Source organism: Streptomyces candidus (assembly GCF_014207445.1).
Lineage (GTDB): Bacteria > Actinomycetota > Actinomycetes > Streptomycetales > Streptomycetaceae > Streptomyces > Streptomyces candidus.
The window spans coordinates 1-45,707 of the sequence record NZ_JACHEM010000028.1; the positions used below are offsets into that span (position 1 = coordinate 1).

The 45,707-nt window shown below is 70.5% G+C and carries 38 protein-coding genes and 1 pseudogene; 4 read left to right on the forward strand and 35 right to left on the reverse strand.

Features of this window, described 5'->3' with window-relative positions:
* Window positions 1-383: 383 nt before the first annotated feature.
* Complete coding sequence (locus tag HNQ79_RS30770) at window positions 384-677, reverse strand: hypothetical protein (protein ID WP_185036270.1); 294 nt, start codon at window positions 675-677, stop codon at window positions 384-386.
* 130 nt (window positions 678-807) lie between these two features.
* Entirely contained in the window at window positions 808-1,002 is a 195-nt protein-coding gene (locus HNQ79_RS30775; RefSeq protein WP_185036271.1) for a hypothetical protein, read from the reverse strand.
* Window positions 1,003-1,289: 287 nt separating this feature from the next.
* Between HNQ79_RS30775 and HNQ79_RS30780 the strand changes: the two genes are divergently transcribed.
* Window positions 1,290-3,959 (forward strand): DEAD/DEAH box helicase, encoded by a 2,670-nt coding sequence (locus tag HNQ79_RS30780; protein ID WP_446560486.1) that lies wholly within the window; start codon window positions 1,290-1,292, stop codon window positions 3,957-3,959.
* Window positions 3,960-4,083: 124 nt separating this feature from the next.
* Entirely contained in the window at window positions 4,084-4,845 is a 762-nt protein-coding gene (locus HNQ79_RS30785; RefSeq protein ID WP_185036272.1) for a S41 family peptidase, read from the forward strand.
* Window positions 4,846-5,046: 201 nt separating this feature from the next.
* On the opposite strand, the gene HNQ79_RS30790 is transcribed toward HNQ79_RS30785, so the two are convergent.
* The 21 genes from HNQ79_RS30790 to HNQ79_RS30890 all read right to left on the reverse strand — a co-directional run bounded on the left by HNQ79_RS30790 (window position 5,047) and on the right by HNQ79_RS30890 (window position 27,703).
* Window positions 5,047-5,952 (reverse strand): ABC transporter permease, encoded by a 906-nt coding sequence (locus HNQ79_RS30790; protein WP_185036273.1) that lies wholly within the window; start codon window positions 5,950-5,952, stop codon window positions 5,047-5,049.
* A complete protein-coding gene (locus HNQ79_RS30795; protein WP_185036274.1) occupies window positions 5,939-6,697 on the reverse strand; it encodes an ABC transporter ATP-binding protein in 759 nt (252 codons plus the stop codon). The genes HNQ79_RS30790 and HNQ79_RS30795 overlap by 14 nt, the downstream gene beginning before the upstream one ends.
* A gap of 1 nt (window position 6,698) precedes the next feature.
* On the reverse strand, window positions 6,699-8,081 hold the full coding sequence (locus HNQ79_RS30800; RefSeq protein WP_185036275.1) for a sulfate adenylyltransferase subunit 1: 1,383 nt from the start codon (window positions 8,079-8,081) through the stop codon (window positions 6,699-6,701).
* 2 nt (window positions 8,082-8,083) lie between these two features.
* Window positions 8,084-9,016, reverse strand: coding sequence for a sulfate adenylyltransferase subunit CysD (cysD, locus tag HNQ79_RS30805; RefSeq protein ID WP_185036299.1), 933 nt, complete (start codon window positions 9,014-9,016; stop codon window positions 8,084-8,086).
* Between the two features lie 2 nt (window positions 9,017-9,018).
* Complete coding sequence (gene cysC / locus HNQ79_RS30810) at window positions 9,019-9,582, reverse strand: adenylyl-sulfate kinase (protein ID WP_185036276.1); 564 nt, start codon at window positions 9,580-9,582, stop codon at window positions 9,019-9,021.
* Window positions 9,583-9,585: 3 nt separating this feature from the next.
* The gene (locus HNQ79_RS30815; RefSeq protein ID WP_185036277.1) at window positions 9,586-10,407 is read right to left on the reverse strand and encodes a glycosyltransferase family 2 protein; all 822 of its coding nucleotides are present in this window, start codon (window positions 10,405-10,407) and stop codon (window positions 9,586-9,588) included.
* A 73-nt stretch (window positions 10,408-10,480) separates the two neighbouring features.
* Window positions 10,481-11,776 carry an ATP-grasp domain-containing protein gene (locus tag HNQ79_RS30820; RefSeq protein WP_185036278.1) on the reverse strand — a complete coding sequence of 432 codons (1,296 nt, stop codon included), beginning with the start codon at window positions 11,774-11,776 and terminating at the stop codon, window positions 10,481-10,483.
* Between the two features lie 35 nt (window positions 11,777-11,811).
* Window positions 11,812-12,606, reverse strand: coding sequence for a sulfotransferase (locus HNQ79_RS30825; protein WP_185036279.1), 795 nt, complete (start codon window positions 12,604-12,606; stop codon window positions 11,812-11,814).
* Window positions 12,603-13,502, reverse strand: coding sequence for a sugar phosphate isomerase/epimerase family protein (locus HNQ79_RS30830; RefSeq protein ID WP_185036280.1), 900 nt, complete (start codon window positions 13,500-13,502; stop codon window positions 12,603-12,605). Before HNQ79_RS30830 ends, HNQ79_RS30825 begins: the two co-directional genes overlap by 4 nt.
* Window positions 13,499-14,251, reverse strand: coding sequence for an IolE/MocC family protein (locus HNQ79_RS30835; RefSeq protein WP_185036281.1), 753 nt, complete (start codon window positions 14,249-14,251; stop codon window positions 13,499-13,501). The genes HNQ79_RS30830 and HNQ79_RS30835 overlap by 4 nt, the downstream gene beginning before the upstream one ends.
* Window positions 14,248-15,189: a Gfo/Idh/MocA family protein gene (locus HNQ79_RS30840; RefSeq protein WP_185036282.1), complete on the reverse strand. Its 942-nt coding sequence runs from the start codon at window positions 15,187-15,189 to the stop codon at window positions 14,248-14,250. Before HNQ79_RS30840 ends, HNQ79_RS30835 begins: the two co-directional genes overlap by 4 nt.
* The gene (locus HNQ79_RS30845) at window positions 15,186-16,727 is read right to left on the reverse strand and encodes an Ldh family oxidoreductase (protein WP_185036283.1); all 1,542 of its coding nucleotides are present in this window, start codon (window positions 16,725-16,727) and stop codon (window positions 15,186-15,188) included. The genes HNQ79_RS30840 and HNQ79_RS30845 overlap by 4 nt, the downstream gene beginning before the upstream one ends.
* Before the next feature lie 64 nt (window positions 16,728-16,791).
* On the reverse strand, window positions 16,792-17,199 hold the full coding sequence (locus tag HNQ79_RS30850) for a VOC family protein (RefSeq protein WP_185036284.1): 408 nt from the start codon (window positions 17,197-17,199) through the stop codon (window positions 16,792-16,794).
* Window positions 17,200-17,282: 83 nt separating this feature from the next.
* Window positions 17,283-18,575, reverse strand: a complete 1,293-nt coding sequence (locus tag HNQ79_RS30855; protein ID WP_185036285.1) for an ATP-grasp domain-containing protein — start codon at window positions 18,573-18,575, stop codon at window positions 17,283-17,285.
* A 156-nt stretch (window positions 18,576-18,731) separates the two neighbouring features.
* Window positions 18,732-20,027, reverse strand: coding sequence for an MFS transporter (locus HNQ79_RS30860; protein ID WP_221508330.1), 1,296 nt, complete (start codon window positions 20,025-20,027; stop codon window positions 18,732-18,734).
* Window positions 20,028-20,050: 23 nt separating this feature from the next.
* Window positions 20,051-20,827, reverse strand: coding sequence for a polysaccharide deacetylase family protein (locus HNQ79_RS30865; RefSeq protein ID WP_185036286.1), 777 nt, complete (start codon window positions 20,825-20,827; stop codon window positions 20,051-20,053).
* A complete protein-coding gene (locus tag HNQ79_RS30870) occupies window positions 20,824-23,973 on the reverse strand; it encodes a non-ribosomal peptide synthetase (protein WP_185036287.1) in 3,150 nt (1,049 codons plus the stop codon). The genes HNQ79_RS30865 and HNQ79_RS30870 overlap by 4 nt, the downstream gene beginning before the upstream one ends.
* Window positions 23,970-25,298, reverse strand: a complete 1,329-nt coding sequence (locus HNQ79_RS30875; protein WP_185036288.1) for a nucleotide sugar dehydrogenase — start codon at window positions 25,296-25,298, stop codon at window positions 23,970-23,972. The genes HNQ79_RS30870 and HNQ79_RS30875 overlap by 4 nt, the downstream gene beginning before the upstream one ends.
* A gap of 51 nt (window positions 25,299-25,349) precedes the next feature.
* Window positions 25,350-25,529, reverse strand: a complete 180-nt coding sequence (locus HNQ79_RS30880; RefSeq protein ID WP_185036289.1) for a hypothetical protein — start codon at window positions 25,527-25,529, stop codon at window positions 25,350-25,352.
* A 286-nt stretch (window positions 25,530-25,815) separates the two neighbouring features.
* Window positions 25,816-26,805: a helix-turn-helix transcriptional regulator gene (locus HNQ79_RS34650; RefSeq protein WP_185036290.1), complete on the reverse strand. Its 990-nt coding sequence runs from the start codon at window positions 26,803-26,805 to the stop codon at window positions 25,816-25,818.
* Window positions 26,806-27,229: 424 nt separating this feature from the next.
* On the reverse strand, window positions 27,230-27,703 hold the full coding sequence (locus HNQ79_RS30890; RefSeq protein WP_185036302.1) for a hypothetical protein: 474 nt from the start codon (window positions 27,701-27,703) through the stop codon (window positions 27,230-27,232).
* A gap of 347 nt (window positions 27,704-28,050) precedes the next feature.
* Between HNQ79_RS30890 and HNQ79_RS30895 the strand changes: the two genes are divergently transcribed.
* On the forward strand, window positions 28,051-28,239 hold the full coding sequence (locus HNQ79_RS30895; protein WP_185036291.1) for a hypothetical protein: 189 nt from the start codon (window positions 28,051-28,053) through the stop codon (window positions 28,237-28,239).
* Between the two features lie 305 nt (window positions 28,240-28,544).
* On the opposite strand, the gene HNQ79_RS30900 is transcribed toward HNQ79_RS30895, so the two are convergent.
* The 7 genes from HNQ79_RS30900 to HNQ79_RS30930 form a co-directional block, all read right to left on the reverse strand.
* The gene (locus tag HNQ79_RS30900) at window positions 28,545-29,495 is read right to left on the reverse strand and encodes a PfkB family carbohydrate kinase (RefSeq protein WP_229923786.1); all 951 of its coding nucleotides are present in this window, start codon (window positions 29,493-29,495) and stop codon (window positions 28,545-28,547) included.
* Window positions 29,492-30,481, reverse strand: coding sequence for a zinc-dependent alcohol dehydrogenase family protein (locus tag HNQ79_RS30905; protein WP_185036292.1), 990 nt, complete (start codon window positions 30,479-30,481; stop codon window positions 29,492-29,494). Before HNQ79_RS30905 ends, HNQ79_RS30900 begins: the two co-directional genes overlap by 4 nt.
* Window positions 30,478-31,362: a carbohydrate ABC transporter permease gene (locus HNQ79_RS30910; RefSeq protein WP_173317350.1), complete on the reverse strand. Its 885-nt coding sequence runs from the start codon at window positions 31,360-31,362 to the stop codon at window positions 30,478-30,480. The genes HNQ79_RS30905 and HNQ79_RS30910 overlap by 4 nt, the downstream gene beginning before the upstream one ends.
* Window positions 31,359-32,342: a carbohydrate ABC transporter permease gene (locus HNQ79_RS30915; protein ID WP_185036293.1), complete on the reverse strand. Its 984-nt coding sequence runs from the start codon at window positions 32,340-32,342 to the stop codon at window positions 31,359-31,361. Before HNQ79_RS30915 ends, HNQ79_RS30910 begins: the two co-directional genes overlap by 4 nt.
* A complete protein-coding gene (locus tag HNQ79_RS30920; RefSeq protein WP_185036294.1) occupies window positions 32,339-33,706 on the reverse strand; it encodes an ABC transporter substrate-binding protein in 1,368 nt (455 codons plus the stop codon). The genes HNQ79_RS30915 and HNQ79_RS30920 overlap by 4 nt, the downstream gene beginning before the upstream one ends.
* Before the next feature lie 86 nt (window positions 33,707-33,792).
* Complete coding sequence (locus HNQ79_RS30925; RefSeq protein WP_185036295.1) at window positions 33,793-34,554, reverse strand: DeoR/GlpR family DNA-binding transcription regulator; 762 nt, start codon at window positions 34,552-34,554, stop codon at window positions 33,793-33,795.
* Window positions 34,555-35,051: 497 nt separating this feature from the next.
* Entirely contained in the window at window positions 35,052-35,246 is a 195-nt protein-coding gene (locus HNQ79_RS30930; protein ID WP_373312640.1) for a DUF6545 domain-containing protein, read from the reverse strand.
* Between the two features lies 1 nt (window position 35,247).
* Between HNQ79_RS30930 and HNQ79_RS30935 the strand changes: the two are divergent.
* Window positions 35,248-35,357: pseudogene (locus tag HNQ79_RS30935) on the forward strand (IS5/IS1182 family transposase); the annotation flags it as partial.
* Between the two features lie 604 nt (window positions 35,358-35,961).
* Here HNQ79_RS30935 and HNQ79_RS30940 read toward each other — a convergent pair.
* The 5 genes from HNQ79_RS30940 to HNQ79_RS30960 form a co-directional block, all read right to left on the reverse strand.
* Window positions 35,962-36,606: a helix-turn-helix transcriptional regulator gene (locus HNQ79_RS30940; protein ID WP_268253586.1), complete on the reverse strand. Its 645-nt coding sequence runs from the start codon at window positions 36,604-36,606 to the stop codon at window positions 35,962-35,964.
* A gap of 417 nt (window positions 36,607-37,023) precedes the next feature.
* The gene (locus HNQ79_RS30945) at window positions 37,024-39,804 is read right to left on the reverse strand and encodes a helix-turn-helix transcriptional regulator (RefSeq protein WP_185036297.1); all 2,781 of its coding nucleotides are present in this window, start codon (window positions 39,802-39,804) and stop codon (window positions 37,024-37,026) included.
* 747 nt (window positions 39,805-40,551) lie between these two features.
* The gene (locus HNQ79_RS30950) at window positions 40,552-43,455 is read right to left on the reverse strand and encodes a helix-turn-helix transcriptional regulator (protein WP_185036298.1); all 2,904 of its coding nucleotides are present in this window, start codon (window positions 43,453-43,455) and stop codon (window positions 40,552-40,554) included.
* Window positions 43,456-43,828: 373 nt separating this feature from the next.
* Window positions 43,829-44,584: a thioesterase II family protein gene (locus HNQ79_RS30955; protein ID WP_179764384.1), complete on the reverse strand. Its 756-nt coding sequence runs from the start codon at window positions 44,582-44,584 to the stop codon at window positions 43,829-43,831.
* 371 nt (window positions 44,585-44,955) lie between these two features.
* A partial coding sequence (locus tag HNQ79_RS30960; protein WP_260421887.1) for a phosphopantetheine-binding protein occupies window positions 44,956-45,707 on the reverse strand: 752 nt, incomplete at its 5' end.

Here is a 45,707-nt window from a genome sequence, read left to right on the forward strand (position 1 = left end):
CCCGCGGAGCGGGTGCCTACGGGCTGCGCCCGTAGCAGCGAACCCGGGCGCTGCGCGCCCGGGTTGCTCACGCTCCGCGTGAGCGGGAGGCGGCTCGCTGCGCTCCCCGCCCTGCGGTACGCGCTGCGCACGTACCGCCAACTGGAGTGTGGGGGGCCCGCGTTGCGGGCCTGGGGCAGCCTTCGGCTGCCCTGGTGGCCTGCGCTGCGCTCCAGCCACCGGGGCACGCTCCGTGTGCCTGGGTGTGCCACGCTCCGCGCGGCCCACCTACGGGCCTACGGCCCGAGCGGCAGCGGTGGGGTGTTGTACGAGAGCGCAACGAGTGCTCGGGGGTGTGTGCCGGCTGTGCCTCCACCCCCTGGGTCAGCGGGCCCAGGGGGGAGTTAGGCGTGTACGCGGCCGGAGGTGACAGCCCGCCGGGGTGCGCCATGGTGTGCCGGCCTGCGTGACGGGGCCCTCTGGAGGCGGTGCAGCCACCAGGAGGTAACGGTGAGCAGACCGGTGAAGACCACCACCAGGAACAGAGAGACCCACATCTGGCGGCTCCCGGGGTGGGACCATCCCGTCCAGAGCGTGATGGCCGCCCACAGCAGGGCTCCTGCCAGGTAAAAACCACGGGTCCGGCGCAGCTGCCGTACGGCCCGCACGGACAGAGAATGTTCGGTCTTCGGTGCCATGCCCGCCCGTCTACCCGCGATCTGCTGCCTCTACCGGGCGTAGGGGCGGGTCTGCCGGCCCCGGCTGCTAAGGGGCGGTGGGGGTGGGACCGGCAGACGCACCTCACGGCCCGGTTTCTTTTCGTTCCGGTCAGGGGTGCTGCCGCTGCCCGCTGTCTCCCTCGAAGACCCTCCGTGCTGCCACACCCTGGTCCTCGACCAGCCCCGCATCGTCCGGCAGGCCCAGGACACTGCCGCAGTACTCACACAGCCTCCCGTCCTCGGCCGGTGTCCCGCACGCCTTGCAGAACCGGTTGCCCCGGGGGTCTTCAGCCTTCTCGTTCATGACGTCTCCGACACGGTGGGGAGGAGTATCCGTAACCCGCGTACCCGCGGCGTGCGTGTCGAGTCATGAACTCGCTGCTTCATTTTTTAATTCAGATAGACTCTGGAGCGAGGCGGCCCCAAGGGTTCGAGCGACAGGCATCTCGGATCGGACCGGTGATCTGTCCAAGGGCAGGAATGCGGGGCCCGGGCTGCCCTGTAGTCGTCGAGGTGACGTCTGCGTACGCATTCCGCGCTTCCTGGTCGAGTGCGGGTGCTCTCGCGGTCGTAGGAGAAGGCGGATCAGATATGGCAGTCAGAGAACTACGGGCCCACCAGCGAGAAGCCGTGGACGCCGTGCTGCGTGCCCTCGAACTACCTGCACACTCGCTTGTGCCCGAACGGGGGCTCCGGACCCAGGTCATCATGGCGACCGGGTCCGGGAAAAGCCTCGTCGCCGTCCGCAGCGCCGAAGAGCTCCACGCCGGCCGTGTGCTGGTCCTCGTGCCCTCGCTGGACCTGCTGGCACAGACCGAGACCGCGTGGCGGGAGGGAGGCCGCCGGGGGCCGATGATCGGGGTGTCCTCCCTGCGGGGTGAAGAGGCGTCCTTCCCCAACACCACGGACGTGGACGAGCTGGTGGAGTGGACGCGCGGCTTGGACAAGGTGACCGTGTACGCCACCTACGCAAGCCTCGGACTCGGCACACTGGAACGGGCACACGCCCGGGGCCTTCCGGGGTGGGACCTGATCGTCGTGGACGAAGCCCACAGGGTGTCGGGCCGGATCGGCAAGCCGTGGGCGGTCGTCCACGACAACCAGAAGATCCCCTCCCTGCGCCGCCTCTACATGACAGCCACCCCCCGGCTCTGGCAGCTCGGAGACGAGGAAAGCCAGACGGGCGCACCCGGTGAGCTGGTCGCAAGCATGGATGACGACCTCGAGGGCCCCTTTGGCAGCAGGGCGTTCACTTTGACGCTCTCGGAAGCCATCGACCGGGGAATCTGTGCCCCCTACCAGGTCGTATGCGTCGACGTCACCGACATCGCCCTCCAGGCCGCGCAGCTCCTCGGTGCCGAAGGCCGCTCCACAGAGGTCCGCGGGGCACGGCTCGCCGCCCTGCAGACCGCCCTGGTGAAGGCCTCCTCGGAGGAGAACTTCCGGCGCACGCTCGTCTTCCACCACGTCGTCAAGGAAGCCGAAGCCTTCGCGGCCGGCCTCACCGACGTCGCCGCGAAACTGCACGCGAATGATCCCGAGCTGTACCCCAAGACGATCTGGGCCAACTGGCTGTGCGGGGACCACAAGCCGCTCCACCGTCGGCGTCTGCTGCGCGAGTTCGCGGCCGGGATCGCCACGGACGGCACCGTCGTGGAGAAGTGCTACCTGAGTTCAGTGAAGGTGTTGGGCGAGGGCGTAGACACCAAAAACTGTGACTCCGTGTACTGGGCGGACGTACGCGGCTCGATGCCCGACCTGGTCCAAGCGGTCGGCCGGGCGCTGCGGATGCAGCCGGGCGAGGGCAAGATGGCCAGCCTGGTCGTCCCGGTGCTGCTCGGGCCCGGCGAGACGGCCGACAACATGCTCACGTCCCGGGCGTTCGGCGGGTTGGCCAGGCTGCTGGAGGCGCTGCGGGCGCACGACGCCCGCGTAGTGGAGGCTCTGGCGCAGCAGCAGGCACCGAGCCACGTGCGGGGCGTACAGAGCCGTTCATGGAGCCAGGAGGACGACACCGCAGGGGGCAGCCGTACCGGCCCGGGTCTGTCCGTACCGGCCCGGGAACTGCTGAAGTTCTCCACGCCCCGCGACCCGGCCGCACTCGCCGCGTTCATCAACCTGCGCGTCCTCAACCCCGAGCACGAGCACTGGCGGCGCGGCGTGGAAGCGGCCGCCCTCTACGCCCGCGAACACGGCGACCTGAAGGTGCCATTCACGTACCGCGTGCCCGCCGCCGACGACCAGGAGGCGAAAGACACGGGGTGGCCGGCCTCGCTCGCCGGGTTCCCGCTGGGACAGTGGACCGCCGACGCGCGCCGGCTCTACGCCCGCGGTGAGATGGACGAGGACCGCGTCGAGCAGCTGGAGAAGCTCGGCATGATCTGGTCCCACTACGACGTCGCGTGGGAGGAAGGCCTGTCCGCCGCCCGCGGGTGGGCCGCCGAACACGGGCACCTCCTGGCCCCGCTGGACGCCACCTTCCAAGGCGCGAAGGTGGGCATCTGGCTGAAGAACGCGCGGGCCGCAGCAAGGAAAGCTGCGGAGATCGAGCAGCGGCGCGCTGAAGGGCTCCCGGTGGGATCGTCGGCCGGGGCGATGCCGGACGAGCGGCGTGAGCAGCTGGAGGACATCGACGCGTCCTGGTGCCCGGCGTGGCCGGTGAGCTGGCAGCGCTGCTTCCACCTCGTACGGACACACCTGAATACGGGCGCAGCGCTGCCCACCACGCCGGGTGAGATCCTGCGCCAGGGCGAAGACCTCGGACGGTGGGTGCAGACGGTGCGGCACGGATGGGAACAACTCACCGGCGTGCAGCAATGGATGAGCGAGCAGGTCCTCGGGATCACACCCGCAAGCGAGGACGAGAAGCCGCCACGGCCCCCGTACGCAGGCCGACAAATGGGCCGCCAACCTGACCGCCGCCCGGCAGTTCTACGCCCGCGAAGGCCACCTCAACGTCCCGCGCAAGCACACGGAGACCGTACTCACCGAAGACGGCCGGAAGGACCAGCACCGCCTAGGAGCATGGATCAACAACCAACGCAGCAGAGCCGCCACACTGACCCCAGAACGAGTGGAACAACTCTCCACAATCGGCATGCGGTGGTCGTGAGCGGCACCGCTGACACCGCGCGCCGCGCGCCACAGGTCCGGACGTCTGAAACGCCACCGCTTGTCAGCGGCGTAAGCGCCCGTAGGCAGGCCGCCTGTACTCTGCGGTCCAGGCGTTTCGATCGGGCCCAGTATGAGGAACCTGGCTGAACTACTCGGGTGGGAGAATGTTGAGTAAGCGCCGAGTTCGTGCTCAGCGGCGAATAGGCCTGGCGGTGGTTCTGTTCTCAGCGAGCGGTTGCGCAGGTTCTGACACCCGGCCTTGGGAGAGGGCATGTCCCCCGAGGCGCGTACCTACCTCCACGAGGCGCTCAGCTTCATGGAGCGAACCTCTCTCCACCGCGAAAAGATCGACTGGCCCGCGCTCAGGAGCGCGACGTTCAACCATGCGGGAAACGCCCAGACACCCGCGGAAACATATCGTGCGCTCGCCGGTGCGGTCGGTGCCTTGGGAGACGGGCACAGCTGGTTCCGCAGTCCTGCGGAGACTGAAGAGGGCCTGGGCAATACGGTGTCGGAGTTCCACGGACTGGAAGGCCGACGGCTGCCCGGTCGCATGGGGTACATCTTCCTGCCCGGCGTGCTGGGGGACGACACGACACTGGCTGCCTACGTCGAGCAGGGACGGGTCGCGCTGGCCGTGGCCGACCGCGAGGGGGCCTGCGGGTGGCTCGTGGACCTGCGCCGCAGCAGTGGCGGAACCATGTGGCCCATGCTCACGGTGATCGCGCCGATCCTTGGTGACGGGCCGGTCGGGTCATACGTGAAGAACGACAGCAAGAAGATCTCATGGACGATCAGCGGTCGCGCTCCCCGTCTGAACGGGCAGGGACTTCCGTGGGTGCCTCTGTCCCCCTTGTCGCGCAAGAACCCCGCAGTCGCCGTCCTCACCAGCGGCCAGACTGCAAGCTCTGGTGAGGCAATCACGCTCGCTTTTCGGGGCGGCCTTCTACTCGTTCCTTCGGCCAGCCGACCTCCGGCGTGCCCACCAACATCGCGATACAGCGTCTGTCCGACGGAGCGACGATCGGGGTGACCGACGCAAAGGGAGCCGACCGCACCGGAAGAACATATGACGGCCCCTCATGCCTGAGACCCCCCACTGTGCCCCCGACACCTGCGCACTCGATCACCAGTTCTCGTCGATGACCCTACCAAGCACCCTGGATCTTGTCCGGCGGCACGTACAACCGACCCGTACACGGCCGGCTGACGGGCCGTCGGCGACGGATACGGCTTAGCATCCCCCCGCCGAGGGCAGTCCGCGGGCCCGCAGCACCCGCCGCTGCACAGGTCCGAAGACACCGACCTCGACAAGTACACCGACCGCCAGCACCGCCACCGCGGCCGCCAGCACCAGGCTGAGACGGCCGCTGCGCCGGCCGGCGTCGAGCATCTGTCCGAGTCCTGGGAGGGGCGAAGCCGTCATGAGTTCGGCTGTCATGAGGGCCCGCCAGCCGAACGCCCAGCCCTGTCGGAGCGCGGCCACCACACCGGGAAGAGCGGCCGGAAGCAGGACGTGGCGCACTCCGGCGGCTCCCGTCGCCCCCATCGAGCGGCCTGCCCGTACCAGGAGCGGCGGCACCTGGTCCAGCGCGCTCAGGACTCCGGTCGCCACGGAGGGAACGGCGCCGAGAAGCACCACCATGTACACCGCGCCGCGCGAGGTGCCCAGACAGATCACGGCGATGGGCACCAGGACCGCGGCCGGCAGCGACTGGAACGCACTCAGTACGGGGGCGATGGGCACCCGCAGGAACCCGAATCGGTGGAGCAGCAGACCGAGGGGCGCACCCACCGCCGCCGATGCCGCGAATCCGGCGAGGCAGCGTCCCAGGCTGTGCAGCAGTCCGGAGCCGAGCGTCCCTGCGGACCAGGCGTCGGAGAGGTCCCGCAGCACGGCGGACGGGGCGGGCAGCACCGGCGAGAGGCCGAGCAGGTGGATCAGTTGCCAGACGCCCGCCACCAGCAGGACCGCCGAGCAGCCGGGCAAGACCCGGCCCGCGGCGCGCAGAAGCAGCTCTCCTGTGCGGCCTCTGCGGACGATCCCTTCGCGCGTCGTGCGCGGAGCGTCCGCAGTGCGGCGCGCGGTACCGGCGGGCCGTGCGCCCGACTGGCGGGCGGCACTGTCAACGGCGGGCACTGCAGTCGGCCTCCTCGCCGAGTCGGGCGGTGATCTCGTCGACAAGGCCGGCGGCATCAGGGGTGTCGGTGCCTCGTGCCGAACGGAGTCCGACGGACCATTCGGCCACGACGCGACCGGGGTCGGACGACATCAGCACGACACGGTCGGCCAGCGCCACGGCCTCCCCGACGTCGTGGGTCACGAACAGCACCGCCGTCCCCCGTTCCGCGCAGACACGGAGGAGTTCAGCGTGCAGCACCCTCCGTGTGACGGCGTCCAGCGCCGCGAATGGCTCGTCCATCAGAAGGACGTCCGTTCCCTGTGCCAGGGCGCGGGCCAGGGCGACCCGCTGACGCATGCCGCCGGAGAGCTCATGCACCCGTTGCCCGTGGCTCTCGGCGAGCCCGACCAGCGCCAGCAGGCTCCTGGCCTGCTCACGCCGGGAACCCGGGGCGATGCCGGCCAGACGGAGCGCGAGTTCGACGTTCTTCCCCGCCGTCAGCCACGGGAACAGGGCGTGGTCCTGGAACATGACGGCCGGACGTCCGGCCGTCACACCGATCCGCCCCTCGGTAGCCGTGTCCAGACCCGCGACCAGATGAAGCAGAGTCGACTTGCCCGAACCGGAGGCACCGACGACGCACACGAACTCGCTCTTCAGCAGGCGCAGATGGACGTCCTCCAGCACGACGCGGCGGGCCGTGCCCGTCCCGTACGCCTTTGTGGCACCGCAGACCTCGATGACCGCGCTGTGTCCTGTCATCTCAGAAGTCCCAGCCCTCGTTCGTGCTGGTGCGGGGGGCTTTGGGAGTGCCGGTGGTGCGGTCGGCGAAGGCGGCGCCTACCATGCCGGCGGCGAGTGTGGTGCCGTCGGCGGGATCGATCAGCAGGAATGAGCCAGTGCGCCGGGAGCGGGCGTAGGCGTCGAGCGCGAGCGGTTCGGCGGTCCGGACCACGACGCGGCCAACGTCGTTGGCGACGAGTTGTCCCGGTGCGGGATGCTGGGACAGGTCGTCGAGGGTAAGGCGCGAGGGGATGTCCTTGACGATCGCCTTGACGGTGCGAGCGGTGTGCTTCAGCAGCACGCGCTGGCCCACGACGAGCGGAGTGTCGGCGACATGACAGACGGTGGCCTCTACGTCCTGGGTGGTGGCGGGCACATCGCTGCTCGGCACGACGATGTCCCCGCGCGAGACGTCGATGTCGTCCTCCAGAAGAAGGGTGACCGACTGCGGTGTCCAGGCCAGGTCCACGGGCCGGCCCAGCAGGTCGATCCCGGTGATCCTGGAGGTGCAGCCGGAAGGCAGCACAGTGACCTCCTCGCCCACCTGAAAGGCGCCGGCCGCGATCTGACCGGCGTAGCCCCGGTAGTCGGGGTGCTGCGCCGTCTGCGGGCGGATCACGTACTGCACCGGAAAACGGCCATGCTCCGTGGCGCCTGTGTCCGCTCGCGGTTCACCCCCGGACGGAGGGTGCACCGGCACGGTTTCGAGGTGTTCAAGGACGGTCGGGCCGCCGTACCAGTCCATCGTCGCGGACTGCTCCACCACATTGTCGCCAGTGAGGGCGGAGATGGGGACAGCGGCGACCTCAAGGACACCGAGCCCGGTCGCGTACGCGGTGAACTCCTCGGCGATCGCCGCGAACACCGGCTCCGCGAAGTCGACCAGGTCCATCTTGTTCACTGCAAGGACCACGTGCGGGACCCGCAGCAGCGCGGCGAGCGCCGCGTGCCGACGGGTCTGCTCGACCACACCGTTGCGCGCGTCGACCAGGATCACCGTCAGTTCGGCCGTGGACGCGCCCGTGACCATGTTCCGCGTGTACTGGACGTGCCCCGGCGTGTCGGCGAGGATGAACCGCCGCCGCGCCGTGGCGAAGTACCGGTAGGCCACATCGATGGTGATGCCCTGTTCCCGCTCCGCCCGCAGACCGTCTGTCAGCAGCGCCAGATCCGGCGCCTGCTGACCCCGCCCGCGCGAGACGGCCGCCACGGCCTCCAACTGGTCCGCCAGAACCGACTTCGAGTCGTGCAGCAACCGCCCCACCAGGGTCGACTTCCCGTCGTCCACGGAACCTGCGGTCGCGAACCGCAGCAGAGTGGTCGCCGACGACGGGGCGACGGGCTGTTCGGTGATGCCGGTCATCTCTAGAAATACCCTTCGCGCTTGCGGTCTTCCATCGCCGCCTCGGACAATTTGTCGTCGGCGCGCGTCGCGCCCCGTTCGGTGATCCGGGATGCGGCGATCTCCGCGATCACCGCGTCCAGCGTGGCCGCGTCCGAGGCCACCGCACCGGTGCAGGACATGTCCCCGACCGTGCGATAGCGGATCATCCGCTTCTCCACCGTCTCCGACCGCTTCGGACCGCCCCAAGCTCCCGCCGTCAGCCACATCCCGGACCGCCGGAACACCTCCCGCTCGTGCGCGAAGTAGATGTCCGGGAGTTCGATCTCCTCGCGCTGGATGTACTGCCACACATCCAGTTCGGTCCAGTTCGACAACGGGAAGACCCGCACGTGCTCACCCGGCGCGTGACGGCCGTTGTACAACTGCCACAACTCCGGACGCTGACGCCTCGGATCCCACTGCGAGAACTCGTCCCGCAGCGAGAACACCCGCTCCTTGGCCCGCGCCTTCTCCTCGTCGCGCCGCCCGCCGCCGAACACCGCGTCGAAGCGGTGCTCCTGGATCGTCTCGGTCAACGGCACCGTCTGCAGCGGATTGCGCGTCCCGTCCGGCCGCTCACGCAGCACACCCCGGTCGATGTACTCCTGTACCGACGCCACACGCAGCCGCAGCCCGTGCCGCGCCACCACCCGGTCCCGGTACGCGATCACCTCGGGGAAGTTGTGCCCCGTGTCCACGTGCAGCAGCGTGAACGGCACCGGCGCCGGCGCGAACGCCTTCAGCGCCAGGTGCAGCATCACGATCGAGTCCTTGCCGCCGGAAAACAGCATCACCGGCCGCTCGAACTCCCCCGCCACCTCCCGGAAGATGTGCACCGCCTCGGACTCCAGAGCGTCCAGGTGCGACAGGACGTACGGATGGTCGGTCCCCTCCTTCACCGTCACGGCGGACATCGTCACAGCAAGCCCCTCTCGGTGAGCAGCGCATGAACGGCCCCGGCGGACTCCTCCACCGTCCGGTCCTGCGAATCGATCCGCAGATCCGGCGCCACCGGCGCCTCGTACGGGTCGTCGACCCCGGTCAGACCGCTGAGCTCGCCCGCCGCCTGCTTCGCGTACAGACCTTTCACATCACGCACCGAGCACACCTCCACCGGTGTGGCGACATGCACTTCGACATACGCGGTGCCCGCCTGACGATGGCACCTGCGCACCACCTCACGGCTGTCCGCGTACGGCGCGATCACCGGTACCAGCACCAGCACACCGTGGGACGCCAGCAGTTCGGCTACGAACCCGATCCGCTGCACATGGAGGTGCCGGTCGCCCCGGCCGAACCCCAGGCCCGCCGAGAGGAACTCGCGGATCTCGTCGCCGTCCAGCAGCTCGACCCGACGGCCCTCCGCCCGCAGACGCTCGGCCAGCGCACGGGCGATCGTTGTCTTGCCGGCACTCGGCAGACCCGTGAGCCAGACCGTGGCTCCACCGTCGGCCCGGCGCCCTTCCCCCGTACCCGCCATCGCTCAGGCCGCCGGCAGAGTTGTGGCCAGCGAGTTCGCCGCTTGCAGACCTAGATTGAGACCGGCGGCGGCGGGGTCGTCCGACCAGGGCTGCGTCCTGGCGCTGTCCGCGAACCGGCGCACCGCTGCAGCGGGAGTACTGCGCGGAGCCAGGCGGCCGGCACGCCATGCCTCCCGCAGAGCGATGCCCGCGCCCTTGCTGTTGCGGTGTGCCACGCGCAGCCCGGGGACGAAGTGCACACGTCCCCCGGCCTCGGCGAGCCGCTCGACGAGGCCGTTGTCGCTCGCTGTGACCACGTCGGGGAACCCGCCGGCGGTGAGGAAGTCCTTGGTCCAGACGGCGGAGTTGCCGCCGGCGAAGAAGGTGACCTCGCTGCCGGGGCTGTGCTGGGCGTAGCGGAACTCGTAGCGGTACTGGCGGGCACGGGCCACCACACTGCTGTCGAAGGGCAGCACCCTGCCCGTGATCGCCGCTCGCTCGTGCGTGAGGGCCGCGTCGAGGACAGCGAACCAGTCCGGCAGGGGGCGGGCGTCGTCGTCGAGGAACGCCAGCACGTCACCGGTCGCCTCCTGCCCGGCAAGATTGCGGCCGGCCGCCGCGCCACGGCGCCGCTCGTGGCGCAGCAGGCGTACGGGGAAGGGATGCTCCGCCGCGTCGACGCCCAGGGGGGTGTCGGAGGCGTCGTCGACGAGGATGACCTCGTGAACGATGCCCGTGTCGCACGCTGCGATCGCGGTCAGCAGAAGATCGACGTCGGTGGGCCGGTTGTAGGTGGCGACCACCACGGAGACCTGTTTGGCGCCGTCGGGGGGTGTTTTGCTCATTGCTGTGCTCCTTGCGGACGCTCGTTGACGGCCACGTCCGTGGGTCGAGTGGGGTGCGGGGGAAGGCGGACGGTCACCGCGGCGGGGCGGCGGACGGATCGGTGACCCGGGCGGCGAACGGGTCGAGGACCTCGTCGACCTCACCGAGCAGCGTGCCGAGTGTGGCGACCTGCCCGTCGATCACGGCAGGCTCCGTGGCGATCACGATGCCGGCCGCGGCCTCGGCGGCACGCCGCACCGCGGCCTCCGTGTCCGCCGCGTGCACCACGACATAGCCGCAGCGGTCCTCCGACCAGCGCAGTTCATGCACTGTGTCACCGGGTTCCACCTGGACGTCGACCTGGACGACGCCGTCCGCGGCCTCCGCCTGTGCCGTGCCGGTCACCGAGGTGACGGTGCCGGGGGCGGCGACGAGGAAGCGGATGGCAGCCGCGCCCTCCGGCTCCCCCGGCTGCGGCAGAGCGTCTCCCTCCAATGCGAGGCGGTAGGTCGCCTCCTCCAGGTCGATGCCGTGCACCAGACGGACCAGGTCATTGATGCGGTCCCCGCCACGCCGGCTGTGCGACTCGACGACGCGGGGACCGGCAGCGGTGAGGATCAGCTCGGTGTGCGCCGGGCCGTCGACCAGTCCCACGGCCTCCAGCAGGGCCTCGACAGTCGACGCGACGGCGGACAGCTCGCCGTCGTCCAGCCGCGCGGGCACGACATGGCCGAGTTCGACCACGCCGTGCCCGGTCTCCTTGCCCGTGACGGCGACGACCGTGTGCGCTCCGGCCCGGGAGAACGTCTCGACGCTGAGCTCCTCGCCGACCAGCCATTCCTCGGCCATGAAGTCCTCCAGGCCGAAGGCCTCACGCCACGCCCACGCCTCGTCGACCTCGTCGACGGACGCGATGCGGCGGACGCCCAGGCTGCCGGATCCCATCGTCGGCTTGAGCACGGCCGCGCCTGCGGTCTTCACGAAGTCGCGCAGCTCGTCACGGGTCGGTCGGACCACGGCTGCCACCGGTCCGATGCCGCGGTCGTTCAGCAGGGCGCGCAGGGCAGGCTTGTCGTGCAGTAGCCGAGTGGTCCGCTCGCTGTTGCCGGGCAGTCCGAGCGTGTCGGTGAGGTGCCCCACCACCGCCTGCGCGGCCTCGGTCTGCGTGAAGACACGGGTGAAGGGGCGCTGTTCGTGCAGGGCCCGCACGAGAGCGGTGACGGTGGGGACGTCCTGGTAGTCGACCAGCAGCAACTGGGAACAGTGCTCCACCACGTCTGGGTCGAATGCGGACGGCTTCTGGACGTGCACCACGTCGAGCCCGAGTGCGGCGGCCTTGCGGACGATGCCGGCCTTTCCGCCGACGACGAGAACGCGGGTTGCGGACAAGGGATCCACCTTCGGTAGGAGTTCTTCGGTTCAGGTCAGGAGGGGTGCGGGGCGGCGGAGACACGCAGCGTCTCCCACACGGAAGCCGTGTCCTGTGGCAGTTCGACACCGGTGTCGGCGGCCGGGGAACGGGGCTTGAGTCCGGCGAGGTACGGTGCGAGATCGAGTCCGGTGAACCGTGACAGGCGCTCGGTCTCCTCGCCCCGGCACAGGGCGTGGTATTCGACGACCAGACGCCGCTCGGCCGGCACCAGGGTTGCGAAGTCGAGCCAGTGTCCGTTCCACGCGGTCCACTTGGCGAGAGCCGCCTCCTCGGTGAGCGGCACGTACGGACGGTCGCCCTTCCAGCGCAGCATCGAGCGGGCCGCCTCCACCGGGTGGCGCACCAGCATCACATAGCGGGCCTCCGGCAGTACCCGGCCGAACCACGGTAGGTGCAACAGGTATTCGTTGTACTTGTCGCCCCAGTGGCGCAGTTCGCCCTGGACGTCGGTCAGGATCTGCCGTGCCAGCGCCACCGGGTCGTCCCCGGCGGTTCCCTCGGCGACGTCGCGGGCCGCGGCCCGCAGGCTCTGTTCCACCCGGGTACGCCAGTCTTCGACCCCGGCACCGTCCGGCGGCCTCCGGTCCAGGGCGTGCAGGATCTCGTCGGTGCGCAGATGGCGGTCCGCCAGGTCCTGTCCGCCCAGCCACCGGTGCAGCAGGTAGGGGAGTTTGCCGTTGACGGTGAAGTGGCCGCCCGCGTCGTGATAGGCGAGGTTCATCGCGTAGGCGAGGGCCGTGGTGCCGCAGCGCTGGCCCCCGAGCAGGATCACGGGAGAAACGGTCATGCGCCGGCCTCCACCGTCTGCGCGTCCGAGTCGGCGGGGACGGCGTCCTCGCGCCGGGCCGGCGTCATCTCACGGAGCAGTCGCATGCAGGCCGTACTCGCCTCGAAACCTCCGGCGGTGAACTCCTCGCCCCACGGCTCGTCCCGCTGGGCCTGGGACAGGACCCGCCCAATGCGCCAGTGCGTCTCAAGGGAGACCCAGCCCCGGTATCCGTCCTCGGCCAGCCGGGCGAGGATCGCGGGCCACGGCAGGTCCCCGTCTCCGAGCCGGACATAGGCCCGCTGCCCGTCCGGGTCCTTCACATGGACGTGCCGGATTCGCTCGCGGCCGAGCGCGTAGTCCCGCGGGAAGGGCACGGGGTCCCAGCCGCTGAAAACGCTGTTGCCGGGATCCCACAGGACACCGAGCCGGTCGTCGCCGAGGGCATCCAGGAACTCCAGCGTGTGCCGCATGGTCGGGCTGTTGGTCCGCATGCCCGTCTCCACGAGCAGGGGGACGCGACCGGTGGGGACGCCGTCCAGCACCTCACGGGCCACGGCGGCCGCCTTGCGCGGGTCGGGGTCGCCCTGCCGGTAGAAGGTGAAGATACGGACGAAGGGTGCTCCGAGCCGCTCGGCCCTGCGCACGGAGGCCGCCACCAGCTCGCGTGCGGCGTCCGTCCCCGCCGCGGTACGGGGCAGGTCGCACTTCAGTGCCGGCGGGTCGAACCCGGCCACCGCCAGCCCGTGCCGGGCCACGGTGTCCCGTACGCGGTCGAGGGTGGCGTCGTTCATGTGATGCGGCGGCACGCCGTTGCTGGAGCGGATCTCCAGGCCGTCGAAGCCGAGGTGGGCCGACGTGGCGGCCGCCTGCTCGATGTCCTGGGACAACTCGTCGTTGATGATGGCGAGTCTCACGAAGTGGTCTCCTCTCTGGGGGCCCGGGGCGCGGGTGCGTCGGGGACGTACCACTCGCACAGCAGCGCGATGTCCTCGACGAGGGACGGGGCCTTCGATTCGACGGTGACCGCGCGCAGCTCGCCGGCGGCGTCGAGAACCCGCCGGTTCAGCTCGGGTCGGGCGGAGGCGAGAGGCCGGTGACGCGAGGTGCCGGGCTGGTCCCAGTCGAAGCCCTTGACCTGGGCATACGAAACCCAGGGGGCGAGCCGGGCCGCCGCCGCGACGGGGTCGTCGTCGATTCTGGCGAGGCCCATCGTGTCGAGCAGGACCGAGGTGCCGGCCCGTCGGCACAGCTCCTCGAGTTCGGGCACGGGGGCGTACCCGTGGTGGGTCTCCACGAGGACGAGGGAGCGGTCACCGACCCTCGCCGCCAGCGCCTCGACCTGCGCGAGCGTCAGGGCGATCCGCTCGTGGGCGGTGCATCCGGCGGCCGCGAAGACCTTCACCGGCAGGCCCCGCTCGGGCCAGCGAAGGTCGCCGATTGCGATCGGAGGGTGGGCGGCGTCGCCGAGCACCGTGCCGACGCCGACGAAGCACACCTTGGCGCCGGCGGTGCGCAGGCCGTCGAGCCCCCCGGTCTCCCAGGCGTGGCCCTTTCCCTCCCTGACGTCGACGGCCGTGCCACCGGCCGAGAGAGCCAGGCCTGCCAGTTCCGTGGCGTCGAGGCCGGGCGCCGATCCGGAGGAGAGGCCGATCAGCGGTCTCACACGACCACCGCCGCGGCGGCTGCGACCGACGAGAGGATCTCGGTCACCGCACGGGCGCCTTCGAGATGGCAGCGTGCCGGGGGACGTCCCGACGCCACGGCCTCGACCATCTCCCGGTACACCTCCGTGCGCAGTTCCGCGGTCGGCGTGGTGGGCCAGGTCTGCTCCGTGTCGCCGATCTGGGTCATGACCGTGCCGTCGGTGATGTTGAAGCCGCCGTCGGGCCCCAGGATCTGCAGCCGTTCGGTACGGACCATCGACTCGGCGGTCACGGTGAACGCCAGGGTGGCCCCGGACAGAAAGGTGACGACTCCCGTGACGCGGGTGTCGATGCCCGCGGCGACCTTCCGGGGGGGCGTCAGACGCACCGACTCTGGTCGCCCGAGCAACTGGCAGGCCAGGTCGAGATAGTGGACCCCCAGGTGGGCGGAGATCCCGCCCAGCGCCGCGGCGGGGTCGCTGCGCCACCCCGCACGCCGGTAGTGGGCGGAAGGACGGAACCGCGAAACCTCCAGGACCGCAGTGACGGAGGGCGCCGACCAGGTGGCGGCGAGAGCCGCCGTTGGCAGCCGCATCCGGTGCTGCAGCATGACGCCGACCGGCAGGCCGGTGCGCCGGGCGGCATCCGCCACACCGTCGATCTCTTCCACGGACACCGCGGGCGGCTTCTCCAGGAGGACGGCCTTGCCCGCTTCCAGGGCTTCGACCGCGAGTTGCGCGCGTCCGCCGGGGGGGACGCACAGGGCCACCAGGCCGACGTCGGGGTCGTCCAGGAGCTCCCTCCAGGAGCCGGCCCGGCGGTGATCGCCGGTGTCGACCGCGGAGACCTCCTCCAGGACGGACACGATCCCCGCGTCCGGCAGACGTTCGAGCGCCGCGGCATGCTGCCGGCCGGCGACGCCGAATCCGACGAGGCCGACACCGAGACGCGTGCTCATGCCGCACCTCCCGTCGGAGCCGCGACGGCCTCGGGGACAGCCCAGCCGAGCCGCTCGACGACCGACGCCGGTATTGGCACGCCGTGTTCGGCGGCCACGGCCTCGGCCAACCGCTCCTGCTGTTCCGGCAGATGGACGGCCGGGGGGCCCTGCGGGTAGCCGGCAGCCACCGCGCCCGACAGGACGTCGAGCAGGTCGCCCACCGGAGGGTTGCCGAACGCGGCCGGCGACAGGGCGAGGAACAACTGGGAGCAGTCCATCGACCGCTCCGGCTCGGCACGCTGCTTGTGGACGCGGGGGCTCACCGTGCCGCCGGCGAGAATGCCGGCCAGCACCTCGGTGATCACCGCCACCCCGAGGCCCTTGTGACCGCCGAAGACCGGGACGGCACCGCCCCGGTCGAGTTCCTCTGGGTCGGTGGTGGGACGGCCCTCCCGGTCCACCAGCCAGGTCGCGGGCACCCGTTCGCCGCGGTGCGCGGCGTGCCGGATCTTTCCGCTGGCGACGGTCCCGGTGGCGAAGTCCACGACGAGCGGGGGCCCGTCCTCCCGGGGGACGACCATGCACACCGCGTCGTTCCCGAGGGTGGGGCGCCCTGCGCCCGGGGCGGCGACACTGGGGCCCGAGACGTTGAGAACGAGGCCGACCACGCCGTGGCGCACGAAGTGGTCACGGTAGGCGGCGAGCATGCCGACGTGGTTGTTCCCCCGGACGGCGACGGCCGCGAGCCCGGTGCGGGCCGCCTGCTCGGCACATCGCCCGGCCGCGAGTTCGGCTGCGACCTGGCCGAAGCCGCCGCGGGCGTCGACCAGGACGACGGTGCCGTCCTCCTGTGTCAGCTCGGGTTCGGCAGCGTGGTCGATGCCTCCCTGCCGCAGCCGGTCGAGATACATCGGCAGCAGACCGACGCCGTGCGAGAAGTGGCCCCGCACGTCGGCGTCGACGAGGACACGCGCGACCAGGACGGCGCGCTCGGTGGCGACGCCGGCAGCGGTCAACGATCCGGTCGCCGCCTCCAGCAGGGCGTCGGCGGTGAAGCGGAACTCCGTCTCCTGCCGGGGCTGGCGGCGGGGGGCGCGGTTGAGGTGGACGGTCCGGTCGGCCCACGCAGCCGTCCGGACATCGGTGGTGACCAGGAGCACCGCGCTGCCCTGCCGGGCTGCGGTGCGCGCCGGCTCGGCCGAGTACTCGTCGGTCGTCGGTCCGGTGACGGCGTCGACGACCACGACGGGTGAGGCCGGGGTCCGGCCTCCGGCGGCCACCACGGTCACGCCCGGAGGCAGGACCGGGGTGACCCGCCGGGGTCTGGGGGCCTCGCCCACGACGATGGCGCCGTACTGGGCTCGCCGATGTCCGGCGAGCACCTGGGTCAGTGCGTCCGCGGACCCGGTGTCGTCCGCGAGCACCGCGACGATCTCGCCGGCGGCCACGGTGACGGTCAGCCCCGCGACCAGGATGCGCTCGGCGCCCTCGGGGCCTTCGGCCACGATCAGGTCCGCCACACGGAATGCGGGCGACCTGCCCGCTGCTTCGGTCATTGCTGGCTCCTCGAAATGCCGGGGTACGGGTCGGAACGAAACCGGGTCCTTCACTGGACCGGGGTCAGGACGCGGTCTGCGGCTCCAGGAACTCCAGCCGGTTGCCGAACTTGTCGAACGCGTAGAAACGGTCATGACCGGGGAAGTTGTCGTCCCACGTCACCTCGTGGCCGCCCGCCTCCAGGCGCTTGGCCAGGTCGCGCAACGACTGGACGAGAATCCCCGGGTGCGCCTTGCGCGCGGGCGCGAAGTCCTGCTCGACCCCGAGGTGCACTTCGAGGCCACCGCCGCGGAACCAGCACCCGCCGCGGGCGGCGAGCACGGGAGGCTTCTGCAGCTCCGTCATCCCGAGCACGTCGCCCCAGAACGCGCGGCACTCGTCCTCGCCGCCGGGCGGGATGGCGAGCTGGACGTGGTGCAGGCCACCGAACTCATAGTCGGTGGCACCCGGTTCGTTGTTCTGTGCAGTCATCTCTCTTCTCTCTTCTCTCTGTTGTGCGGGCACCTGCCGGGTCGAAGACGCGGCAGGTGCCGTCCTGGTCGGCCGACGCGGTGTCAGCCGGTCGAGGCGAGTGCCTCGTGGCGCGCGGCCATGCCGTCGCTGCGCACGGTGAACGACAGTTTCCGTACACCCTCCTGGGCGCGCCGCAGCGCCTCGTCCTGAGACGTGCCCACCGCGCAGACATGTGCACCGCGGGCGAAGGAACCGGTGACTCCCCTGAGGCGCTTGCCCGGTTCGCGCAGCACTTCGACGTCGACGACGCCGTCCAGCGCGCGGGCCTCGTCCTCGCCGGCGACCTCCACTATCTCGCCGACCGCGTCCGGGCACGCGTACCAGATGGCAGCCGCGCTCGGCCCGTCGTGCGGGGCAGCGAGGGCGGCACGGACGTCGTCGAGGACCCTGATCCCCACGGCTTGGCGGGCGACGACGTCGATGAGGTCGACACCGCTGACCCGCGCCCACAGTTCCGGGATCTCGTCGCCCGCCGGGCGCAGGTGCGTCTCCACGATGTGGACGGCGTCCGCGGCCACGATGACCTCGGTGTGGGTGACGCCCTGGCAAACGCCGAGGGCCGTCAGCATGTCGGTCACCGCGGCGCGGATGCGCCGGTCGTCGGCTTCCGCAAGCGGAGCGGGGACGACATGCCCGACCTCGACGAAGTGGTCGTGCTCGGAGATCTTCCGGGTGACGCCCACGGCCACGTGCTCGCCGTCCTCGCTCACGCACTCCACGCTGTACTCGTCGCCGCTCAGGAACTCCTCGACGAGCAGGTCCGCCGCGTCCAGGTCGCCGGCTCCCGCGGCACCCCACTCCAGGGCCCTTTCGATATCGGTCGGCCCGTCGATCCGCGTGACACCCTTGCTGGCGACGCCGCGCACGGGCTTGCAGATCAGCGGGTAGCCGGTCCGCTCGGCGACCTTACGCACGCCCTCGACGTCGTGGACGGTCTCGGCGACGACACTGCCGATGCCGGCCTCGGCCAGTACCCTTCGCATCTCGTACTTGTCGGCCACGGCACGCACCGTGTCGGCGGTGTGCCAGGCGAGTCCGAGATCGAGCGCGATGGCCGCGGTCTTCTCCGTGTCCTTCTCCGTGAAGTTGGTCAGCCGGTCGACCGGGTCGATCGTGTGCACGAACCGCGCGGCGGCCACCCATTCCTCGACGGGGGCGTCCTCCCGGAGGACGATCAGGCGCTGGATCTTCTCCCGGCTGCGCAGCCGGGGTACCACCTCCGGCCGGCATATGACGGTCGTGCGCAGCCCGGGCCAGGCGTCGCGGGCGCGGTCAGGCAGATCGCGGCCTCCGCTGACGATCAGAAGATGCTGGGGCGGGGGTGTGTCGGACATGCTTTCCTCCGTCAGTACGCATTCCGCCGGTGGACGGGAATGGGGTCGGTGCGGGCTCCGTCTGGTGACGGGTGGTGAGGTGCTGTCGTCCGGGCGGGTGCCTGGCTCGCAAACCCGGCACGGTCCACGCGCGGGGCACGGGCGCGTGTTCGGCGGTCAGGGGCCGCTCGTGGCGGGCACGGGCTCGGCGCCCGGACCGGGTCCGGCGGCTTGGGAGACGGGCTTCTGCCGGGTGCCGAGCCAGCTCAGAGCAGCGGAGAGCGGGAAGCAGACCGCGATGATCAGCCAGCCGCCCGGCCCCGTCCTGGACAGGAGCCACAGCACCACGACCGGTCCTGCGATCTCCGCCGCCGAGAAGCCCACGTTGAAGAAGGCGAGGTACCGTCCCTGAGCGGCCTCGGGCGACAGGGCGAAGGAGATTTCCCAGGACGACGCCGAGTGCAGCAGCTCTCCGAACGTCAGCAGGAGCAGCGCCGTCATGAGGGTCACGACCGCCCAGCCGGACGTGTCCGACCAACCGCTGGCCGCAAAGGCGACGCAGGCGAACAGCAGCAGCACCGACGACCAGGTGGTGGCCCGGGTCGCAGAGGCCAGACTGTCGATGTGCCGTGTCATCCGGACCTGGCCCAGCACCGTGATCACCGTGTTGGTGGTGATCAGGACGGTAATCATCCAGATCGGCGAACGGGTGTGCTCGGCCACCCACAGCGGCAGCACGGTGATCAGGATCGCGTCGTGCAGGAACAGCACGCCGTTCGCCGCCGTGGCCGCCACGAACCGCCAGTCGCGGATCGGCGGGACGACCGCCTTCGGGTGCTCGCCCTCCGTGGTGTCCTTGGGCACCGCCGGGCCGACCTTGGGCAGCAGCCAGACGAGGGCGAACACCACAAGGAAACTGAACGCGTTACCGATGAACAGCCATTGAAAGGCCGCCTTCGACCCGGTGGTGAGGGCGATGCCGGCAAGCGAGAACCCGACGGTGAAGCCGAGATTGCGCAGGGACCGAATGAATCCCATGGTGCGGTTGCGTTCGGATCCGGTGATCAGGCGGCCCACCAGGGCCTGGTTCAGGGGCTGTCCGGCCCGGTCCATGATGTAGAGCAGGCTGGCCGTCACCACGAATTCCGCGAATCCCTCGACCCGCAGATAGGCCAGGTAGCCGACGGCCCGCCACAGGCAGACCACCAGGATGACGTTCCTCGGGCCGAATCGGTCCGCGAGCATACCCATCGGCACGGTGGTGGCGAGTCCGACAACTCCTGCGATCGCCAGGCCCATGCCGAGTTGTATCTCGCTGAGGCCGGCGAAGCGCGTGAAGTACAGGGCGGAGCCCGCCAGGAACATGCCGGTGCCCATGGAGCCGATCAACGCGTTCACCGCGATGATCCGGGACTCCCGGGTGGCGGGCAGCGCCCCGGTCAACCGGGCTCGCCACGACTTCTGTTCGGTCATCTTCTCTTCCCCCTCGGGAGCGGTCAGAACTGCCCGGCGACGGCTGGTGTCGCCGGTCCGTCCCATGCGCTGCACCAGTGGTGCACCAGTGCGGCCCAGGTGTCGGCCGCCCCGGACGGCAGATAGGTTCTCCGGATCTGCTGCGGGTCCGCGGTCCAGGGCGAGGCGGGCGAGCGGACCGTTCCGAACGCCAGGACGTCCTCGGGAAGGTGCGGTTGGACGGGCACGCCGCCGTAGGGGTAGGCGAACAGCCGGGCCGGACCCGGCCCGTACCGCTCGCGGATGTCGTCGAGCGACCCTCGGGTCTGGACCCTGCCTTCGGTCGCGGGAATGCGGTCGAGGTGAGGGTGAGTACGGGTGTGGGCACCGATCAGGTGTCCCTCCCCCGCCAGCCGGTCGCATGCCTGATAGGTCAGGAAGTCCTCGCGCGGACGGGTGCTGCGCTGCCCCAGCAGGCCGGTGCAGACGAAGAACACCGCCCGGACGCCGAGGCGGTCCAGGATGTCGCGCGCATGGGTCGCGTTGTCCCGGTAGCCGTCGTCGAAGGTGACGAGCACCGTGGGACGCTCTGGCCGGCGAGGACCTCCGTCGGCGAGCAGGTCCGCCGGGTCGTACGGGTCGAACCGCTCAAGCACCTGCTCCAGGCCCCGTTCGAACTCCTCCGGGGACAGAGCGGTGTAATGCCGCACGTCCGGGTGCACATGGTGGAAGTAGAGGACCAACGGCCATCCGGGCGCACTGCCGGTCGCGGGCTGGTACTCGGCCGGGATGCCGGGGACCAGTGGTGGTGCCGTGGTCATCGGGCACCGCCGTCCGCGAGCCGGTCGGTGTGCGGTTGCCGCGCGACCGAAAGGGCACGGGGCACGGCGGAGGGGTCCAGGGCCTGCCGCATCACACGGTCGACGCAACCGGCCAGCTCGTCGATACGGTCGGCGCTCCAGTGGACGGTGGAGTACTTGAAGCTCATCTCCAGCCGCCCGTCGACGATGTCCCCCTCGGCCATGAGCAGGTAGCGCTCCTGCTGGAGCGGCGAGCGGTGAGCGCCGAAGCTCTCCTGCGCGGGGCGCAGCACCGTGCCGGGTGCGCGCTGTTCCATCCGCAGGAGGTGCCCGCGGAAATTCAGCCGGACCCGGGGGCGCGGGCACGCCGCGAGCGCCGCAAGTTCCGCAGGGTCGGGCGACAGGAAGCGCAATGCGTCGAATCCGTAGCGGCGTTCGGGCAGCGCGGCAGGTCCGTCGAGAGCGGCGACGAGCGCGGACATGCCTTCGCCCTCCCAGCACAGGACAGCCGGGTAGGTGCTCTGGACGTAGCCGACCGTGCGGGACAGGTCGAGGTCGCCCGGGGACACGTCACGGCTGTGCGCGTAGACGTCGACGCCGTGCACAGGCTCTCCTGTCCACGCCGCCAGACCGCCGACGAGGCAGCCGAGCGCGAAGTCGTGCGGGGCGATGCCGGCGGCGGGTAGGCGGTGGGTCACCGTTCGGGTGGCCTCCACGGGCAGCCGGAATCGGTGGGTGCGCAGGGTGGGCAGCGGGGCGGGTCCCTCCGCGTCGGGACGCAGCACTGCGAACTCGCGGGTGTGCGCCACCCACTTGGCGGCGTCCGCACGTGCTTGCGCGGTGTGCACCCAGTCCCGCAGCGCGGCGCCGATGGCCCGAGGTCCTGTCGCGGTGGCTCCCGGCCGACCGTCGCCCAGCAGCAGTTCGAGGTCGTCGACGAGCAGGCCCATCGAAACGCCGTCGAGGACGAAGTGGTGCACGGTCAGCAGCAGTCGGGCACCGGCCTCTGCGCACTCCGCGTACAGCAGTCCGAAGACCCGGCCCTCCGCGAGGGACATCGACGTCTGGGCCGTGGCCAGTGCCCCCTCCAGCCGGGCGGTGCGTTCCGGTGGTACGAACGCGGCCAGGTCGACGGTGCGGACGGCGTCCGCGGGATCAGTCTCCTTCAGTACGACCGTACCGTCCTCGCACAGGGCCGTGCGCAGCGCAGGGTGACGTCGCTGCAGCGCCTCGGCAACCCGGACGAGACGGCGGGTGGAAAGCCCGGAGTCGGTCGTGAACAGGGCGTTCAGACAGAAGTGGTCGCGTTCGGGCAGGTCGCCGTCGTGCAGCCAGCGGTGCTGGGCGGGCAGCAGGGCGAGCGGGCCGGCCGGCTCCTCCTCGACGGTGTCAGGCGCGTCGCGGTGCTCCGCCCTGGCGACGGCGGCGCGGGCGGTGCGTCCGACGAGCAGGTCGGCAGGGTGCATGGAGGTGCCCTGCGCCCTCAGTTGCGCGCAGACACGCAGGGCCATGAGGGAGTCGCCGCCCTGGGCGAGGAAGTCGTCGTCGGGGCCGAGCTGCGGCGCGAGCAGCAGACCGCGGAGCAGGACGAGGACCCTCTCCAGCGGCTCCTGTGCCTCAACGGGGCCGTCCGGGGCGTTCGTCGTGCCGGCGGCGAGGGCTGTTGCGGCGGCCTCGGCAGCCGCCCGGCGGTCGGTCTTGCCGGAGGTGGTCAGGGGCAGCCGGTCGAGTACCGCGATGCGGCCCGGCACCAGGTAGGCGGGGACCCGGCGCCGCAGGTGCTCCCGGACCGCCCGGGGGTCGGGGCCGGACGCGTTGCGGGCCACGGCGGCAGCGAGCACGTTTCCGCCGGCGCCGTCGTCGAGGGTGAACGCGGTCGCGGAGGTGATACCGGGGGTGTCGAGCAGATGGCGGTCGACCTCGTCGAGCTCGATGCGGTGGCCGCGCACCTTCACCTGGTTGTCGACGCGGCCCAGGAACTCGATGCCGCCGTCCTCCCGGCGCACCACCATGTCGCCGGTGCGGTACATCCGGGCCCCGGGGTCCGCCGCGTACGGGTCCGGCACGAATCGCTCCCGGGTCCTCGCGGCGTCGTACAGATAGCCTGTCGCAAGCAGTGCGCCGCCGATCCACAGTTCCCCCGGCTCGCCGTGGGCGACTGGGCGGTGGTCCTCGTCGAGCACTCGTGCCACGCGGTCGCCGACCGGCTTGCCGATGGGTAGACCGGCCGTTCCCGGCACGTCGTCGCCGGGAGACAGCACCAGTGCCGTCGCTGTGATCACTGTCTCGGTGGGGCCGTACCCGTTCACGAGCACGGTGTGCGCGAGAGGGGTGCGGCGGTGGGCACGGGCGTCGGCGGTGGTGGCGTTCTCCCCGCCGACGACGACCGTACGGACCCCGGCGAAGGACGGTCCGTCGGCGCCATCGAGCTCCACGCAGAGCATGCGCCAGTAGGCGGTGGGGAGTTGCAGGACCGTCACCCCCAGCTCCGCGGCGAAGGCCGCCAGTTGCGCGGTGTCGGGGGTACTGTCCGCGCCGTGGAACGCGAGGGTTCCCCCGGCGACGAGAGTCGGCCAGATCTCCTCCTGGGCGACGTCGAATCCGAGGCTCGCGAACTGCAGCACCGTGCTGTGCGGCCCGAGTGCGAACAGGTCGACGGACGCGGTGACGTGACCGGCCAGCGCCCGGTGTCCCACCAGGACACCCTTGGGTGCCCCGGTGGATCCCGACGTGTAGACGACGTATGCGCCCGGGTCGTCGAGCGGGGTGGATCCGTCGGCGGGGTCCGCCGGGGACGTGGTGGTCGTCCGTTCCGCGGGAACCTCCAGGAGTTCCGTCTCTTTGTCGAGGACCACGACGGCTCGGCTGTGGTCGAGGATGTGCGCGAGACGTTCCGCGGGGGTCCGTGTGTCGACGGGCACGAACGCGGCGCCCGCGAGCCACGTCGCGAGCATCGCGACGACCGCCTCCGGGCCGGCGGGCATACGCACGGCGACCGTGTCGCCGCGCCGTACACCACGGGTCGCCAGGGCCTGCGCGGCCTGTTCGGCACAACTCCACAATTGTCGGTAGGTCACCGTGTCGTCCGGTGTCCGCAGGGCGACGGCCGCGGGGCGAGCAGCCGCGTGGGCCCGAATCAGTCTCAGGATTGCGGGGTGGCCGGTCATGCGGACTCGCCCTTTGCGGTCGTGCCGGGCCCGCTGGGGTCGAGGACGAGCCGTGCGTGGGTCAGCAGTTCGGTGTCGTACATCCGGTGCCTCTGCACGACGATCGTCAGGTCTGCTGCGGCGAGGTCGGCCACCAGGTCCCGTCCGGCGGGCACGGGTCGGCTGCGTGCGGAGAACGTGCTCACATACGGGTCGTGGAACATCACCTCGGCTCCCGCGCCCAGCAGTTCGACGGCGAGCGGCTCGGCCGGCGAGTGCCGGGTGTCGGCGACGTCCGGCTTGTAGGTGACGCCCAACAGCAGAACCCTGGACCCGCGGACAGCAACGTTGTTCGCGGCAAGGAGTTCCTGCGCGCGCGAAGCGACCCAGACAGGAATCGAATCGTTGATCCGCTGCGCCTGCTCGGCCATCCGGAACGGCACCCCGGCCTGCGTGGCTCGGTGGACGAGGTACAGCGGGTCGACCGGAATGCAGTGGCCGCCCACACCCGCGCCAGGACGGAACGGGGTGAAGCCGAAGGGCTTGGTGGCGGCAGCGGCGATCGTGTCCCAGACGTCGACCCCCAGGCGGTGACAGATCTGAGCGAACTCGTTGACCAACGCCAGGTTCACCTGGCGGTAGGTGTTTTCGAGAATCTTCGCGGCCTCGGCCTCACGACTGGAGCGGGTGACGTGCACCCGCTCCGTGAGCCCGGCGTAGAACGCGGCGGCGCGAGCGCCGCACTTCTCCGTCAGGCCACCGACCACCTTCGGCGTGTTGTGGAAGCCGTACCGGGTGTTGCCCGGGTCCACCCGCTCCGGCGAGAAGGCAAGGTGGAAGTCCACGCCTGCGGTGAGACCGGACCCCTCCAGAATCTCGCGGATGACGCCGTCGGTGGTTCCTGGGTAAGTGGTGGACTCGATGATCACCAGTTGTCCGGCCGTCAGATGTTGGCGGACCGTGCGTACCGCGGAGAGCAGCGGCTCCAGGTCCGGCACACCGTGGGTGTCCACCGGCGTGGGAACGCAGAGGGCGACGACGGAGCACTCCCGGAGGAACGCGGGATCAGTGGTGGCGTCCAGGAGCGGCGCCACGGATTCCAGCTCGGCACGGGTGACTGTGTCGACGGGCGTGCGGCCGATGTTGACCTGCGCCACGAGGAAGTCGCTGAGGTCGAGTCCGCGGGTGCGGTGTCCACCCGCCGCCGCGGCTACGGCGAGGGGGAGCCCCGCGTAACCGATCCCCACGACGGCGACGTCGACCGTCCGGTCATGGTGCGCGGTTGGAACGAGGTCGGTGAGGACGGGCCGAAGCGGCCCGGGCGGTGCGGCGGCAATGACATCCATCGGACTCTCCTGGTGCGCGATCTGGGCGATGAAGGGTAGGGCGGCAGCGCCCTACCACCAGCCGTTGTCGCCCTGAGGCAGCGGCTGGATCGTCGTCCCCGAAACCGACGCGAGAACCCGGTCGTGCGCGGTGGCCGTGTCGGCCGTGACGGCGTGCACCGTGAGGGCCGTGACGAACAAGGAGGAGCAGAGGAGAGCTCTACAGACGAAGGCGCGGAGCGTTATAGACATGCGTGTCCCCCGATGGACTATGACGAGTGCGGAATCCGGCGGAGCGGAAGCGGCGACGCCCTCCCGTCCTGCTGGCAGACCCATGCTGCTGTCGTGCCACCTCAGGGTTCAAGCCGTGCCGACGGCGACGTCCGGTCATGGCGACAAGACGTCAGAGCCCGCCTCCGTCTCAGCATGCGAGATGAAACGGAAGAAGATTTTCCCCTTCCTCGCAGTGGCACGTAGAACCCGCCGTTGAGCCGCCGCCGAGCGGTCCCACGGCTTTGGATCCGTCAGGACTCCCGGCTCAGTGCAGAAGCCCCAATTCAGCGACACGCAGGGCCGCCTGGAAACGGGTCTGGACACCGAGCCGGTCCAGCAGACCCGTCATGAAGCGGCTCAACGTGCGGGGGGAGATGCCAAGATGACGAGCGATCACTTCGTCCTTGACACCGTCGGCGAGCATGCGCAGGACGGCGAGCTCCTGGGAGTCGAGTTCTCCTCCGCGGGCGTCCCCGGCCGTGGCCGGACGAATGGGCACCGAAGTGTGCCAGCAGTAGTCGTACAGCGCGTGCAGTGACCTCACCAGCGTATGCCCATGGACGGCGAAGGCCCCCTCACTGCTGTCCTGCGGATTGATGGGCAGCACGGCGAGATCGTCGTCGAAGAGGATCATCCTCAGGGGCAGATAGTCCGCGCTGCGCACCTCGCGCAGCACCCGCTCGGCATCCGCCAGATACGCTGCCATGTACGGGATTTCGGTCGTCCGTCGGGAGTAGAGCGTCTCCACCCGTATGCCCCTGCTCTCCATCTCCTTGTCGCGCAGCAGCATGTCGTCCATGAGCTCCTCCGGCGGAGGCCCGCCGGGGTGCATCGACCGCATGGACACATTGCACGTACTGCCCGCGTCATCAAGGAAGGTGTTGACGAGAGCCGCCGTCGGCAGCGTCTCGACTTCGACCGCCTCGCGCCGCTCGTCACGCAATCGCGGATAGTCGCCGATCAGCGAGGCGATGGCTCCGCGGATTCTGGACACATGCTGCATGTGCGCCTGGGCCTGGCGCTCTTCGGCGGAGAACAACCGCGTCAGCGCGGCCTCCGGCGTGACGGTCACGTAGCCGCACGGTGAGGAGGACGCAGGAGCCAGCAGGCCGATGGCACAGAGCGCGTCGCACGCTTGATCCGCCTCGGCGAGGGAGCAGCGCACCTCGGCCGCGAGTTGTTCGAGTGACCAGGCTGGATTCCGGTAGATCAGCCCGTAAAGTCGCCGACGCAACCGCTCGGTCTCCTCGTTCACGCATCCCCCTCAAGTCGTCCTCGTTCCTCACCATGATGGCGGGAGACACATCCTCCACCTCGGCTCGTCACGAGGCCACGGCTTTGCAGCCCGCGGGGATTCCGACCGGTGACCCGCCCCGGGGGCGGGTACTGCCGACCGCCAGGCAGCCGGGAACGACCGGCCGACGGCCGATCCGGGCGACGCACAAGGCGCCCAGTCCCATGTCGACCGCAGCTCGCGCGGATCGGTGACCGTGCCTGGAGCGAAGCCCCGGATGCGGCCGGCGAGCGTTTGCTCCCGCACCTCGGCGGGGGCACGCGCGAGAAGTACCGGACCGAGGCCCGTGGCCGTGCCCGCGAGCTCGCGCGGTTCACATCAAGGAGGTCGCGGACGTGGGGCCACCGACAGCTGCGGTACTCGGTTGGGCGCGGCTGTTCCTGGGTCAGTTCGTCGGCCGCAGCGGCTGCGCACCGATGCACCAGATCTCGCGGAGAGGACGCAGGGGGTCGGAGTCGTTGCGCGGTGGGGTGTCCCAGATGCGGGTTTTAGGGTGGGGTGTGCTGTACGGCGGCCAGTGGGTGCCGGGGTCCAGCGGGCGGCGGCCGGCAGAGCCGGTCTCCGCCCTGACGAGGTCCTGGCGCAGCTTGCCGAGCGGGTCGTGGTGGGCGAGGACGGCACCGTCTCCGTACCACCGTTCACGCCCACCAGGTGACTGTCCGCGACCGTCGCGGACCTTGCCGGACTTCACTGGATATTCGGAGCTGGCGAGACAGTAGTCGATGATCGTCAGCAGGGCACTTTTGCCGCGGCGAGAGTCACCGGTGACGATGTTGAGGCCTCCGGGCGTGAAGGGCACCGTGTGTACTTGGCCGGGTTGCTTTCCATAGATGGTGACCGCGCGGATCTGAAAGGTCACGGCTGGACTCCCAGGAGGGTAAGGACGGTACCGAAGCTGCCCGTGCTGGGCAGCCAGCGCCCGAGCATGAGGGCTGCCTGCTGGATGGCTCTGGTCTGCTGCGTACAAGGTTTCCCGCACACCTGGTGGTGGGGCCAGGCCCAGGGGTTCGACCGCGGGGACATGTGCGTCGCCTTCGCCGGGGGTCTGCTCGGCCGAGGACTGTTGACCCTGCCAGTCGGCGGCGTAGTAGTCAGTACCGCAACAGCATGATCAGCTTGCTTCCGCCCGTCGCGAGGGTACAAGGCGGCGAACGTGACGGCCGGTGGACGATAAAGGCCCGCAGCCACCGCTATCGGGTCCGGCTCATGGGTGAGGCAAGCGGCAGTCAGCCCCGGAGGCTGCCGATCCCGCTGCTGGAGCCGCACCGGTTCGCCTACTCGACACAGCATCTGGCCGGGAACCTTCAGCTGGAGATCTTCCGCGACGGAAAGCCGTACTACGCCGGACAGTCAACGCTGGCCAGCCTGGAAGCCGGTTCAATTGGCGCCCGGTGAGTCCGGTTTCGCCAGATGATTTAGCGGCGGATCGCGCTGCCTGCCCTTCGTGGCCGATGTGATCGGCGCGGTCGATGGTGGCGGCACAACGGCGCGCCTGCGGGCGGGAGTTGGGCTTGGCACCAACGACGGATCTGCTGGGCGACGCCGCTGGCGAAACCCGGTCGCGCGCCGCCGCGGACCTCGTGCGCTCCTTCGCGGGCGGGGCGTGCGAAGGCGGCTTGAGCCGCACGGCTATGGCAGCCGGGCGGACCTGATCCCCAGGTCCGCCCGGCAGCCGGGCCGGTGTTCTGTTGAGCTGCGGCTCAGCTCCGGGCCGACCGCGGCACCGAAGGCTCGGTACCGGCGCGCCCGCACACCGAGGCCGCGACCCCGGCGGCGAAGGCGAGCGTCTCCCGCACCTGCTCCTGGCTGAGCGCCGGGGCGGCTCCCACCCGGTGCGCGCCCGAGGTGATGAGGGCGCTGAGCACGGCTGCCGTGAAGGCGTCCCCGGCGCCGATGGTGTTCACCACGTCCACCGGGACCGCGGGCACCGAGACCGGGGGTCCGGTCGGCGGGTACGCCGTGCTGCCGGCGGCGCCGCGGGTCAGCACCACCAGACGGCCGCCCGCGGCCAGTGACCGGCAGGTGGCCTCCGGTTCGGCGTCCGGCCACAGCCGGGCCAGGTCCTCGTCGCTGGCCTTGACGACATGCGCCAGGTCGCACAGTTCACGCAGCCGGGCGTGGCCGTGGTCCGGGCCCAGCGTGCGGTCCTGGCGGACATTGGGGTCGACGACGAGCAGCGAGCTCTCGGCCGCCGCGCGGGCGGTCGCCGCCACCGCGTCGGCCGCCGGTGCGACGACGGCGGCGAGCCCTCCGACGTACACCGCCGCGAAACGGGAGACCTCAGCGGTCCGTTCGGGCAGCTCGAACGTGGCGGTGTCCTGGAGGTGGAAGTGGTAGCCGGTGCCGTGCGCGCCCGGGTCGGCGACCGCCAGGGCGGTGGGGTGCGTGGAGCGCGCGGTAAGCGCCAGGCCGACGCCCGCCGCCTCCAGCCGCGCCTCGATGGTGCGCGCGAACCCGTCGGCGCCGAGCCCCCCGGCGAAGGAGACCGGGGTCCCCAGCCGGGCCAGCGCGACGGCGACGTTGGACGGCGCCCCGCCGGGCTGGGCGCGCAGCAGGTCGGCCGCGTCCTCGGCGTCCGGCCCCGGCGGCGCGGGGACCAGGTCGATGAGGGCCTCGCCCATCACCAGGACGGCGTCGGGGCCGCCGGTCACGGCTGGACCACGATCTTGCGGCCCTGGCCCGACTTGAACTGGTCGATGGCCTGCGGGTACTGCTCCAGCGGCAGCCGGTCGCTGATGAACACCGCCGGGTCGAGGACTCCGGCGGCGAACAGCGCGGCGGCCCGCTCGAAGCTGTGCAGGACCGCCATGGAACCGGCGATGGTGATCTCCTGGTTGTAGATCCGGTACGGCTCGATGACCGCCGTCGTGGCGTAGTCCGCGACACCGAACTGCAGGAACGTGCCGCCCTTGGCGACGCGGCCGATGCCGTCCTGGATGGCCCGCGCGTTGCCGGTCGCGTCGATGACGACGTCCCAGCCGCGCGGCCGGTCCAGTTCGTCCGCGGCGGCGCCCGACCGGGAGCAGCCGAGCAGGTCCGCGGTGGCGAGCCGGTCCGGGTTGACGTCGAGAACGTCGACGGCCGCCGCTCCGGTGCGTTTGGCGAGCTCCAGCATCATGAGGCCCATCGTTCCCGAGCCGTAGATCAGCACCTCGGCGCCGAGGTTGCCGCGCAGGACGTCGTAGCCGCGTACGGCGCACGACAGCGGCTCGATCAGCGCCGCGTCCCTGACGTCGATGTGCTCGGGCAGCCGTACGCAGTTGGCGACGGGCGCCACCGCGAACTCGGCCGCGCCGCCGGCCACGGTCACGCCGATGGCCGCCCACCGGTCGCAGAGGTTGCCGCGACCGGAACGGCAGTAGCGGCATTCGTGGCAGTGCAGGGAGGGGTCGACCGCGACCCGGTCACCCACGGCCAGTTCGGTCACGTCCGCGCCGACGCCGACGATCTCACCGGCGAACTCGTGCCCGGGGACGATCGGCAGGGTGGGCGCGAACTCGCCCTGCAGGATGTGCAGATCGGTACCGCACAGCCCGCAGGAGGCGACCTTCACGACGACCTCACGGCGGCCGGGCGTCGGGTCCGGGACGGTCGTGACGGACACCTTGCCGGGGGCTTCGACGATCGCTGCCCTCATTTCACAGCTCCAAGCGACAGGCCCTGGACGAGTTTGTCCTGGGCGGCGAAACCGGCGGCGAGCACCGGCAGGGAAACGACGACGGAGGCGGCGCACAGCTGGGCGAGGAACAGGCCCTGGCTGGTGACGAAGCCCGTCAGGTAGACGGGGGCGGTCTGGGCGACCACCCCGGTGAGGACCCGGGCGAAGAGCAGTTCGTTCCAGCTGAAGATGAAGCAGATCAGCGCGGTGGCGGCGATCCCGGGGGCCGCGATCGGTGCCACCACCCGGAAGAGGATCGCCGGCAGCCGGGCGCCGTCCATCTGCGCGGCCTCGATGATGGACACCGGCACGTCGGCGAGGAAGGACTGCATCATCCACACCGCGATCGGCAGGTTCATCGAGGTGTAGAGGATGACGAGCAGCCAGACGTTGTCCAGCATCCCGACGTTCTTGGCGAACAGATAGACGGGCAGCAGTCCGGCGACGACCGGCAGCATCTTGGTGGACAGGAAGAAGAACATCACGTCGGTCCACTTGCGGACCCGCCTGATGGACAGCGCGTACGCCGCGGGCAGCGCCAGGACCAGCACGAAGAGCGTGGAGAAGAGGCTGGCCGTGACGGAGTTGATCAGCGGCGGCCAGGGGCTGGCGCCGGCGCTGAAGAACTCCCGGTAGCCGTCGAGCGTCAGCGGCGCCAGGATCGACGGCGGGTTGGTCGCCGCGTCCGGCTCCGAGTGCAGCGAGGTGAGCAGCATCCACAGCGCGGGCAGGCAGAAGGCGATGCCCGCCACCCAGGCCAGCAGGCCGAGTGCGCCGGAGCGCCGGTTGCCGCGGCGCGCGGTGGGCGCGAGGACGCGTGGGGTCACGGTGGGGGCGGGTGGGGCGGCCGGGGCGGTCATGCGCGGTTCGCCTCCTCGTTGAAGAGAGACGAGACGACGCGCAGCGCGAAGGTGGCGATCACGATCGTGCCGAGCACGACGACGACTCCCGCGGCTGACGCCAGCCCGTACTCGTGGGCCTGGTAGAAGGTCTGGTAGATGGTGTACGGGAGGTTGGCGGTGCCGAGTCCGCCCGAGGTGATGGTGAACACGGCGTCGAAGTTCTGGACGATGTAGACGGAGCCCAGCAGGATGCCCAGTTCGAGGTAGCGGCGCAGGTGGGGCAGTGTCAGATAGCGGAAGATCTGCCAGGGGCTCGCGCCGTCCAGCCGGGCCGCCTCCATCATGTCGACGGGCCTGCTCTGCAGCCCGGCGAGCAGGATCAGCATCATGAACGGCGTCCACTGCCAGATGAGGGCGATTTCCACCGCGGCCAGCGGCATCTGCGACGTCCACTCCGGCTGGGCCGGTGAGGAGTCGCCGAAGATCCCGGCGATCCACGCCCAGGCCCCGTTGAGGAGCCCGTACTCCGGGTTGTACAGGGCGTGCTTCCACAGCAGTGCGGCGGAGACGGGCACGATCAGGAAGGGCGTGATGAGCAGGGTGCGCACGAAGCCCCGGCCGAAGAAGGTCCGGTCGAGCAGCAGTGCCAGGAGCAGTCCCGCCACCACGCTGACGATCACCACGGTGACGGTGAGCAGCACGGTGGTGAGCACCGATTCGCGCAGCGCCGCGTCGGTCGCCACCGACTGGTAGTTGGACAGTCCGGTGAAGGCCCGGTCGTCGGGGTCGAGCGAGTTCCAGTCGAAGAGCGAGATCACCAGCGTGGCCACGAAGGGCAGTTGGGTGACGACGATCAGGAAGATCAGGGCGGGCATGAGGGGGGCGCGGGTCGCCCAGGCGCGGGCCCGCCGGGACCGGACACGGACGGGCGCGGCCGGGTCGGTGGAGCGCGCGGGGCGCGCGGGTGCTTGCGGCGGCGTGCCGACGGGGGCGCTCATCGGTACTCCTCGGCGACCTTCTCGGCCAGTTTCTGCGAGGCGCGCAGGGCCTGGTCCACCGATTGGTGTCCCGCGATGGCCTCGCTGATCTCCTGGGCGACCTTGGTGCCGAGGTCGGTGAACTCGGGCACGCCGACGAACTGGATGCCGGCCGTGGGGCGGGGCTGGACGCCGGGATCGCGCGGCTGGGCGCTCGCTATCGCCTGGTGGGTGACCTCGGCGAAGGCCGAAGCGGCCTTGCGGTACTCGGGGTGGGCGTAGGTCGAGGCCCGTTTGCCGGCCGGCACATTGGCCCAGCCCGCCTGCTGCCCCGCCAGCGTCTCGTACTCCTTGCCGGACGCCCAGGAGATGAACTCCCATGCCTTGTCGTGCTTCTTGGACGCCTCCTGCATGCCCCACGCCCAGGTGTAGAGCCAGCCGGAGCTCTCGGTCCTGTCCACGGGCGCCGGTACGTAGCCGATCTTCCCCTTGACCGGTGAGCCCTCGGCCTCCAGCGATCCGGCGCCCGCGGTGGCGTCGTACCACATCGCCGACTTGCCCTGCGTCATGTTGTTGAGGCACTCGGCGTAGCCGGCCTGCGCCGCCCCGGCCTCGCCGTGTTCGCGCACGAGGTCGACGTAGAACTTGGTGGCCTTCTTGAACTCCGGTGCGGTCAGGCGCGGTTCCCAGTCCTCGGTGAACCAGGTGCCGCCCATGGTGTTGACGACCGTGGTGAGCGGTGCGATGACCTCGCCCCAGCCGGGCAGGCCGCGCAGGCAGATGCCCTTCATCCCGCTCTGCGCGCCGTCCGCCTCGGCCGCGAGGTCGGCGACCTGCTGCCAGGTGGGTTTCGGCGGCATTTCCAGTCCCTTCTCGGCGAAGACGTCCTTGCGGTACATCAGGAAGGAGGACTCGCCGTAGAAGGGCTCGGCGTAGAGCTTGCCGTCCTCGGCGGTGAGCGAGTCGCGCAGGGGCTTGAGGATGTCGTCCTGGTCGAAGGCGGTGTCCTGGGCGGCGTAGTCGTCGAGTTGGCGCAGCCAACCGTTCTTCGCGAAGAACGGCACTTCGAAGTTGCTGATGGTGGCCACGTCGTACTGGCCCGCCTGGTTGGAGAAGTCCTGGCTGATCTTGTCGCGTACGTCGTTCTCTGGCAGCACCGTGAAGTTGACCTTGATACCGGTCTCCTTGGTGAAGTGCTCGGCGGTGAGCTTCTGCAACTCGACCATCTGCGGGTTGTTCACCATGAGTACGTTCAGGGCGTCACCGCCGCCGAAGGAGGTGCCGCCGGCTCCGGCGCACCCGGCGACGAGCGTCATCACCGCCACGACGGCTGTGCCCGCGCCGACACGCGCGCCTGGGCCGCGTGGTCGTTGCTTGAGGTGCATGGGTTCTCCCGGTGGTTGGGCATGGCGGACCGGCCCCCGGCGGTCGGGGGCACAGTCCGGTGGGGGGACGTGAGGGGGGCGCAGGTTCAGACGCGGATGACCTGCGGGCCCAGGAGCGAGTAGCGCTGCGCCTCCGCCGAGGGCAGCCCCGCGTCGGTGACGATCGCCTCGAAGTCGCCGACCTCGGCGTACCGGCAGAAGCTCACCGCGCCGAATTTCGTGTGGACGCCGACGAACACCCGCCTGCGCGCGCTGCGCATGGCCTGCGCCTTGACTTCGCCGACGGCCGGGTCGGGGGTTGTCAGACCGTATTCGCGCGAGATCCCGTTCGCGCCGACGTACGCCAGGTCGATGACGAAGTCGGCGAGCATCTTGGTCGCCCAGTGGTCGACGGTGGCCATGGTGGAGCCGCGGACCCGGCCGCCGAGCAGCAGCACGCTGACCTTCTCCGCGTCGGCCAGCACCGTCGCCACGGCGAGCGAGGCGGTCACCACCGTCAACGGCCGGTCGCGCGGCAGTGCCTCGGCCACGAGCTGCGGGGTGAAGCCCTCGTCGATGAACACGGTCTCCGCGTCACCGAGCAGTTCGGCCGCGGCCGCCCCGATCCGTGACTTCTGCGGCACCAGGCGGGTGATGCGGGTGGCGAGGGTGGTCTCGAACCCGGCGCTCTCCACCGGATAGGCGCCGCCGTGCGTGCGCCGCACCAGGCCGTGTTCCTCCAGTGCGCGAAGGTCGCGGCGGACGGTCTCCCTGGCCACCATCAGCTCCACGGCCAGCGCGGTCACGCCGACCGATCCGTCGCGTCTGGCAACCTCCAGGATGGCCCGTCGGCGTTCGTCGGTGTCCACGACCCACACTTCCCTGTTTCTTCTGCTGCCCGTTGATGCGGCCCGGCGTCCGTTCGGGCCCGTGCGTCGTTTGTACAAGGAGGCGACCCGCCGCGACCAGCGTCTTTGCCAGACGTACTGCGCCCGTTCGTGCCCGCTTCGCCAATATCGTCGTCGCTGGTCACCTGGGCGGTCGTGCGACGGGCCGCCGCCGGTGCTGCCCGGTTGGGCGCCTCGGCGTGCCCGTTTGGTGCCCGATGCGATGCGGGCGCCGGTACGCGGCGCGGGAATCGGGGCCGGCGCGGCTGACTTGACGACGTAGGGGACGGCCCGTGCACGGCGGGAGCGCCCGGTCCGTATTGCTACCGGTCATCCCGTCTGGTCCTTGACGCACCCGACGGGACCTGGAAGCACGGGAATGACCGGTAGAGCCCGGATCGCCGCATCGGGACACAAGGAGGGCCCGGCTCGGGCAACCGGGCGGTGAACGAGGCTGGTTGCGTCCTTCTGCCGGACCGTCACCTCCGGCAGACATAGGGCTCCGGGTCCCGGTGGAGTCGCCGGAACGCCTCCGCCACGTTCTCCAGCCACGTCAACTCGTCCCAGAAGTCCGCCTCCGCCTGCGCCGTGCCGTGCGCGTAGGGCTGAAGTGCCCGCTGCCCGTCCCGAATCTCGATCAGGATGCGGTAGAGGCGGGTCCGGAGATCGCGGATCCATACCCGGCCGGGGCCCTCGTGGACCGGTGCACGCCGGGTTCCAAGGTGCACGTCCTGTCCGACGCGGACGGACTGCCTCCACGCGTCGGGCTCTCCGCGGCCAACACTCTCTCGGGCTCGCCGCAGCAATCTGCTGCTACAAACGCTTCCTCCAACCGACCATGAGGACTCCGCCCAAGGGCGAAATACCGCGCACTGCGCCCCGACCGCCGCCGCACCCCCGGGAAACACAGGTCGATGCGGGCACGAGAACCACAAGCAGAGACACCCAAACTCACATGGCAGCCATTCCATTGAGACACCGGGCGCCACAAATTTGGCCATCGCCCCCAATTACCGAGGAAGCCCCGGCTTCCCTATCGCAGGTACACGTGAACAGGCGAAGCAGAAGTCTCGTCGCAGCAGAACGATATGAAACAACGGATTCACGGATGGTTTCTCGGGCCCGCTTCCCGCAGGACGCACCACCGGTAACACCGATTTCGCGAAAGCCACAGCAAGCGGGCAACCTCGCCGCGCAAACGGTCACACAAGGAGCTATCTCCGTGCAATGGCCAACCAAATGCGTGGGTAGCGGGCCGAAAGAGCGGACCGGGAGTGCGGGCGGAACGCAGGAACCCGCCGGACCGTGGTCTTTTCCACGATCCGGCGGGTTCCTGCGTGTGCTGCCCTCGGAGGGCGTGGCCGTTGGCGGTCGGCTACGCCCGCGCCGCTACTTGACGAAGTCCTCGACGACCTTGGGCGGCCAGGTACCGACGTTGAGGACGCCCATGGAGTAGGCGCGGGAGACCAGGGCGGCCCGGTTGGGCACCCTGAGCTTCCGGAGCAGCCCGGTGACGTGGTACTCGACTCCCTGCCGGCTCAGGTAGAGCCTGGAAGCCAGGGGAATAGTGGACTGACCTGCGGCGATGCCTTCGAGTATGCGGGCGTCGATCTCGGAGAGGATCTTCTTGCGATGGGTCACGACGCCCGCGTCCTGCCCCTCGTCCGAGGAGCGCATGAGCACCAGGATCGCGGCCACGTCGGGGGTGTCCCCGCTCACGGCCGCGGCGGTGAGCGTTCCGGCGAAGGCGGAGTCCTCCGGCCCCACCGCCACCACGTGCGAGGCGAACCGCTGGCGCTTGCCCTCCACGAGCCGGGAGAACTGGCGCATCAGCGGCTGCTGGACACTGGGGTGCACCAGGTCGCGGAAGTTGCGGCCGCAGACGTCGGCCGAGGAGTCGCCGAAGCGCCGGAAGAACTCCTCGTTCGCCTGCTGGACGGTGAGTGTGGGATCGAGTGACGCCATGCACAGCCCCGACTGGTCGAAGTGCTGGGCGTGCGCGTACCCGTTCTGGCCGGGTTCGAGGTCACTTATTACGATCTGAGCCGAATCTGCGGGTACAGCAATCACCACGAGCCGCCATCCTTTCGGGTCCCCCGATTCACTGAGAATATTGAACATTTTCCTGCGCGTAGGATAACTCTGCCGGTCGGGCCTCACTCACCCTCATCAAGGGTTATCCGTTACCGAATGGAGAGTAGGTAGTGGCATGGTTGGACGTCAACAAGCCCCCTCTTCGCATAGCTAAAGCTGTGGTCCCAAGCATGGATGGTTCGGTGGTCCGCGAAGGCACCGGGACAGGAAGTGCTCGACATGCCGCATTGGCGGCATCCACCCAATTCGGTCCGACTTGAGGTTCTCTTGAGGTTGGCGGCGGTGAGCCGGGCAGGGCCATGCGAAACAGCAGGTACGGCTTTCTGTAACATGCCGCTAACAGTTGAGCGCGGGAACCTACGCGGGGAGGGTGTCCGCCAGCTCATGGCGGCCCGAGATGCCAAGTTTCCTATAGCAATTCGTCAGATGTTTCTCTACGGCCCGTGAACTCACTCCGAATTCATCCGCAATTTCCTGGTTGGTGAGGCCCCGGCTCACCAGGGTGATCACCTTGCGCTCGCTGCGGGTGAGGATCGCGGTCTTCGGTTCCGTGGGGGCGCCCAGACCGTGTTCCGCCCGCTCGACCAGCCACGGGGCACCGCAGGCCGCCGCGAGGGTGCCCGCCTCGCGCAGCACGACCTCCGCCTCGGGGCCGCTGCCCAGCTGCCGTCCCAGCAGTACGAGCGTCCTGGCGAGTTCGAGCCCGAACGACGAATCGCGCAGGACCGTGACGGCCTCGCGCAGCAGGGGGACGCCCTGGGCGCCCTGCAGCCAGCCCATCAGCCGCAGGGCGCGGCCCAGCGCGGCGGGTGCCCCCCACGAACGGGCCCAGGCGAGTTCCTCCTCGGCGAGCCGCAGCGCGGAACGGGAGTCACCGAGGCGCTGATAGAGACCGATGGCCTGCGGGCGCCAGGGGAAGAGCGCCGAATTGCGCCATCCCGATACGTCCAGTTGCCGACCGCACGCGAGCAGACTCTCCAGCGCCTGCGCCCGCAGGCCCCGCTGGGCGTCCACCGATGCCCGCAGAATCCGCAGCGAGGCCGTCAGGGCCAGACCCGTCGGCCTGCGCCGCCCGGCCCTGGCCAGGACCTGCTCGCTGAGCAACGGATCGCGCAGTTCGAGCACCACAGAGGACAGGATTATCGTGGACACCTCACGCCAGTTGGCGTCGGGCAGCGCCAGAGCGCGCTCGACGTATTCGCGGGCCAGAGTGGGTTTGCTCTGCGAGACCAGGACGAACGCCCGCTCCGCGAAGAGGAGCACCGCGTCGGCACCGGCCGGGTTGCGCCGTCGGTTCCGATGCTCGGTGGAGAGCCAGGTAGCCACGGTCTCCACCGACTCGGCGGCGAACAACGTGGCGACCACCAGGGGAAGCACCGTGTTCGCACACCCCGATGCGACCGGCTCGCGCTCCAGGATCCGGCCGGCCGTGCGAGCCGCCTCGGCCGCCGGCAGGCGGCCGGTGAGGGTGGCGGAGAAGAGCAGCACGGTCATCAGTTCGCGTTCGGCCGCGGAATACACCGGGGGCTCCTGCCCCAGCCCGTGCAGACGCTCCATGGACGAGGCCAGTTCGCCCGGGTTCTCGTGCCCGTAGTGCCGCAGCCGGGCTTCCAGTCGCAGTCCCAGCTCGCGCGTCGGACCGTCCAGTCCGGCGTGCGGGCCGAGTCCCTCGGCGGCCCTGCGCAGCAGCTCGGTGGTGGAGGAGTGCACCGCGCCGAGCAGCGGCGGCGGTATACGCAGGACGGCGACGGCCCGGTCGCGTGCCGTCGCCAGCAGAGGGATGGCCTGCACGACATGGCGCCGGCAGGCCTCGGGGTCGAAGTCCGCCTCAGCGGTGGCCAGTTCGACCAGCAGCCCGGCCCGGGCGTGACCCTGGGCACGGTGGCTGAGCAGCACCCGGCGCAGATAGCGGGCGGCACGCTCGGGCGCGCCCTGCCGTATCGCGGTGGCGGCCGCGGCCCGCAGTACTGTCGTCGCCCAGGGACGACCGATGGCGGTGGTGGCCATCAGGTGGTCGGCGATCTGCTCGGTGGGACGGCCGTTGGTGTACAGCAGGTCCGCGGCGGCGGCGTGCCGCCGCTCGCGCTCGGCCACCGTCAAGGTGGATTCCACGGCGTCCTGCACGACGCGGTGCACGAAGCGCAGTTCGCCTGCGTCGGTGAGCAGTCCCGCCTCGCGCAGCGCGCGCCGCGCTGTGCCCAAGCCGTCTTCGTCCACTCCGGCCAGTTCCCTGATGAGCGCCGGGTCCCCCTGGCCGCCGAAGGCGGAGACCGCCACGGCCACCTCCCGCACCACACGTGGCCGGGTCCGCAGATGGCTCGCCAGCCGCTCCCGGAGCCCTGCGGGCCGCAGGGCGCGCACCCGGTCGGCGTGTTCGTCGGCCACAGTGTGGCCCTGTGCTTCCATGCCCAGCAGAAGCGATGTCAGTAACAGCGGGTTGCCGCGGCTCACCTCATGGCAGGCGCGTACGTACTCCTCGTGTCCGGCCACGCCACACCGTTCGAGGATCATGGCCCGGACGGCGTCGCGCGACAGCGCGGCGGGGCGCAGGGTCCGCGTGGCGTCGACGAGCTGACGCACCAGGGCAGGGTCCGCTCCCTGATCGCCGTCCAGCAGCGTCCAGACGAGCATCACCCGGAGACCCTCCAACTGTCCGGCCAGGCGGGCGAGCCAGCGCAGGGAGGAGGAGTCCGCCCACTGGAGGTCGTCGACGAGGATCAGCAGCGGGGTGTGCTCGCTGACGTCGGCCAGAAGCGAGCGCAGGCCGTGCAGGCATTCCTCGAACGCGGCTGCGGAGGGCGGGTGCACCGTCGGCAGATCGTCGACGCCGGACATCAGCCGGGCCACGCGGTCGGGCCGCCGCGCCCACCGGTTGCGTTCCGTCTCCGTCGCGCCGGACAGCAGACTGTCGAGCAGCTGGCGCACCACGCCGAACGCGAAGTCCCGCTCCATCGGGGCGGCGTTCGCCCGCAGGACGCGTACGTCCGCGGCGCAGGCCGTACGGGCCAGTTCGCGCAGCAAAGCGGTTCTGCCGATGCCGAGCGGCCCCGCCAGCAGGATCACCGAGGAGTCGCCTTCCTGGGCGGCTCGCAGCGCGGCTCTCAGCCGGTCCAGCTCTCCTTCCCGCTCAAGAAGCATCGCTCGGCCGATCTCTCATGTCCCTCAGCTGCACACACAGTTCCTGACGCCCGGTGACACCGAGCTTTCGACGGGCAACCCCCGAAAGCGGGTGCATCACGCATCCGTCCTGGGAGAGCCGATCCGCGCTCTCCCGGTTGGTCTGTTTTCGGACGGTGCAGGCGGCCGCGCCCCGGCCAATGTTCCGTGGGTTGCTCGACCGCCGGGGCGGGGTGGCGGCCACCGGTGTCTCCCCTCGTTCCGTGCAGCCGGACGCTGTCGCCACCGGCCGGCTCGGCGGACCCGGCCGGTGGCCCACCGTCGGCGTCCGGCGCGGGGGCGGTGGACAGGCCCGCGTCACGGGCCGGGCACCGCACGTCCGCCCCGTGGGCGGACGGCTTCTCGGGACCGCCTCGACCGGGTTAGGCAACGATGTCATGGATCGATCGAACCGGCGGTCACGCTCCCGGCCCGGAGCCGGGGCCGGCCGGGCACAGAGCGGTCGCGGCCCGGTCTTACCGACATGCCGGACGGCCGCGTACAGCACGTCCGGCCTCGCGCGGCCCGGCCGCCCCACCCGGGGCGCCCAGCCCCAGCGCCCCTCGTCCGGGGCGGCGGACGGGAAGACCGGTGTCCTGCGCGCACGGCGCTGTCCAGGCGGACAAGCACTTCCCCGGTAGCCGTCCGGCCCGCATGCCGGCTCCAGGGGTCGCACAGTCGGATCATCGGTGTTCTGGCCAGTCACACGCACCGCCCCGCCCGTTCGCCTCAGCGTCGCCAACGTGATTCGGATGCCCGGCCGGGACGCGGCCCCTCAGGGATGTCCGGTGTGCACAGCGCGGCCCCGAGTTCGGTACGCCCACTCACGCCCAGCTTTCGGTAGACACCGGTCAAATGCGTCTCAATAGTGCGTACGGTGACGAACAGGGCTTCCGCGATGGCGCGGTTGCTGGCGCCGGCCGCGGCGAGACCCGCCACCCTGCGTTCCATTCCGGTCAGCATGTCCAGAGGCGAGGCGCTCATCTTCCGCATCCTGCCGCCCGCGGTGACCAGTAGTCTGCGCGCGGCGCCACCGAGCGCCAGGGCCCCGCAGCGCTGCGCGAGGTCGGTGGCGGTGCGCAGATGCTCCCGCGCGCCGCGGTGGTCGCCCGTCTTCAACAGGGCGCGGCCGAGGATGAATTCGGCCTTGGCGTGATCCGCCCTGGCAGGCGACTCCGCCAGGGCGGCGACCGCTTCGGTGAGCGTCTCGATGCCCGCGGCGCCGGGGGTGATCGCTCCGCGGGCGAGTGCGGCGAGCCCAAGTGCGCGCGGTGTGCCCCAGCGCTGGGCCAGTTCGGTGCCGTACTCGGTCATCTCGCCCGCTTCGTCACCCCGGTTCATGACCGCCAGCAGACAGGCCGCCTCGGACCACCAGGGCGCGAAGACCGGATTGCTGAACCGGGACTCATCGAGGGACCGGCCGCATTCGAGATACAGGGCGAGAGCCGCGTCCCAGTCACCGACCGCCCAGCGGGCCCGCGCCCGCGCCATCAGACTCAGGTGGTACTGCAGTACGTACCGCTCAAGACCGGAGCGCCTGATCCCGCGGAACACCGTCTCGGCCTGTTCGGCCTCTCCCCGCTCGACCAGGAGGGTCGCGAACGTGATCTGCGGCAGTGCGCTGCCGCTCCCCCACTTCTCCGCTCCGACGATCTCGAACGCGGTCTGCGCATCGGCCAGCGCGTCGGGAAACGCGCCCGCTCCGTGCAGCACCAGGGCGCGGGTGGACAGGGCGAGCACGAAGGTCCAGACCGCGGCGTTCTCCTGGCTGCGCTCCAGCGTGCGGTCCAGCGCGCCCAGCGACCCTTCGACCTCGTCGGCGAGGCTGAGGGCGAAGGAGGAGGCGAGCGACGACCAGGCCTCCGGCTCACCCCCGGGCGAGGTGAGCGCGCGACGGGCCTGCTCGACCGTCTGTTCCGCCGAGCGACCGTCCATCGCGGACAGGACGGTCATCATCGCGAGCATCTGGCGCTGGGCGGGCGTGTCTCCGGGAGGCGCGGTCAGCAGCGCGGCCCGGTCCAGCGTCGCGGCGACGGTCGACTTCTCGTCCGACCCCACGATCAGCAGGGTCGACTCGACCAGTGTGTGCAGTTCACGGTCGGACGGGTCCGGGCAGGGCCCCAGTTCGGCCTCCAGCTCCGCCAGAACCGCTTCGAGGACCCGCACGCCTTCGGGCGAGCGCTGAACGGCCAGGCAGACCATGCCGTACCGCACGGCGGCCATGGCCCTGGTCCGTACGTCGTCGGCCAGGCCCAGTGCCTCTTCGAGCACCCGGATGGCGTCCGGCGGATTGGTCTCCGCGAGCGATGCCGCCAGCTGGATACGTATCGGCACACTGTCCGGTTCCGCCTCAAGCACCCGGTGCAGATAGCGGACGGCGGCTTCGGGCGCGCCCCTCCCCTCGGCCTGGGTAGCCGCCTCACGGAGCACCGTCGGCATCCAGGGTTGTGTGAGGGCCGGCAGGAGCATGAGCCGGCCCGCGACCTCCTCGGCGGGCCGCCCGGCGTCACTCAGCAGCAGCGCGGCTCTGGTGCGCAGCTCGGCCAGTGCCTCCGCGCCGACGGGTTCGAGCGCGGACGCACGGATCACGTCGTGCGCCAGGTCCGCACGGTCCGCCGCGAGCACCTCGGCACGCCGCAGTACGGCGATGCCCTGTGCGACGCGCCCGGGGGGCACTTCGGCGAGCATGCCGACCAGCTCGGGGGTCTCCTCGCCCAGGACCGCGATGGCACGCGCCACCTCCCGCACCCACAGGGGCAGGCTGTCCAGCAGCGCGATCACGGAGGACGCGATCACGGAGGCCCCCACCTCGGCGACTCTGCGTACTCCTTCTTCGTCCGGCCGCACGCCCCTGGCGCGCAGCTCGCCCAGGAGCCGGCTGAGCCTGAGGGGGTTGCCGCCGGAGACGGTGGCGGCGCGGTCGGCGAAAGCCGATGCGACCGGCGTCCGGAAGACCTGCCGCGCCAGCTGCCCGACGGCGGCGCGAGTGAGCGGCGCCAGCCTCACCATGGTGGGGCTGCGCTGCGCCGCGATGTCGGCCAGCACGGAGGGGGCGACCGGTTCGGCCTCACTGCGGTGGGCGAGCACCACCAGCAGCGGAAGTTCCTCCGCGCGCCGCAGCAGGAAGTCCACCCAGGCCAGGGAGCGTTCGTCGCACCAGTGCACGTCGTCGAGCACAAGGACGAGCGGGCGGTCCACCATCAGGTTGGCCGCTAACCAGTACAACCCGTGCAGCGTCGGATAGGAGGCGGAGGCGCTGGGGTTTTCCTGGTCGATCTGTCCGGAGGTGAGCGCGGGCAGAGCACGACGGGCGGGGCCGCGCAGCAGAGGGGAGCTCCTGGCGTCCGCACCGCTCAGCCCCAGCGAACCGAACAGCTCGCGCACGCCCCCGTACCCCGTCCCCGCGACAACTTCGCCGCAGGAGCCGTTCAGCACCGTCATGCCGCGGCACGTGTCGCTGTTGAGGAACGCCTGGAGAAGGCTGGTTTTCCCAATGCCCGCGGGACCGGAAAGGATCACCAGCCCCGCGCGCCCGGAGCGTGCGGCCTCGGCCTGCCGGGTCAGAACCCGCAGCTCATGACTGCGCCCGACCAGGGCGCTGGACAAACCGGAGAGGTCGGCCTGTTCCAGCATCGAGGTCTCCTCGCCTCTCGGGGAACGCGACGGGCGCAGTCACACGTCGCCGCTTTCCGCCCCATCCCGCAAAAGCAGTTGACACGCAACGATGAACGGGCGTGAGATTACATGATCACAAAATCCCGCACCATAGATCACGCGACGCCGCCCGGAATGCGGCGTACACCTGACGCGAACTGGTCGAGTGCCCTTCGCGCCGGTGACCAACGCGCCGTACGGGAGCCGTGTTTGGGCTCGGTCGCACGGGCACCGGCCGTGCGGGCAGCACTGGCGGCCGGGCATCCGGCCGACGGCCCCCACGAGAAGGCGGACCGGACGCCACCGGACGAGAGGACGCCCCCGGGGAGCGCTCACCCGGACGGGCGGCCGCTCACCTGCCGGTGGACAGATGTTTCCGCAGTAACGCGATCACCGCCGGAGCCTGTGCACTCAGGTAGAAGTGCCCGCCGGGGAAGACCTTCAGATCGAAGGCGCCCGTGGTGTGCCGGCTCCAGTCCTCAGCCTCGTCCAGCGAGGTTTTCGGGTCACTGTCGCCGGTGAGCGCCGAGATCGGGGCCCGTACCGTTGTGTCCGGGTCGCAGCGGTAGGTCTCGATGGCCTGATAGTCGCTGCGGATCGCGGGGAGGATCATCCGAAGAATCTCCTCGTCACCGAGCAGCGCCGTGTTCGTACCGGACAGCAGCTTCAGCTCCGCGACGATGCCGTCGTCGCTGCGTGTGTGCACACTCTCGTCGCGGTGGCGGGACGGTGCGCGCCGGCCCGAGACGAACAGATGGGAGAGTTCACCGCCGTCGGCCTCGAAACGCCGCGCGACCTCGAAGGCGATCGTCGCGCCCATGCTGTGCCCGAAGAACGTGGTGGGCCGGGCCCTGAGCTGCTTGCGCAACGCCTCGTAGACCTGGTCGGCCAGGACTTCCAGATCGCCGGGGCTGGTTTCCTTGCGCCGGTCCTGACGGCCGGGGTACTGAACCGCGAACACCTCTGCCACGGAGGAGAGCTGAGCGGAGACCGGGAAGTAGAAAGACGCCGAGCCACCCGCGTGGGGGAAACAGAAGAGTTGCTCCGAGCTGTCCGGTGCCGGATGGAAGCACCGTGCCCAGAGACTCTCCTCGGTGGAGGTCGTCATCGTCTTGCATCCTCCTAGAGCTGGGCCGGACGCCCTGAACCGCGCAGCGGTCCGGGGACCGGACCACTGTCACGAGAGCGCGCCGGAACGCCGCACACCGCGCGCACCTTGCCCGCGCCGATGCCGCCGACGTTCCATGCGGTGCTCCTGCCGAACAGAGCGGACGGACGACTGACGTCGCCCGCCTCGCCGGCCGGTACTGCCGACCCGGTGGCCGACGCCCCCATTCCACTAGGCGGGACAGTGGGAAATTCCCTAGTCTCTGCGCGGACATTGGTGACGGAACCCCCTCGTGAGGGCACGAACCGCCTGCAAGTCCCCGGTGGGCGGAGGCTTCGGGGGGGTCCGCCCCTGCCCGAAGCCTCCGCGGTTCAGGACAGTCCGAGTTCGTCGTCCAGGAGAGCGAACACGTCGTCGTCCGACGCCGCCTCCAGGTCGAACTCTCCGGTGTCGTTCGCCGACTCCCGGCGCAGTTCGGCCCACTTCGTCCGCAGCACCTCGATCCGTCCGGCGACGTGCTTGAACTCCTGCGCGTCGACCGTCATCTCCGTGATCGCCTTCTCCAGACGGTCGAGCACGGCAAGCACCGATCCGGCGCCGCCGGCCTCCTCCGTCACGAGCCGGGACCGCAGGTGGTCCACGACGGCGACGGGGGTGGGGTAGTCGAAGAGCAGGGTGGCCGGCAGGCGCAGCCCGGTGGCCGCGTTCAGCCGGTTCCTGAACTCCACCGCTGTCAGGGAGTCGAAGCCCAGTTCCTGGAACTGCCGTGAGGCCCCTACCGCCGACCCGCCCGCGTGCCCCAGAACCGCTGCCGCCTGATCGCGGACCAGCGTCAGAAGAACGTCGCGCCGCTCCTCCTCCGGCATGGCGTTCAGCCGCTGACCGAGCGACTCGGCCGACTGCGGAGCTGCGGTCACCGCCCGCCGGGACGGCGTACGGATCAGCCCGCGGAGCAGAGCCGGTATCTCACCCTGCGTCCTGAGAGCGGCCAGGTCCAGCCGCACGGGCAGTACGAGGGCCCGCTCTCCGGCGAGTGCGGTGTCGAACAGGGTGAGGCCCTGCTCCACGGAGAGCGGAGGCATACCCGAGCGGGCCAGCCGCTGCATATCCGCCTCACTCACAC

Excerpts from the sequence above, each read along its gene's own strand:
- HNQ79_RS30770 (WP_185036270.1), bottom strand. The coding sequence starts at position 677 with ATGGCACCGAAGACCGAACATTCTCTGTCCGTGCGGGCCGTACGGCAG.
- HNQ79_RS30775 (WP_185036271.1), bottom strand. The coding sequence starts at position 1,002 with ATGAACGAGAAGGCTGAAGACCCCCGGGGCAACCGGTTCTGCAAGGCG.
- HNQ79_RS30780 (WP_446560486.1), top strand. The coding sequence starts at position 1,290 with ATGGCAGTCAGAGAACTACGGGCCCACCAGCGAGAAGCCGTGGACGCC.
- HNQ79_RS30785 (WP_185036272.1), top strand. The coding sequence starts at position 4,084 with ATGTCCCCCGAGGCGCGTACCTACCTCCACGAGGCGCTCAGCTTCATG.
- HNQ79_RS30795 (WP_185036274.1), bottom strand. The coding sequence starts at position 6,697 with ATGACAGGACACAGCGCGGTCATCGAGGTCTGCGGTGCCACAAAGGCG.
- HNQ79_RS30800 (WP_185036275.1), bottom strand. The coding sequence starts at position 8,081 with ATGACCGGCATCACCGAACAGCCCGTCGCCCCGTCGTCGGCGACCACT.
- cysD (WP_185036299.1), bottom strand. The coding sequence starts at position 9,016 with ATGTCCGCCGTGACGGTGAAGGAGGGGACCGACCATCCGTACGTCCTG.
- cysC (WP_185036276.1), bottom strand. The coding sequence starts at position 9,582 with ATGGCGGGTACGGGGGAAGGGCGCCGGGCCGACGGTGGAGCCACGGTC.
- HNQ79_RS30815 (WP_185036277.1), bottom strand. The coding sequence starts at position 10,407 with ATGAGCAAAACACCCCCCGACGGCGCCAAACAGGTCTCCGTGGTGGTC.
- HNQ79_RS30825 (WP_185036279.1), bottom strand. The coding sequence starts at position 12,606 with ATGACCGTTTCTCCCGTGATCCTGCTCGGGGGCCAGCGCTGCGGCACC.
- HNQ79_RS30840 (WP_185036282.1), bottom strand. The coding sequence starts at position 15,189 with ATGAGCACGCGTCTCGGTGTCGGCCTCGTCGGATTCGGCGTCGCCGGC.
- HNQ79_RS30845 (WP_185036283.1), bottom strand. The coding sequence starts at position 16,727 with ATGACCGAAGCAGCGGGCAGGTCGCCCGCATTCCGTGTGGCGGACCTG.
- HNQ79_RS30850 (WP_185036284.1), bottom strand. The coding sequence starts at position 17,199 with ATGACTGCACAGAACAACGAACCGGGTGCCACCGACTATGAGTTCGGT.
- HNQ79_RS30855 (WP_185036285.1), bottom strand. The coding sequence starts at position 18,575 with ATGTCCGACACACCCCCGCCCCAGCATCTTCTGATCGTCAGCGGAGGC.
- HNQ79_RS30860 (WP_221508330.1), bottom strand. The coding sequence starts at position 20,027 with ATGACCGAACAGAAGTCGTGGCGAGCCCGGTTGACCGGGGCGCTGCCC.
- HNQ79_RS30865 (WP_185036286.1), bottom strand. The coding sequence starts at position 20,827 with ATGACCACGGCACCACCACTGGTCCCCGGCATCCCGGCCGAGTACCAG.
- HNQ79_RS30870 (WP_185036287.1), bottom strand. The coding sequence starts at position 23,973 with ATGACCGGCCACCCCGCAATCCTGAGACTGATTCGGGCCCACGCGGCT.
- HNQ79_RS30875 (WP_185036288.1), bottom strand. The coding sequence starts at position 25,298 with ATGGATGTCATTGCCGCCGCACCGCCCGGGCCGCTTCGGCCCGTCCTC.
- HNQ79_RS30880 (WP_185036289.1), bottom strand. The coding sequence starts at position 25,529 with ATGTCTATAACGCTCCGCGCCTTCGTCTGTAGAGCTCTCCTCTGCTCC.
- HNQ79_RS30895 (WP_185036291.1), top strand. The coding sequence starts at position 28,051 with ATGGGTGAGGCAAGCGGCAGTCAGCCCCGGAGGCTGCCGATCCCGCTG.
- HNQ79_RS30905 (WP_185036292.1), bottom strand. The coding sequence starts at position 30,481 with ATGAGGGCAGCGATCGTCGAAGCCCCCGGCAAGGTGTCCGTCACGACC.
- HNQ79_RS30910 (WP_173317350.1), bottom strand. The coding sequence starts at position 31,362 with ATGACCGCCCCGGCCGCCCCACCCGCCCCCACCGTGACCCCACGCGTC.
- HNQ79_RS30915 (WP_185036293.1), bottom strand. The coding sequence starts at position 32,342 with ATGAGCGCCCCCGTCGGCACGCCGCCGCAAGCACCCGCGCGCCCCGCG.
- HNQ79_RS30920 (WP_185036294.1), bottom strand. The coding sequence starts at position 33,706 with ATGCACCTCAAGCAACGACCACGCGGCCCAGGCGCGCGTGTCGGCGCG.
- HNQ79_RS30945 (WP_185036297.1), bottom strand. The coding sequence starts at position 39,804 with ATGCTTCTTGAGCGGGAAGGAGAGCTGGACCGGCTGAGAGCCGCGCTG.
- HNQ79_RS30950 (WP_185036298.1), bottom strand. The coding sequence starts at position 43,455 with ATGCTGGAACAGGCCGACCTCTCCGGTTTGTCCAGCGCCCTGGTCGGG.
- HNQ79_RS30955 (WP_179764384.1), bottom strand. The coding sequence starts at position 44,584 with ATGACGACCTCCACCGAGGAGAGTCTCTGGGCACGGTGCTTCCATCCG.